This window comes from Gordonia rhizosphera NBRC 16068, assembly GCF_000298195.1.
In the GTDB taxonomy this organism is placed as follows: Bacteria; Actinomycetota; Actinomycetes; order Mycobacteriales; family Mycobacteriaceae; genus Gordonia; species Gordonia rhizosphera.
The window spans coordinates 1-45,244 of sequence record NZ_BAHC01000065.1 but is presented as its reverse complement, the minus strand read 5'-3'; the positions used below and the strand labels follow the sequence as shown (position 1 = coordinate 45,244).

Below are 45,244 nucleotides of genomic sequence, written 5' to 3'. Positions count from 1 at the left end.
CCGGATGGAGATGCATTGCCGAGGGACCGAGTGAGAACTCGACATGGGGAAACACAACCCCCACGACATGGGGAAACACAACCCCCACCCGATGTACCGAGTCCGCGAGAACGGCGTCGGCAACAGCGACTCGAGATCACGCGCGAGCAGGTGCTCGACGCCGCGGAGGAACTGTTCGCCGAACGCGGCTATCACGACACGGGGCTCAAAGACGTCGCGGCACGGTGTGAATTGTCCGTCGGGACCATTTACAGCCTGTTCGAGAGCAAGGAACAGCTCTATGAGACGGTCCTTCTTCGACATGGCGACCGGCAGACCGCGGAGGCGGATGCGCGGGCACCATCGTCCATGCCTGCAGACGAGCGTCTGATCGCCCTGGCGAGAATGCAGATCGAACACATGGCCGAACATCCTCGGTGGCACGCGGTGAACGCCGATGCGGCGCGCGTCGCGACGCGCCCCGGTGCGACGATGCCGCACGGGTACAAGGTGTATCTGCAGGATTCGTTCGACTACCTGACCGAGATCATCGAAGATGGTCAACGCGCCGGAGTGATCTATCCCGGAGATCCACGAGCGATGGCGCGGCTCTACTTCACCCTGTTGGATGCCTTTGTCACCATGAATTACCCGGAAGAAACCGGTGGGGGTAACACGGACAGCGTCCTGTTCGAGAATTTCGTACGCCGGGCCTTCTCTTCACGCTCATCACACTGAGAGAACGGAATTCACCGACGTGAGGTGGAAGTCCTCGCGGATCGACGAGCGCAAACCCCGAAACACTTTCCTGTCGTGCCGCATTCGCGATGCCATCGCTGGTCTTCCTTGGACCCAATGACATTCACGAGAGCTGTGAACGGAGGACGGTCGTTCCGGAGGCAGCATCTCCGCCACCGAGGAGACAGGTCGGCTGGAGCCGGCGCGCGTCCATCACCCGACCCTGGACGCGCGCCGGAGTCTGGGATTCCTGGTCAGACCAGGCTCTTGGTCGTCCTGGCGACCAGATCACGCCGCACGATCTTTCCCGTCGGTGTCGTCGGCAGCTCGTCGAGAAACTCGACGATGTCGGGGGTCTTGGAACTCCGGAGCCGCGCACGCACGAAGTCACGGATCTCGTCTGCGGATGGCGCGCATCCGTCTTTGAGCGTGATGTACGCCGCGATGCGATGTCCCCACTCGTCGTCCGGAACGCCGGCCACGACACACTCGCGAACCGCATCGTGCCGGGACAAGACCTCCTCGATTTCCGCCGGCGCAATGTTCTCGCCACCGCGGATGATCGTGTCGTCGGCCCGGCCACGGACGAACAGATATCCGTCGGCATCGAGGTAACCTTGGTCTCGGGTGGGGAACCAGCCGTCCCCGGCCAGCAGGCTCCCCTTCTCCAGGTACTCACCGGCAACCTGCGGGCCCTTCACCATGATCTCGCCGACTTCGCCCTGGCCGCAGCGTTCTCCATCGGCATTGCGGATCTCGATCTCGACACCGTCGAGTGCCCGTCCGACGGAGCCGAGACGGGCACGAACAGCAGGATCGCTGCTCGACTGCGCTGCGCGGTGGTCCTCGGGCCCGAGTACGGCGATGGACGACGACGTCTCGGTCAGGCCGTACGCGTTGACGAATCCGGTGGTGGGGAACAGCCGCAGCGCGGCTTCGATGACCTTCGCTGAGACTTTCGCGCCACCGTAGGACACGTTCCGCAACGTCGGCGGCCCGACCTCGCCCGACAAGTCGAGCTCGTCCACGATCCTGGACAACATCGTCGGCACGACCATGGCGTTGGTGATCGCCTCGGCCTTCACCACGTCCAGCCATTGCCGGGGCGTGAACTGGTCCAGGTACACGATCCGCCGACCCGCGTAGAGGTTCGACAGCAGATTGGCCACCGCCGCGATGTGGTAGGGCGGCACACTGACGATCGTCGCGTCGTGGGGATCCGCGCCCGAGAACTCCACGCTCCCAATCACGTACGACGTCAGGTGGTGGTGCCGGAGTACCGCGCTCTTCGGCGCGGCGGTGGTTCCGCTCGTCATCAACAGAACCGCGATGTCCTCGACATCCGCCGGGATCGGACCCCCGTGCGGGGCTTGCGCTGTCCGCGCCATGAAATCATCGATGCCGATCGTGGCGCGGTCGGGTGCGAGGGCCGCGACACGATCGAGCGCGTCCGTGACGATGAGGCCGTCGTGCCGCTGCAGGATCTCACCGAGCTGCTCATCGCTGAGGCGATAGTTCAGCGGCAGGAACGGTCGATGGGCCGCGGCAGCCGAGAACAGTGCGACGGCAAACGCGGGCTGATTGCCGGCGAGGTAAATCAGCTTCTCCGCACCGATCTCGGCCAGGTACTCCGCGCCACTGCATGCCCGCGACCGCAGATCGGTGCCGGTCAGACCGTCGTCGAGCCGACCCACGAGAACACGATCGGCACCACCCGCGGCAATCATCTCCAGCAGTGTCACGAGGTCCACGATGTCTCCCTAGTTGATGGTGAACTCATGTCAGCGAGCCCCCTGGCGCACCTGATTGAACGGAACATCGCGGTCGGCCGCGAATTCGCGAGGCATCCCTAGCATGCGTTCGCTGATGATGTTGCGCGCCATCTCGGTGCTGCCGCCACCCAGGCTTCCGATCTGGCGGCCCAGATAGTGCACCGACACACCCAGCAACGTTCCGTCATCGCCGGCGATACCCGTCGCCGCGTAGCCGTCACTCACCTCCAGCGCGACATCGTGGGTGAACCAATCCTGCTCCGCGGTGAACAGCCGCATCAGCGATGCGGCCGGAGGCGGCAACACACCTGACTTCAGGGCTGCGCTGACTCGATCGATGAGACTGAGCGAGACCAGTCTCCTGGCATACCACTCACCGACCAGCTCCCTGACCCCCGGTTCGCCGGTGCGATCGAGCATTCGTGCGATGTCCACCGGAGTCGGTATCGTCGTCTGCACCGTACCCAGGCCTGCACCGCTGGCGAACGGCGATCCACCGCCCACGGCCACCTTCTCGTGATACAGCTGTCTCGATGCGACCGCCCAGCCGTTGTTGACTCCCCCGACGACGGCATCATCCGGCAGGATCACATCGTCAAAGAACTCCTCGCAGAACTCATTCGATCCGGTGACTTGCCGGATGCGACGCATGGTGATCCCGGGAGCCTTCGTGGGTACCAAGAACATGGTCAGCCCGCGGTGTTTCGGCGCATCCCAGTCCGTGCGTGCCAGGCACAAGGCGAAGTCGGCCGCGTACGCACTGGAACTCCACGTCTTCGCCCCATTCAGAATCCATGTGTCGCCGTCACGGACCGCTCTGGTCGTCACACCCGCCAGGTCCGAGCCGCCGCGCGGCTCCGAGAGGAACTGCGCGAGGACCTCGTCACCGCGGATGGCCGCGGTGACGTGTTGGAGTTTCTGCTCTTCGGTTCCCAAGTCCAGAATCGTCGCGGCACAGATGGACAGGCTCGGCACGTTGAGCTTGAGCGGCATCTCATAGCTCACGCTTTCCTCCGTGAAAGCGGCCTGATGCGCTGGGGTGAGGCCCAATCCGCCGTACTCTGCCGGAAACACGATCCCGGCGAAGCCTCCGTCGTACAGCTTGTGCTGAAGCTCGCGTGCTCGCACGAACTCCGCAGTGTCGTCGTCCGAGGCAACAACGGTCTCTCGGTCCTCGATTCGTGGCATGTTCGCCGACAGCCATTCTCTGGCTCGAAGTCGAAACGACGCAACCGATTCCATCTCGGCGTGATTCATCTTCCCCTCCTAGAGCTCGATCAGATCGGCGATGCGACGCCGATGCTCTGCCGGCGTTCCGTAGGTCACCCGATTCGCGACCGCGCGTCGCAGGTAGAGGTGCAGGTCATGTTCCCAGGTCACCCCGATACCACCGTGGAGCTGGACACAGTCCTGGATGATCCGTGGTGCCAGATCCGTGACATAGGATTTCGCTGCGGCTACCATCTGCGCCGCAGCCTGGTCGCCGTCCTGGACCGCGTGCGCCGCGCTCGAGGCGATCGCCGCACTGGCCTCGACCCAGGTGCGGATGTCGGCGAACCGATGCTTGAGCGCCTGATACGACGCGAGCGGTCGCCCGAACGAGTAGCGATCGAACGCCCATTCGGTGGTGAAATCCAAGACGGTACGGAGTATTCCGACCGTCTCCGCGGACTGCAGCACCCCGGCGATCAGCGTCTGATGGGAGGCAATAGGCTCACCCTCATCCAACACTCCGACCAGATCGGTTCGCACCAACTCGACAGAGTCAAAGGTCACCTGAGCGTAGCGACGGGTGAGGTCGAGCGATTGCATGGGAAGCACCGTGACGCCCGGGCGGTCAACCGGTACCACGAACAGCGAAATACCTTCTGCGGTCAGCGCATTGACCAACAGTACGTCAGATTCGGCTGCGTACTCGACCCGATCCTTGACACCGTTCAGCACGAAGCCCTCGTCGACGCTGACTGTCGGCCCGGATGGGTTCCAGCCGAGTCCGGGCTCGGAGACCGCCCACGCGGCGATCCTCCCTCCACCGACCAGATCCTCGATCAGGTCGCCGTGCGCGGGATTCTGATCCTCCGCCAACATGAGCCCGGCCAGAACGATGTTGGTTGCGTGCAGCGGCCCGGGTGCCACCACACGACCGAACTCCTCGGCGAACATCGCGAGATCGAGTACACCCAATCCCGACACACTGCCCCCACCGTGGTTCTCGGAGACCAGTGGTGCAGCCACCCCCAGCTCGGCGGCACGTACCCACCAGTCACGATCGAAACCCGCTGCGGTGTCGGCCCATTCACGCACCGTCGATGTGGGAACCTCCTTCTCCAGGAAACGCTCGATCACTGCACGGAAGTCGGATTGCTCTTCCGTCAAGTTCAGGTCCATGAAACCTCCAGGGTGTACCGACTAGTTTCGGCTGCGCGACCGCCGCGCCAGGGCTGAGAACATCTTCGTCAAATACCCTGAGCCACTTGGGGTCGTTTGTTCTCGCGTTCAGAAGACCACTTTGATGAAGTGTGTCGTCTATCTGGGTATCTCTTGTTGGTGCGCTCGTTGATTCAGTGTTCAGGACACCGGACCCACGAACACATCGACGATCCGAGCAGCACAAGACACCCGAATGTGTCCGGGAAACGGTCAGACCCCGGCTGCGGCCTTCGCCGCATATGCGCGCGCCCACTCCGCCCGGGGACGGATCGACACATCGACATCGGTCGCGAGCGCGCGGAGGGCGCCCACCGTCGACGCCTCCTTCGGAATCGCGGTGAACGGATCCCATCCGAAGAACCGACAGGAGTTCTCCCAGGTGATCTTGTTGATGTCCTCGTCGCTGGCGCCCCCCGCGTTCAGTTCGTCATAGACGCGCTCAGGAGCGTCCGGCCAGAAGCAGTCCGAGTGCGGGTAGTCGCACTCCCAGGCGATGATGTCGACGCCGACGACATCGCGCATCTTGATGGCGGATGGATCGGTCACGTAGCACGCCAGCGAGTGCTCACGGAAGACCTCGCTCGGCATCTTGCCTCCGAAGTCGCGGCGCAGCCAACGCTGGTTGGTGTAGTGCCGATCGCAGCGGTCGAGGAAGAACGGAATCCAGCCGATACCGCCCTCCGAGAAGGCGAACTTCAGGTTCGGGTACGTCCGCATCGCCGGACCCCACAGCAGATCCTGGGCAGCTATCGCCGAGATTTGTGTGGCCAGGACGATCATGTTGTCGATCGGAGCATCCGGTGCCAGTCTCAAGACCTCGAACCCGGAACCGATGTGAAGACACATCACCGTGCCCGTCTCCGACAACGCCTCGAACACCGGGCCCCAGTAACCGAGATCGTGGTAGCTGGGCAGACCTTCGAGATGCGGCAGTTCCGGCATCGTCACCGCCCGGCATCCTTTCGCCGCCACACGGTGGATCTCCTTGACCATCCCGTCGACATTCCAGGTCGGCAGCAGCGCCAGCGGAATGAATCGATCAGGGTAGGCACCCGCCCACTCGTCGATGTGCCAGTCGTTGTAGGCCGACACCATGACGAGGGTGAGCGGATCCTGATAGTGGTTGAGATGCTTCGCGGAGAATCCCGTGAAGGTCGGGAAGCACATCGACGCCAGGATGCCGTTCCGATTCATGTCGCGGACACGTTCGTGCACGTCGTAAACACCCGGGCGCATCTCGGCGAAGGTGGCGGGATCCATACCCCACTCCTCCGGGGGCCAGGAAACCACGGCGTTCAGGCCCATGTTGCCGGTCACGCGTCCCTTGTAGAGCCACTGTTCGATGCCGGCGTCGTTGACGATGACCTTCGGGGCCTCATCTTGGTACTTGGCCGGCACGTGATTCTTGAACATATCGGGCGGTTCGACCACGTGGTCGTCGATGCTGACCAAGATCATGTCGTCGAGATGCATTCGGTCCTCCTGGGCCTCGAAGATGGCTTCTCATCACTTCTATCGCGAATACTCGTGACCGTCACTGCGCTGTCGGACAGGTTTCGTGCATGTTCGGCCAATGCACTTCGACTCCTGAGAACGGGCGAGCACTCGGCGTCGCCGGAAGAGCGACCAGGGAGAACTCATGCCCTGCAGGTGACCCATCTGCCGTCACCGAGCACCGAGAACACCTGGCACCACGCACGCCCACTCATCGTCGTATCGACGGCGCGACTCAACCGTCGACGTGGGCGCAGTGAGGCGGACGCGCCGGATGTCGTCACCCTGCGCCGACACCCACCGGAGCTGGCATGCTCGCACCGCGCCGGAACGCCGACGGCGTCTGACCGGCGAACTGGGTGAAGGCTCGGGTGAACGCGCTCAGATTCTCGAATCCGACCGCGGCCGCAGTCTCTTGGATCGTCTGTCCCGGCGAGGCCAACAACGCCATGGCACGGTGCATACGCGCATTGAACACGTAGGTACGCCATGACATCCCGACCGAGTCCTGGAACATCCGGCGCAGCGTCCGTTCCGACACCGCAATCGCCCGACTCACGTCGGTAACGGTGACCACCGCAAGATTCTCACGGGTATAGGCCATCGCATTCGCCACCAACGGATCATCGGATACCGGCAACGACAGCGGTGTCTCGTGTTCCATCGACTCCCTGATGACGTCGCACATCGCGCGGAAGAACCGCGCTGCCACCTCGTCGTTGTCGGTGCGATCGACCGGCCAACGCAACGAGTGGATGACCATCTCCCGAAGCAGCGGCGAGACCGCAAGGATACGAGCGCGGCGACCGGCGTCCGGCATGAGTTCGGGGTCGAACATGACCGAGATCGTCTTCACCGATGGACTCATCCGGGCCTGATGCCGCAGCCCCGCCGGAATCCACGCGGCCTGATGGGGTGGAAGTAGGTGATGGCCGGCAGCGGTCTCGACCTCGACGGCACCCCCCACGGCGTACTCGATCTGATGGACGTCGTGGCTGTGCCAGCCCGTAACCAGCGCCGAGCCCTCCCAGAGGAAGCTCCCCGCGTGCACGTGAAGGCCCTGTCGCAGCTCCACCCGGTCATTGTTCGGCGAGTAGATGAAACCTCGCTCGACAGCGGCCGCAAGATTCCGGTCGGCCGAATCAGCAAGAATCCTGTCCGGAGTTGCAGGGGCGGTCACAGTCTTCCACTGTACAAAGTGGGGTAGAACGCTCGCAGCCCTCACCGAAGATCACCGCTCACCGTGGCGCGAAGCGCTGTGCGCCATCGAGACGAACGACCTCGCCGTTGATGTAGCAGTTCTCGATGAGATCACGCGCGAGTCGCCCGAATTCCTGCGGTTCACCCAGCCGTTTCGGGAACGGTACCGAAGAAGCGAACTTTTCCAGCGCCTCCTCGCCCACCATCGCCATCGTCGGGGTCATCATCGTTCCCGGGGCGATCGTGTTGAGGCGGATCTTCACCGAGCTGAGATCTCGGGCACCTGCGAGAGTGAGCCCGACGACTCCGGACTTTGCCGCGGCGTACGCGGTCTGGCCGATCTGACCCTCATAGGCGGCGATCGAGGCGGTCATCACGATCGCACCACGCTCCCCGCTACCGTCGACGTCTTCGGTCGCCATGGACGCCGACACCAGACGGAGCACGTTGTAGGTCCCGTTGAGATAGAGCGAGATGGTCTTCGCAAAACCGCCCAGCGACGCCGGGGTCCCGTCACGGTTGACGATCTTCTCGACGACGCCGAAGCCACCGTGGGCGATAACCGCGTAACGCAGGGTACCCATGGCTCCGGCTGCCGCGATGGCACTGCCGACCGACTCGTCGTCGAGCACGTCCATGCGGACGAAGGCTGCGCGTGCACCCAGTTCCGCGACGAGTTTCTCGCCCTTCTCCTCGGCAAGGTCTGCGATCACCACGGCGGCACCCGCCTCGTGCAGCTTCCGCACCGCAGCCTCACCGAGTCCGCCCGCCCCTCCGGTGACGATCGCTGACGTTCCTTCCAATGACATCGGACATCCTCTCCCGGACGCACCCGTCCGATCCATCGGTTCGTCGCCCGGTCACTACTCCAGCCGGCACGACAGTGATTCTAACTGTATGACTTACAGTACAGTCCAACGGTCCTCAGGGACAAGTACTTCGAAGTACTTCTTCGCATCGCAGCGCGGCCGATCATCGGACCAGAGCAGCGCCGATCACGGCTGAGCCGCCAGTTTTCCCTCACCGTCGAGGAAGCGGCATTCCATTCGCCGGATCGCCCATCCGGCGTCGGTCCTCCGGACAAGCCCAAGGTCGTAAACCGCCAGGCGCCGCGGCGCGTCGTCGGCGGGGAAGAACACCAGTTGCATGCTTACGTCGGCGCCGTGCGGCGCGGCAACGATGAGCGCCCGCCCGGAAAGATGGAGGCCCTTCGGTGCGGACGCGAACATCCGCCGAATCCGCTCACGGCCCGCGAACACCCGTCCATAGGTCACGAACTCGGCATCGTCGAGGAACAACGCCGCAGCCGCATCGATGTCGTCCACGTCAAGGTTGAGAACATACGAGGCCAACAGATCCTCGATCGAATGCCGATCGGAGACCGTGAGTTCCGTCGGCTGTCGGGGGTCAGCCACGATTGCGTTCCATCATGCGCGCCAGATTGCCCCGGAACGCAGGTTCATCGAACGATTTCGTCTCCGCGGCGATGATGTCGTCGAGAGCGGCGTCGATCCGCGCGATCAGCGGCTGGTTCAGCACCCTCCGCGTCTCGTACAGGGACTGGGGTGGCAACGCGGACAGACGCTTCGCCAGTATCCGCGCCTCCTCCGCTGACCGACCATTGGCGACCACCCGGTTCGCCAAACCGTAGGAGAGGGCTCGCTCCGAGGACATCCGGCCGCCCAGGAGCAGCCACTCCTTTGCCCGTTGCAGGCCCATGTTCATCGGCCAGGTCAGGGCACCCCCGTCGCCCGCGACCAGACCCAGACCCACATGTGGATCCGCGAAGTACGCGTCCTCTTCCATCACCACGAGGTCCGACAGAGAGGCAAGACTGCAGCCGAGACCCACGGCGGGCCCGTTGACGGCCGCGACCACCGGCACCGGCAACCGAGTCATCTCACGGACGAGGGTTGCGGCCTCACCCATGATGCGTGATCGCAGGTCCAGATCTCGTGTCATCCTGTCCAGCAACGGGAGGTCTCCACCGGCCGAGAACGCCTTCCCGGCTCCGGTGAGCACAACCGCGCGAATCCCGGGTTGCCCGGACAGATCCGACCATACGGTCGAGATCGCCCCGTGCAGTTCTTCGTCGGCCGCATTCAGAGCATCCGGCCGGTTGAGGGTGACCAGAGCTATCCCGTCGTCGCCGACCTCGATCAGCAGGACATCCCGTGCGGACATGCGCACCTCCTCCATGGAGGTATCAGCGTCGCACAAAATATTGGTCGACGTCAATTTCTGAAACCTTCAGCCTGGGCTCCGGCGTGACCTTCGGACGGGCGGGTCAGATTCGTTGAGCCCCAGAGCATTGGCCCACAGCAGGGTGAGCTGTTCCACCGCCCTGTCCAACTCGTAGGACCCGCCACCGATGAACATGGTCTCGGCAAACCTCGCCACCATGCCCCCCAGTGCCGTCGCCGCGTAGCGTTTGTCGATCCTCTTGTCGGCAAGGCCTTCCGCCTGCAGCCGTGCTATCGCCGACTCGAGCCGAACACCGAGATAGTCATCGCGTTTGGTGCGAATGGCGCGGACCTCTTCGTCATAGCGACTGACCTCTTCGATCACCCGCATGATCTTGGCCTCACGCCGGTACGCGAGCAGATAGGAGCGGTTCGCATCGCGGATACGGTCGATCGGTCCGCCGCGTCCGGTGCCGTCCTGTGCGATGTCGTCCATCGAGACGAGACGGACCTCAACCTCTTCCGCGATCTCCCGGAAGAGCGATTCCTTCGACCCGAAGTAGTGATAGAACGAGCCGTGTGAGACGTTCGCCTCGGCCGCGATGTCGGTGATCCTGGCCTGGAGGAACCCGTCCCGTTCGAAGACCGCCTTGCCGGCCTCGAGCAGGCGGGCACGGGTACGGCGACCCTTGGCCGAGCGCGGTTCCGCATCCATGGCTATTGGCTCCTCTCCAGCGCCAAATCCGACGACGCTGCCCATCGCAGAGTATCGATCATGCGGTCGTGGCGCGGTCATCCCGTCCGCATTGACCACCACCATCCTGATAGATAATCTCGACTTCGACGTCAAATTGGGAGAGCGAGCGTATGACGAATCCAGCAACCGGAGTCCTCGTCGAAAGCCTGGATCGACATGTTCTGACGCTCACCCTGAACCGACCTGCGCAGCGCAATGCGCTGTCCGCGGAGATGCTCGACGCGTTGGCCACGTCGTTGGATCGCGCGGCCGCCGACCCCGACGTGGCGGTCGTGGTGCTGACCGGCGCCGGCCCAGGATTCTGCGCGGGTGGCGACGTCAAAGTGCTCGCCCGTGGCGAGAGCATCTTCGGCCCGATGTCCGATCGTGCCGCACGGGCCCAACGCCAGATCGAGCTGCAGCGTGCGACGGCCGTGCGCCTCTGGGAGTTCCCCAAACCGACGATCGCCGCCGTCAACGGACACGCCGTCGGGGCCGGCCTCGCACTCGCGCTGGCATGTGATCTCCGGTACGCCGGCGAGTCCGCTCAGCTTCGTCCGGGTTTCTCCGCGGTCGGACTCGCCGGCGACTTCGGGGTCACGTGGTTGCTGAACAACCTCGTCGGACGTTCCCGGGCCCAGGAGATGCTGTTCTTCGCACAACCGTTGCCTTCGGCCCGCTCCCTCGAGCTCGGCCTGGTCAACGCGGTATTCCCCGATGATGACCTGGCGGCGGAGACAACGGCGCTGGCGCGTGAACTCGCCGGGCGCTCGATCCCGGCGATCCGGGCGATCAAGGAGAACATCGCGATTGCTGACCATGTCGATCTCGCGCACACCGCCGATGCCGAGGTGCAGTGGCACGTAAGGCTATTGGAGACTTCCGAACATCGAGAAGCGGTCGCGAGCACACTCGCCAGGCGAGTCTGACCACGGCGCACAACACATCTGCGCGCGCTTCTTCAGCAGTCGTCGAGGAGTGTGCGGAATCGTCGGAGATCGGCGATCGGGTCGTCGCCGACGGGTTGGACCTGAACGATGGTCACTCCCCGGTCGCGGTAGGCGGCAAGGCGATCCCGCAGGTACCCGACGTCGCCGATCAGCGATGTGCCCTCGAGGAGTTCGTCCGGCAGCGCCGCCGCGGCCTCCGCCCGTCTGCCCGCGAGGTAGAGATCCTGCACCTCACGCGCCTGCTCCTCGAAGCCGTACCGGCGGACGACCGTGTTGTAGAAGTTCCTGTCCCGCGCTCCCATACCACCGACGTAGAGGGCCAGGTGGTCACGGTCGAGCTCTCGCAGATGCGTGACGTCGTCACCGATGGCCATCGGGCCGCCCGCGACGATCTCTAGTGGGGCGAGGTCGGCGGATCGTTTCAGCGTTCCTCTGGCGAGCGGCTCACCCCACACCGCGTCGGCCCTCTCCGGTATGTAGAGAAAGGGCACCCACCCATCGGCCAGTTCGGCGGTGAGTTCGGTGTTCCCCGGTCCCAACGCGGCGACGTAGATCGGGATACCGGCGCGGAGGGGCACGTCGACGAGCTTCAGCGGTTTGCCGAGGCCGGTCCCGCCGCGCATCGGAATCCGGTACCGGACACCGTCGTATTCCAGGCGCTCCCCGCGCCAAACCTTCCGACAGATCTCGATGACATCCCGCGTCCGGCCGAGCGGCGCATCGTAGGCGACGCCGTGCCATCCCTCGACGACCTGCGGTCCGCTGACCCCGAGGCCGAGGAGGAAACGTCCCTGCGCGATCCGGTCCAGACCGACCGCGGTCATCGCCGTCAGTGCGGGAGTCCTCGGGTAGATGGGGAGAACCTGTGACATCAATTCGACCCGATCGGTCACCGACGCGAGGTAGCCCAACCAGCTGACCGCATCGACGCCATACGCCTCGGGAACGCCGATCACATCGACACCCACATCTTCGTACACGCGTGCCAGTTGCGCGGATGCGGTCACGTCGGGGCTCGGGGGGACCATCACTGCGAGGCGTGGAGTCGACATTCATCTCACCTCAGAAAGTATTCGCGGACAGTAATATTCGTAGACACGGCACGAACATGTCTCGCGATCCGCAACATGGGCACCGGACACGGGGTCACTGTGTGGACGGCAACCGCAGGCGACGTTTGGCGATGATGTTCCGCATCACCTCCGAGCTTCCGCCCGAGATCGTCAATGCGCGCGACCACAGCCAGGCGTCCTGCAGTCGGCGCGCGGCCTCGACCGCATCCGGCGGCAGCGGCTGGTGTGCGGTGGCGAGCTCGACGCCGAATCGGGCGATCCGGTTGTAGGTCTCGCTGTAGAGGATCTTGGCGATCGGCGGCTCGGCCTCGCCCAGACGATTCTCGAGTGCGCGCCGCAGATGCGTGTCCAGGAAGCTCTTGGCGGCCGCGAACTGGGAAACGAGATCGGTGATCTGCGCAGCGATGTCGCGGCGATCGAGGAGCCGGGCTCCATCGTCGTCGATATGCCCCGCCAGCGTGAGGAGGTCGGCGAGCAGCAATTCGAGCAGCACGACGTTGGCGCCGACCGTGAACCGTTCGATGTCCAGTCCGGACATCGCCACCGACCACCCCCCGCCCACCTCACCGACGACCTGCCCCGGTCCGAGCACCACACCGTCGAGGAAGACGTCGTTGAACTCGTACGCACCTCCGATGGTCGCCTTCGGCTTCACCACAAGTCCCTCGGAGCCCATCGGGACGATGAACGCCGTGATGCCGTCGTGGCGACTTGCGCCGACAGACGTGCGCAGGAGCGCCAGACCGTATTGCGCCCAGTGCCCGTCGGTGGTCCAGGTCTTCTGTCCGGCGAGCACCCAACTCCCGTCGTCGCGGCACCTGGCCCGAGCGGTGATGCCGGCCAGATCGCTGCCGGCGCCGGGCTCGCTGAACAGCTGACACCAGATGTCGCGACCCTCCCTGATCGGCGGCAGGTGGCGCCGTTTCTGTTCCTCCGTGCCGAAGTGCAGCAGCACGTGGCTGGCCAGGCCGACCTGGTCGATCGGTCGCGGGGCGCGACCCCGGATGAGTTCCTCGGTGAGGATCAGATCCTGCCGCGGCTCCCAGTCGGCCCGGCCACCCCACTCGGCCGGCCAGGATGCCCCGAGGAATCCGGCGTCGTACAACTTACGATACCAATCACGAAGCGCGCGTTCCTGTTCCGGTGATTCCGGTGCGCGGTGCCCCTCGCGTGCCACGTAGGGGCGGTGCGCGGATATCACCTCGCGAACCCGTCGTCGGTAGCCGTCGAGCTCGTCGGCGGTGTCGACGTCGAGGGTCAAACCACTCAGAAGGGTTCCGGCATCAATGTCGACGGGGTGCAGTGCGGCGTTCACCACCACTCGGCGCATCGCCTGATGCAACGGCCATTCCCAGGTGAAGCCGATGCCTCCGGAGAGCTGGATACAGTCGTCGAGTGCGGTGACGCAACGCCGGGCCAGGTATGCATGCGCGGCCGCGACGTGTTGATCGGCGCCGGGCTTCCCCGCGGCCAGCGATACGGCCGCGGTGTCGACGAGTGCCTGTGCCGCCTCGATGAGGACCGCTAGGTCGGCGAGACGATGGGCCATCACCTGGAAACTCGCCAGCGGCCGGCCGAATGCGTCACGACCGATCAGATAGTCGGTCACCAACTCAACGCTGCCGGCCAACGCACCGACGCTGTCCGCGCAGGTCAGCAAGGTCAGCGCGGAGTGCAACCGGCGTCCTGCTCCGTCGGGCACCCGCCGACCCGGGACATTCGGTGCGGTCACCATCGTGACGTCACGTGTCGTGTCGAGGTTGTCCTCGGACTCCGCCACACCCAACCGATCTCCACCGACCACGACGAGACGTGAGCGATGCGGAACGACAAGGAAATCCGGCTCGCGGGCCCCGAGCGCGAACGCACGTCCGGACACCACATCATCGTCGCCGACGGCGAGTGTGTTGTCCCGGGTGATCGCGATCGTCGCGGTTCCGGCGAGCACGTCGGACAGCCGGACGGACCCCGCGTCGGTCGCCGCCAATGCCGCGGCTCCGAGGGTGGCACCGATCCACGGGACAGGGCTCAGGGCGCGGCCGCACTCGCGCGCCACCACGCAGGCCTCGACGACGCGCCAGCCGTCGCCCCCCGCATCCTCCGGTGTCAGCAACCCGATCAGGCCCAGTTCCCCGAGGTCGCCAAGTACCACGTCAGCGGCGAATGCCTGCCGGGTGGTCGACTCGAGCATGTCGAGTTCCTCGCGATCGAGCACGTCTGCAGTATTGCTCATCGATGTTCCTGTGATCCTTCTGCTCGCTGCCCTGGTTCCCTGACTCTGGACTTCTCTGCTCTGATTTTGAATCGCGCTACCGACTCAGGATGGACACCGCTGCGACGCCCGGGGCCCCGTACAACTGCGCCAGCCCCACCAACGGGGTGCCGTCGACCTGGCGCTCGCCGGCCCGCCCGCGCATCTGGGTCACCAGTTCGTGGATCTGTCTGAGCCCGGAGGCGCCGACCGGCTCGCCATTCGCGATCAGCCCGCCGTCGGTGTTGACCGGCAAGGTCCCGCGCCGGGTGGTCGTGCCGCGTTCGATGAGATCGCCCTGCTCACCGTCGGCGCACAGTCCGGTCTCGGCCATATGGATGATCTCTGCACCGGCATCGGTGTCCTGCAGCTGTGCGATCCCGACATCCTCCGGTCCGATGCCGGCCGACTCGTAGGCCGCCATCGCCGCGTCGACGGTCGGCGCGGGCACGTCGTCGGTCGACGTGGACGGTGTGTGCACCTCGTAGGCGCCGTATCGTCGAGTCCGGGTCACCACACTCTTGAGGTAGATCGGCGTGTCGGTATAGCGGTGGGCGATCGACGCATCACAGACCACCGCGGCCGCGGCACCCTCGTCCGGGCTGCAGAACATGTAGTGGGTCAACGGATGGTTGAGCATCCGGGAGGCGAGAATGTCCTGGACGCTCAGCGGCTTGCGGCGATAAGCGTTCGGGTTCAGTACCCCGTTCTCGTAATTCTTTGCCGCCACCTGCGCGAGCGTCTCCGAGGTGATCCCGTGGTCGTGCATGTAACGGGTGATCTTCATCCCGAAGAACTTGGTGGTCAGGAACATTCCGGTCTCGCCGTACCACGCGGGACACCCATAGTCAGTCGGGTCGGAGGTGAAGGCACCGGATTCGTGCTTGTCGAGTCCGAGGACCAGGCCGAGTTGATGCTCCCCCAGTTTGATGGTCTGCGCGGCCATCGCCAACGCACTTCCCGCCGTGGCACATCCGTTGTAGACATTCGTGAACGGGATACCGGTGACCCCCAGCTGGGCGACGACCGCATCGGGTTGATCCACCTCGAAACTCCCGCCGACCGCGAATTGGATATCGGGCCAGGAGATCCCGGCGTCCGCCAACGCCAACCGTGCGGCCGAGGCGCCCATCTCCAGCGCCGGCTTACCGGGGAACCGGCCGAAGGGATGGATACCCACACCAATGATCGCGACGTCAGACATGTGCGGCCTCCGTGGAATCAGATGTCGTGATGTGCGGAGCGGGCTCGAACGCGAACGTGATCACGGTGTCGCCGGAATCGCTCGTACGGAACGGGATCACCGTGAGTTTCAGCGGCATCCCGATCGCCAGTTCCTGTTCGGCGACGTTGTGCAAGATGCTCTCGATCCGGATTCTGCCGCCGAGTTCGACGAGCCCGACGAACCACGGTTGCGCACCGGTTCCGAGCAGGTCACCGCAGAACGGTTCCTTGGGCCGGAACCCCTGCGATGTCCACGTCCAGAGGTTCCCCTCCCGGGGCAGTTCGTTCCGATGCATCGAGATCGCGCCACATCGCGGACAAGTCTCCCGGGATGGGAACGCGACGGCCTCGCAGTTCCGGCACTGCGCTCCGATCAGGGCCGGATCGCTGGCCGGCCAGGTGAACAACCCCTCGGCAATTGGTATCTGGCTCCCCACGGGCATCCCTTTCTCACCGACGTGAGACACGTTTCTTCGATACAAATCACGTCCCCGCGTTACGCGGGGCGTGGCTCCGATCGTCTTGTGCGATCTGCGCTCAAATTCTACACTGACGTCAAAATCAAGGAAAGTGCCAGTTCGATATGGAGGATCGGTTGGGTACCAAAGACCCCTGCGAGCCGCTGCACGAGACGAACCTGGGGAAATTCATCGAGGAGTTCCGGAACTGGGTCGCAGCCCACGAGGACGAGCTCGCCGCACTCCTGCCCGCGTACGCGGACTACGACACACGAGTGGACGTGGCGCGTCGGCTGCGTCGCGTGCTCTTCGACGCCGGGTGGGGTCGCGTCGGATGGCCGGCGGAGTTCGGCGGTTCAGGCGGAACCATCGTGCACCGTGCGGCAATCCACGACGAACTCTTCCGCGCAGGATGGGGCGGACCCGCTCTCTTCGAGCACCTCGAGATCGTCGCGCCGACGCTGGTCCGCTTCGGAGATCCCGAGTTCGTCCGGAACGTTCTACCTGCCTTTCTGGACGGTAGTCAGACATGGGCACAGGGCTTTTCGGAGACAGAGGCCGGTTCGGACCTCGCCGCATTGCGCACCCGGGCCGAATTCGACGGCACCGACTGGGTGGTCAACGGCGCGAAAATCTGGACAAGCTGGGCAAAGTATGCGCGGTGGTGTCTGGCCCTGGTCCGCACGGGTGCCGCGGAGGAACGACACCGGGGTCTGACGATGATGGCCATCGATCTGTCCGCCCCCGGGGTCGACGCGCGGCCGATCCGCCAGGCGAACGGCACCGACGAACTCGGTGAGGTCACCTTCGATCGTGTCCATGTGCCACCGGGGCAGGTCATCGGGGAGGTGGGTGGCGGCTGGACGGCCGCGATGTACCTGCTCGCCCATGAGCGTGGCACACTGTCCTGGGTCAGGAACTGCGGATATCGCGAAAACCTGACATTGGCGTCGAAAAAAATGACTGAGAACACCGACCGCCAGGTTGGCGCGGCTGCGCTCGCGATCCTCGGTGTCCGGTCGACAGCGATCAACCTCCTCGCCCGGGAGGCGGCCGACGAGGTACTCGGAGCCGACAGCGCATTCAACAAACTCCTGATGACCCGCACCGAGCAGACCATGTACGACACCCTGCGCGATCTGGACAGCGCTCGGGTCGCCCTGCCCGGCGATTCCGAGCCGGATCTGCTACTCCAGCAGGAGTATCTGTTCTCGCGCGTCGTCACGATCTACGGAGGTTCCCAGCAGATGCAATTGACGACGATCGCTCGCCACGTCCTGGGGCTATGACATGCTCCAGCAACTCCGACCACAGGACTACATCACCTACCGTGACGCCGCCCGCTCCATCCTCGCACGCCACGACGGACAGGCGGCGGTCGACGCGTTCGGGATCGGCGAACTGCTCATCCCAGGTGGAGATCTCGGGGATCCGCGTCCGGTCCTCGCGCTGCTCGAAGCCCAAGGCCACCGCGGTGCGATCACCGACACCCTCGGCCGGTTCGTCCTCACTGGTCCCACCTTGGCCACCGGTGTCATACCACGAGATCGAGACGTGCTCGCCGGCTTCATGATCGACTCCGGTTCCCGGCTCGTCGTCCCCGGCCTCTGTGCGGGCACCGATGTCGTGGTGGACGTGCCGGGGACAGGTCTCGTCCTCGCGATCGGCCCGGCACCGGCCGGACCTCCGGCCGACCCGGCCGACTCCTACCTCACCACAATCGATCTCGATCACGTCGCCACCAGCGTCCTCATCCCCGAGGCCGAGATCAATGGTTTCCGTGACGACCTGATCAGCCGTGCTCGACTCGGCATCGCCGCGGAGATCCTCGGCATCTGCGATCGTCTCCTCGACGACGCGATCACGTATGCGGGTGCCCGTCGGCAGTTCGGTCACCCGATCGGCAGCTACCAGGCGGTGCAACACATCCTCGCCTGGGCAGCGACCGACCGCTATCAACTGACATGTCTGTTCGATCAGGTTGCCGAGGCCGCGGCGTCGGGAACCCTCGACGCAGGACTCGCCCGCGCGGTGAAGGCCATGGCGGGACAGGTCGGGCACGCTGTAGTGCAAAAGGTCACGCAAGCCAGCGGAGCGATCAGCTTCACCTGGGAGTACTCAGTGAATCGGCTGCACAGGCGCCTCCTGATGCTGGATGCCATCGCTGGGACGTCGGCAGATCTGGTCGCCGCGATCGGTCGAGAACTGCGCATCCACAACGCACTCCCCGAGTTGTTGGAGTTGCCGGCAATCCTCTGAGGCCTGAGGACACCGCCCGGCCCCGCGCTCAGGAACGAGGTTGTGACCGGCGACGCAGCAGGACCGACTGCTGTATTCCGCCGATCGCACCCCGCTCGTCGAACAGCGTCCCGATGGTGGCGCCGATCCCGTCCGGTCCGTACGCGGCGTCCGCGCGGATACCCGTCCACTCCCCTTCGGGGGCTCGGTGCAGATGGACCGTTATGTCGGTGTTCAGGAATGTCCATCGGCGCGTGTCGAGCTTCGTCCCGACCCCATTGGCGTTGTCGGCCACCGCGAACAGTCTCTCGATCGCGGACATCTCCTCTCCCTGAACGAGATCGACGGTTGGGCGAATCCATGACTCGCCGGCCCGCTCGTTGCGAGCGCCCGGTGCGGTGAGCCAGCGCCAGTTCAGGCTGCTCACGTAACCGGAGGTGAGTGAATCCATCTCGGGCCGCGTCGATCCCTCACCGATCGGCCGCAGCGGCGGCGCGAACGACCGCTCGATCCCAGAGGAATCCGACTGTTCCATGCGCCATGCCCGGGCGCGCGCCACGGGACGTGACCCACCTGATCCGTCGTCGGAAGTCATGACGGCAGAGAGGAGTTCGATCTTGGTTCCCGCGCGATCCACCTGCGCAGACACCTGGACGTCGGCCATCGGGACCGGACCGAGGAGTTCGATCACGACACGGCTGAGTCGGGTTCGGTCCCGAGGAGCGCAGCGATCGAGTGACCGGACGAGTAACGCGCACGGTGGCGCGCCGTGCTGCATGTCTCCCCAGGTCCCGCGGGTGAGGTCGGTGGAGGTGAACACGTCACCGTCGGCGCCCGCCTCGACCAGTTCATAGTATGCATCGGTCATCGAGGCTCCCTCTCCGCGATCATCAGACGCTCGTCGGCGCGCGAGATCACCAGCGCGGCAAAGGTGTCCATAACCCGCCGGACCTCGGAAAAACTACGGCCATAGGCGATCGCACTCATGGTGAGCGAGCTGAGCAACGACCATGTCATGGTCGCGACATCATCGGGGTCCGGCACTCGAGCAGCACACAGGTCAGCCAGCGACATCGCACGCGCCCGGGCGAACACGTCACCGAGGACGGCCTGGACCGATTCGCCTCCGACAGAGTGGAGCAGGACGTTGACACGGAAGAATTCCGGGTCGGCCTCGAACGCGTCGACTGCGGCACCGATTCGGGCCGCGACGCGCGGGCCCGGCGCCACGTCGTCGAGTGGCTCGGTGAATCTGCTCGTGAGGAACCACTGTCTGAGTACCTCGGCATACAGCGCTTCCTTCGAAGGAAAGTACCGGTAGAAGGTACCCAGGGCCACATCCGCTCTGCTCGCGATGTCCGACACACGGATCTGTTCATACCGGCTCTCCCGCAACTCCGACGTGGCCTCCTCGACGATCCGATCGCGGCGGCGCCGTTTGTATGCCGGCAGTTCGGCCGCCACCGGTGTCCGCACCGAATCACCGCCATCCGTCCGTTCGTGTCGAGGTGTGCTGCGGGACTGGGGCCTGTCGGTGAGCAGCCCGATCACTTGGTCGACGAGGCGATAGGCCGCAGCGAACGGGACGCCGTGGTAGACCGACGACATGGCCACCGAGTGGACCACGGCCAGCACGATGGTCGCCGCGTCGGATGGCGCAACTTCCGTGAGCGTCGACAGATCGTCCACGAAATACTGTTGCGTGGTCGCTGCGACGCCCGAGAGCTGGGCTTTCACGGCCGGGTCGGTGCTGGAGAAGAGCGTCACGGAGAGCTTGAAGAACTGCGGTTGCTCCTCGAAGGCCTCGATCATGGACCGCGCACGTATCCGCGCCCGCTCGAGACCGACCGCCGATATCGTCCGTAGCTGGTGATCGTCCACCCATTGTCGGAGCACGATCGAATAGAGGATCTCCTTCGAGGGAAAGTGACGGTAGAGCGTCGCCTTCGCGACGCCGGCAACTCGGGCGACGTCATCGATCCTGATCAGGTCGGGGTCGGTCCCGGCCAGGCAGTCGAAGGCCGCATCGATGATGTCCCGACGCCGACCACGTCGCGAGACGGTGCTCACCGACTCCTGAGCGCGGGCAGAGCCGACACGGGATACCGCCTTGTCTGCCATTGCACGCCTCTCTGTGCGCCGACCGGTCCTTGAGGCTCCCCGGTCGGGCGAATCCCGGGTCATCGTATCCGGACGGCCACAAGGATTGATAGTCCGAGTTCGAATAGACGCTTCAATCTGCAGTCACGAGCGAAGCCATACGCGGCCAGTATTCACTTGAATACAACTACAACAGCGTGTTTTGACGCAGCGGCGGACTTTATTGAAATAAGAATCTGAGTCTTGTTAGGGTGTGTGAGGGGCGTCACGTAGCGTCCAACCATCCATCACCCCGATGGCCCGAACCGATCGCATCGACCCAGTCACCGCGATCTCAAGGAGTGACCCATGCACGATCTCGGCATGCTGATCGCGGGGAAGGACGTCCCCGGCACGGCATCGTTCGCCGTTCTGGATCCGGCCACCGGTCGAGAGTTCGCCGAGGCACCCGACTGCACCAGGACCGAACTCGACAACGCGATGCAGGCAGCCCAGCAGGCACTGTGGTCGTGGCGTCTCGACGACGATGCGCGACGGGAAGCCCTTCATGCCGCGGTGGCGGCCATCAAGGAGGACACCGAACGTATTGCCGGCCTGCTGACCCGGGAGCAGGGCAAGCCCCTGTCCGGCGCCCGACTCGAGGTCCTGGGTGCGATGTCGTGGTTCGCCTACTACGCTGGACTCGACGTCCCGACGCATGTGCTCCACGACGCCGGCGGCGGCCGGGCCGAAGTGGTCCGCCGCCCCATTGGGGTCGTGGCTGCGATCACTCCCTGGAACTTCCCCATCGCCTTGGCGTCCTGGAAGATCGCTCCGGCTCTACGTGCGGGCAACACCCTGGTACTCAAGCCTTCGCCGTACACGCCGCTGTCGACGCTGGCCCTGGGCCACGCCCTCGCACGGGCTCTGCCCCCGGGTGTGATCAACGTGGTCACCGGCCGTGACCCACTCGGCGCATCGATGGTCTCCCACCCGATTCCACGCAAGGTGAGCTTCACCGGATCGACCCCGACCGGCAAGGCGATCGCGGCCGCGGCGGCGACCGACCTGAAGCGTGTCACCTTGGAACTCGGTGGGAATGATCCGGCGATCCTGCTCGACGACGTCGACCCCGAGGCAATTGCGCGGCGACTGTTCTGGGGCGCGTTCGACAACAACGGTCAGATCTGTCTGGCGGTCAAACGCGTCTACGCTCCGGAAAGGATCTACGACGACGTCGTCGAGGCCCTTGCCGAGCATGCACGTACCGTCCTGGTGGACGCCGGCGACGTCCCCGATGTGGAGTTGGGGCCGATCTGCAATCTTCCCCAGTTTCAGAGGGTTTCCGAGCTCGTCGACGATGCGCTCGCGCACGGTGCGCGGGCGGCGGCCGGTGGGCGTCCCATCGATCGACCGGGTTACTTCTACGAGCCGACCATTCTCGCGAATGTCACCGACGGTGTCCGCATCGTCGACGAGGAGCAGTTCGGCCCCGCCCTGCCGATCGTCGCGTATCGCGATGTCGAGTCGGCGATAGCCAGTGCCAACGACTCTCCTTACGGACTGACCGCCTCGGTGTGGTCGGCAGACACCGACCACGCGCTGAAGATTGCCGAGTTCCTCGACTGTGGTCAGGTGTCGATCAATGCGCACGGCAGCGGCGTCCGTCCGGACCTGCCATTCGGGGGCACGAAGGCGAGCGGGATCGGGGTGGAGAACGGTCCATGGGGCCTCGACGAGTTCACCCAGTTCCAGGCCGTCACCGTGCCACCGGCCAGCTCGCCGTCCTGACCCACTCATCACATCCGATCTCGCCAGGCCCAGGAGGTAGCCCCGTGGAGACACAAGAGCTGTACACCACCCATCACCCATTCACCGCCGACGTGGACATCTCGTCGGACACCTTCTGGGCCAGACCGTTCCGTGCGCGCGATGAGGCGTTCGCTCGGCTACGCGCCGAAGCGCCGGTCAGTTGGCATGCGCCCGTCTCGTATCACAGCCCGCACAGCCAAGAGGGCTTTTGGGCCGTGACCACTGCCACTGACATCACCACGGTGAGCACCGACAGCGATCTGTACCAGTCCGGCTACGGTGTGATGCTCGAGCCGATCCCCCCTTCCACCAACAGCTTCGGCAGCTTCTTCCTGACCATGGATCCGCCCGATCACACGCTGTACCGTGGTCTCGTCAGCGCGGCCTTCACCCCGAGAAACGTGAAGGGCATCGAGGATCGGATCGCTGCCCGCGCCAAGACGATCGTGGACGATCTCATCGGTGCCGGGGACATCGATTTCGTTGAGCGCTGCTCCAGTCGTCTGCCGATGCACACGGTGTCGGATATCGTCGGTGTGCCCGAGTCGGAACGGGAGCGGGTGCGGATGGCAGCCGAGAATCTCGTCGGCGGGGGTGAGGTCGCCGCCCTTGAGGGCGAGGCGAAGTATCAGAAGCTGATGGAAGACGCCCTGCTCCTCTTCTCGATTGCCAAGGACCTTGCGGCTTTTCGCCGCAAGAACCCGACCGATGACCTCATGACCGCGCTCGTCGAGGCACGAATCGACGGCGAGGGTCTCTCGGACGACGACATCGGGTCGTTCATGCTCTTGATGAGTGTCGCCGGCAACGATACGACCAAACAGACCACCACCCGGACGATGCTCAACTTCGCCGCGAACCCGGACCAGCGGGACTGGCTGATGGAGGATTTCGACGGCCGTATCATGGGTGCGGTCGAGGAATTCGTGCGTCATGCATCGCCCGTGATGAGCTTCGCGCGGACCGCGGCGCGCGACGTGGAACTGAACGGTGCGCAGATCTCGGCCGGCGACAAGGTGGTCATGTTCTACTGTTCCGGCAACCGCGACGAACAACGGTTCGGGGATCCGTGGCGGTTCGACCTGTCGCGACGGCGCGTGCGGCACGTGGCCTTCGGCGGCGGTGGCGTGCACTACTGCCTCGGGCACAGCCTGGCGAAGACCCAGTTGCGCTCGATCGTCGGAGAGTTGCTGCGCCGGGTGCCCGACATCGAGTTCGGTGAACCGGTCCAGCTGGTCAGCAATTTCATCAACGGCATCGAATCACTTCCCGCACATATCGGTTGAGCCACGGAGTATGGGACACGAAGGATTTCCTGTGACGACATCACTGTCCGCGGTCATCCGCGACCCCGCAGCACCATATTCGATCGAAGTGGTCGAACTCGGCGCACCAGGTCCGGGCGAAGCCCTGGTCAGGGTCGTGGCCACCGGCTTCTGCCACACCGACCTAATCGGTCGCAGCGGCCTGCTCGGCGAGCAGTTCCTGCCGGCGATCCTGGGTCACGAAGGCGCGGGGATCGTCGAGCAGACCGGCCCCGGGGTCACCTCTGTCGAGGTCGGCGATCACGTTGTGCTGAGCTTCGATTCATGTGGCGCATGCCCCTCGTGCGTGTCCGGACACCCGACGGACTGCGCGGCCTTCGAGGCACGCAATCTCATGGGTCTCACGCCCGACGGGCGACGCACCGCACGCGACGCGGACGGCAACCCGGTCACCAACCGATGGTTCGGCCAGTCATCCTTCGGCCAGTACGCGCTGGCCACCGAACGCAATATGGTCAAGGTGTCCAAGGACGTCCCGCTGCAGAAGCTCGGCCCGCTCGGCTGTGGCGTTCAGACAGGTGCCGGGGCGGTACTGAACGAGATGCGCTTGAGCGCAGGTCAGTCCATCGCCGTCTTCGGTGTCGGGGCGGTGGGCCTGTCGGCGATCATGGCGGCAAAGCTGTCGGGCGCGGTGGACATCGTGGCGGTCGACCTCAATGCGGAACGTCGCGCCCTCGCACTGGAACTCGGTGCCACGCGCGTGGTCGACGGCGCCGCCGAGGACCTCGTCGCACAGGTCGTCGCGGACACAGGTGGACTGGATTTCAGTTTCGACACGACCGGGGTCGGGGCGGTCATGGCGAACACGCTACGTGTCCTGCGTCGGCCCGGGCGAAGTGTCCTGGTCGGGTCCGGGATGGATGCGTTTTCGGTGCACCCGTCCGAATTGACCGGCAAGCATGTGACATTCTGCCATGAGGGTGCAGCCGTGCCGCAGATCTTCATCCCGCGACTGATCGATCTGTGGCGCAACGGACTCTTCCCGTTCGACACGATGATCACCGAGTATGATCTCGCCGACATCTCGAAGGCCGAAGCCGACGCGGTGGCCGGCACCGCGGTGAAGCCGGTCATCATCATGCCCTGATCGGGTCGGCCGACGTTGCGGTTCCCGCACGGGCGTGCACCCCCACCCGAGCACCGCCCACCAGCCTCGACAAGCGGGCCAGACACCCACCCATCACACCAGCCGCCAGGGTTCGACACACGCACAGGAGATCGGCATGGACATCGACATCGTCGCCATACATACGGTGCTCGCCGGCTACGGCCGGTTGATCGACACGCGAAACGCCTACGACTGGGCCCGCCTGTTCGCCGCCGACGGCCGCCTCGAGATCGTCGGCCACGAGCCTCACATCGGTCACGAAGCGCTCCGAGCCTTCGCGGAGAACTCGCCGGTCGGTACACATCTGACCGGAATTCCGGAAATCGAGCGCCTCCGCTCCGGTGAAGTGTCCTGCGTGTCCACGTGGCTGTTCCGGAACCGTGTCGACGGGGCGATCAAGACGGGGCTCTATCGCGACGTCCTCGTGCGGGACCCCGCCACCGATGAACTGCTATTCGCGCATCGATTGATCGAGATGGCGGGATGATCTGCCCCCCGCCTCGCCCCTACCGCACCGGCACGCATCCCGGTAGCCTATACCGTAGGTATTACCGTATTACCGTAGGTACTTCCGTAGACTTTTGCACCTCCACGCCTCTACGTGAAAACCCGGGCGACACAGGCACACCGACAGATCGGCAGTCCGCCATGACAACAGGCACCGCGTTCCCATCAACTGCGTCCGTCGAACGCTACCGAGCAGAGGGCTGGTGGTTGCCGGCGACCACGAAGACCGAGGCCTGGACCGCACTGACCGCGGGCGGCGACCGAACCGCACTGATCGACGAGAACGGCGAGTGGACCTATGATCGTCTCGCCACGGCGGTGGTCCGGATCGCCGAAGACCTCGCCGCGTCCGGCTGCACCGCGGGAGACGCCGTCCTGATCGTGGCACCGCTCCGGAACGAGGCCGTGGCCGCGTATCTCGCCGTGATCACCAGTGGGTGTACCGCGGTTCTCGTGGATCGCCGCAGCGGCCAGCGCGACGTCACCCACGCCCATACGGTCGCCCACCCGCGGGTGAGCCTCGCCTTCGACGAGGATGCGCGTCGCATGGATCTCGAGACACATGGTCTCGTGCTGAGTCTCGACCGCATCGGAACGACCACGACACCGTCATCTCCGACCCGTGAGTTTCCCAATGGTGCAGCCCTTCTCGATCCGGATGCGCCGGCGGCCGTCGTCTTCACCTCCGGCACCACCGGAACCCCGAAGGGGGTCATCCACACCATCAACACGCTTCGCTGTGGTGCCATGAACATGGGCATGGCACTGGGCTACCGGTCCGACGATCGCCCTTTCCTGTCCACACCTCTCGCGAGTATCACCGGTGTCATCCAGATCACTCTCGCGTTGTCACATCTCTCGGGGATCGTGCTGGAGAATCGGTTTCAACCGGCAGCGTCGCTCGACCGACTGCGCCGGACGAATGCCACGATCATCGGCGGTGCCCCGATCATCGTGGAATCCCTGTTCGGCGAATGCGCCACGGCCGGCGTCACGAGCCTGCCGCTGCGGTCCCTCGCGCTGGGCGGTACACAAATCCCGGCCTCTCTCATCGACACGGCGCGGAAGTCGTTCGGTATCAGAGCCATCCGGGTCTACGGCTCCTCAGAGGTCCCCTTCTCCACAAGTACCCAGTTCGACACGGCCCATTCCGGTGCCGATGACACCGATGAAGGACTCCCGCTACGCGGTGTGGAGATCTCTCTGCGGCTCGGCGGCTCCGACGAGCTCCTCGTCCGTGGTCCGCATCGTTTCCACGGTTACCTGGACCCCCACCACAACATCGGCAGCTTCGACGGTGATTGGGTGCGGACCGGCGATCAGGGAGGTATCCGCGATGGTCGGTTGGCGATCAAGGGCCGGCTGAAGGAGGTCGTGGCTCGCAAGGGCATGAAGATCTCACTGATGGAGATAGACGCGGTCGCCGAGTCGCTGAGTGATATCGGGGAATGCGCAGCCTACGGCGTCGATGATCCCGAGACGGGCGAACGGCTCGTGCTGGCCGTTCATGTGCGCGACGGTGTTACGGCGCCGGACTACGCCACGGTGGTGTCCGCACTCACCACAGCCGGGCTCGCGACCTGGAAGCTGCCCGAGGAGATCGTGATCTGGACCGACCCGCTTCCGCGCACCGAGAGCGGTAAGATCCGGCGACCCGATCTCGTCCGACTGGGCGCGCACCGACCGCGGGTGACGGCCCGGCGACTCGCGTCGACGTGAGTCGCTCCGCAGGTCTGGCCGGTCCCTGAGGTGCGACGAGCGTAGCGAGGAGCCACGAAGGGGGCCGGGTGACGGGCGCCTTTCGGGGCTCGCTGCGCTTGCACCTGAGGATCAGTGGAAGGGCTATCGCACTCCCTGGCACAACTCCTCGATTCAGCCGACCTGCAGGACCTGACCACCGTCCACGGTCAATTCCGCACCGGTGACGAACGACGCCTCCGCGGATGCCAGGAATGACACCGCCGCAGCGACTTCCGTAGCTTCGCCGAGACGCCCCCAAGCCATCGAGGGAGCCAGGCGGGCCTGCGTGTCGGCCGAGAGCATCGGGGTGCGGATCGGTCCCGGGAACACGGCATTCACCCGTATCCGCCACGGGGTGAATTCCGCCGCGAGGGTTTGCGTGAGTCCGCGCAGCGCCCACTTCGATGATCCGTACGCGGCATGATTGGGGAATGCACGCAGCGCACCGGTGCTGCAGGTGTTCACGATGGACGGATTGTCCGCCTCGCGAAGATGTGGCAGCGCGGCCTGGATTCCGAGGAACGGTCCGAGACAGTTCACTTGCCAGGTCTTGGTGAAGCCCTGCTCGGTCTCCTTCTCGATGGGCGTCCGATGAAGCACACCGGCATTGTTGATCAAGACGTTCAGCGTCCCGAATTCGCCCACAGCATCGCTCACGACGTCGTTCCATTGGGCCCGCGAGGTCACGTCCAGTTCTCGACCCACGATGCGGTCGCCGACCGAGTCCGACGCCATTGCGGCCAACTCCGCCACATCTGTATCACACGCGATCACTGCGAGCCCGTCCTTCGCAAGGCGTTCGGCGATCGCTCGGCCCTGACCGCGCGCAGCTCCGGTGACAAGTGCAACTCTCACTTCAGTTCCCCTACCACTCAAGCAATCCCGGTCCGAACCACGGGCCCCGGCTGGCGACCATCACGACCGGTTGCCCGCGATTTCGGTCTTCATGTGATCGAGATCGACGAGAATCGGATAGCCGGACTCGGAGAGCGCATGCCCGTGTCCCAGCGAATGGATGTCGAACACCGACTGCACCGCAGCGGTGAACCCTTGAATGTCGAGGGTTTGGTTCACCGCCCGCTTCGCCATCCGGAGCGCGAAGGGATGCCTCTTGGCGATCGCCACCGCCAGATCTCGGGATTCGGCGTCCAGCCGTTCGGTGGGCACCACCTGGTTCACCATCCCGACCTTCAGTGCTTCCTCTGCGGTGATCGGGCGTCCGGTGAAGAGAATCTCCTTGGCCAGACGGTGGCCGAGTTCCCATGTGTGTCCGTGATACTCGACACCTCCGATACCCATGGCGACGACGGGATCGGAGAACTTGGCGTTCTCGGCAGCCACGATCAGATCGCAGGGCCAGGCCAGCAGCAGCCCACCGGCGATACACGCCCCCTGGACCGCAGCGATCGACGGTTTCGGGACGTTCCGCCACTTCAGCGAGTAGCCGATGTACTGGCGACTCTCGAGCTCGTATATCTCGTTGACCGTCCACTTGTCGGAGCGATCGGGATCACCAGCGGTGAGGTCATGGCCGGACGAGAAGTGCTTTCCGTTCCCCCGGAGCAGGATCACCCGCACCTCGGGATCATCTGCTGCCGCGGTCCACAACGCATCAAGCCGGCGCAGCAGCTCTGGGTTCTGCGCATTGGCCACCTCGGGGCGGTTGAGACTGAGCGTGGCCACACCTTCGCTCACCTCATAGGTCACAAGTTCGTCAGTCATGTGCTCTCCTTCTGTAGAGAATTGGGTCGGACCTCGTCGAACGCGACCCCACGAACGCGGGCCATCGCGTTTCCTCGACTCTGATGCTCGACGTCCGGAACCGTCTGCGGAAGGGCGTGGTCATGGCGTGGTCGGCTCGCTCAGCACCGCGAAAACGACCGTGGCGATGGCCGCCTTGTCCGCGCGCGGCCCACGGAGCACATCCACCCGAACCGTGATGCTTCTCCGTCCGGAGTGCTCGACGGTGGCGACTGCGCTCACCGTGTCCTCGGTGGCGGGACGCAGATATCGAATCGCCATATCCGAGGTTGTGATTCGCGTTCCCGCGGGCTTTGTGGCGAGTGCTGCCTGACCGGCGACGGTGTCGATCAGTGTCGCTGTCATGCCACCCATCAGTCCGCCAGAGTCATTGGTGACACGCGGTGTGACCGGCAGATCGACGATATGCTGTTCGCCGCGTTGCACAACGGCGCGCATGCCCATGCCCGCCATGATGTCCCGCAGACTCTCTGGCTGCCATCGCGCGCGCATCTCGCCGTAACCGGATTCATTCCGTTCCGCCAAGGGTTCGTCCTCGCTCGACCAGGATTGCGCTGCGGTACTCACAGGCGCCCACCCGCCGACGCTCCGTCGGGCCGCGGGGCCATCGGCCGGATCATCGCTTGCTGGGTGAAAGATGCGAGTAGCGTTCCGGATTCGGTATGCACCTGTCCGCGTATATAGGCCAACCCGGATCCCGCATAGGTGCTCTCGTGCGAGTAGAGCAGCCAACCATCCCAGGTGAGTGGCTCGTGGAACGTGATAGAAGCCGTGATGACACCTGTTGAGATCGTCCGATGCGACTGGCTGGTCCCGACCCCGCGGTGTGGACGCATCGAGGTCGAGATGCCCAGTCCCCCAGTGGGGTAGGTCAACAGCGCTTTGGCGAACTCGCCTCGCGCGGGAATCGAGTCATACCGAAGCCAGGCATACAACTCGGGAGGACCCACCTCCTCCGGGTCGTTGACGTCGACGACGTCGACGAGTCGCAACTCGGCTCCGGTGAACGGGGGCCGACTCGGCACCGAGGCGCTTGGACCGGCGACCCCGGGTCGGGTGGCCTGGTGCCGAATCACGTCCGCCGTGGACTGATCGGCGAGAACCGACACCATCGCACAGCGCCGACCGTTCTGCACGACCGCGATGTCCGCGCAGGCCAGTGAACGGCCGTCGTGAACCACATCGATGGCGAACTCCACCGGGAGCGATGACTGGACCGTGCGGGTGAAGACACCCTGGGCCGATCTGATCGACTTCCCCGAAAAGACCTTGGCCGCAGCAATAATCGATTGCCCCATCAGATGGGTGCCTTCCACGACGGGGCGGGATCCCGGGCACGTGCCCGCAAAGGAACCGTCGCCCGTTGCCGACACGTCGAACGAATCCACGAGTCCGTCGAGCGACAGATCATCGACGGTCTGCGACTGGGGTGATGCCATAATCTGTCCTCATCATCTAGAGCGCCAATGACCTTGGCAGGAAATCGAGTGGTACCGCCGGTTCTTCGGGTTGTCCGAAACTGCACAAACCGAGGAGACCTGTTGGCTTCCGGTAAGGGCAACCGTATCATTTCCAGTGTTACTAACGGTAGGCACGGAGAGTCGTAATCCACCCGCGCCTCGACCAGGAGGTTCATCAATGCCGTCACGCTCACTTCCGTTCTCGGTCTTCGACGCCGACAATCACTTCTACGAGCCCGAGGATGCGCTGACCAAGTTCCTGCCGGACAACCGGAAGGGCGTCATCGACTACGTGACGATCGAGGGTCGCAAGAAGATTCGCGTCCGGGGTGTCGTCAGCGACTACATCCCCAACCCGACGTTCGAGGTGGTCGCCCAACCGGGAGCCCAGGAGGAATACTTCCGCAACGGCAGCGGCGGCAAGTCGTATCGCGAGGTCATGGGCGAGCCGATGAAGGCGATCCCCGCCTTCCGCGAGCCCGCTCCCCGCCTCGAGGTCATGAATGAACTCGGCCTGGACTACAGCCTCATGTTCCCCACGCTGGCCAGCCTGGTCGAGGAACGTATGAAGGACGATCCGGAACTGATCCACGATGTCATCCACGCGCTGAACCGGTGGATGTACGAGACCTGGTCGTTCAACTACGAGGACCGGATCTTCGCCACCCCGGTCATCACGCTCCCGATCGTCGATCGCGCACTCGAGGAACTCGAATGGGTGCTGGAACGTGGAGCACGGACGGTACTGGTCCGGCCGGCACCCGTGCCCGGGTTCAAGGGCACACGTTCGTTCGGCCTCGAGGAGTTCGATCCGTTCTGGCAAGCGTGCGTCAAGGCCGACATCCCCGTGTCGATGCACGCCTCCGACAGCGGCTATGCCGAGTTCCTCAACGTGTGGGAGCCGGCCGACGAGTACCTCCCGTTCAAGCCCACCGCCTTCCGTCTGGCCGCCATGGGCAAGCGCCCGATCGAGGATGCGATGTTCGCCCTCACCTGCCACGGAGCCCTCTCGCGCAACCCCGATATCCGCATCCTGTCCATCGAGAACGGCGCCGACTGGGTGCCGCATGTGTTCCACCAGCTCCACGACGTCTACTCGAAGATGCCCCACGTCTTCTCCGAGGATCCGGTGGAGGCCTTCAAACGGTGCGTCTACATCAGCCCGTTCTGGGAGGAGAACTTCGCGGACCTGGCGAGGCTCGTGGGCACCGACCGCGTGGTTTTCGGCTCGGACTGGCCGCACCCGGAGGGTCTCAAGGATCCGATCACCTTCATCGACGACCTCAAGGGGCTGCCCGAGGAGGACATCGCACGAATCATGGGCGGCAACATGATGCAGCTCATGAAGGTCGGCTCCGCGGTGCCCGCGGCGTAGACCACCACTCGCGCCGAACGCCCAGGTCCGACGACCTGGGCGTTCGCGGTGCCTGGCGCCCTGACGCGACCAAGCCGCGAGCGCGGGGCACGGCCGACTGTAACGGCCACGGTCACCGCAACCGTAATGGCACTCGAACGCCCACCGGCCTGCATCGACCCGCCGGACCATCCCGATCCACGGCCCCGTCGCCCGACCCTCCTCCTAAGAATCCCCTCGTCAATCGAGTGTTAGGCTCGCAGTTCAAGCCAGCACACCGCCTGTAGGGGGTCACGTTGACGCAACCGGCAAAGAAGACGGGGACCACCGCCAAGAAGCGGCGAGTTCGCGGCTCGATCTCCATCGACGAAATCATCAATGGCGCTTTCACACTCGCTTCCGAGGTAACCCTCGAGAATCTCAGCATGCCAATGCTCGCCAAGAAGCTCGACCTGGGTGTGACCAGCATCTACTGGCATTTCCGGAGCAAGGATGCGTTGATCGCGGCGATGACCGATCGTGCACTGCAGGAATTCAACGCGGCGATGCCGACGATCGTGGACGAGAAATGGTACTCGGGGCTTCGCACGTATGCGTACGCGATGCGCGACATCTTCCGCGCCAATCCCGTCATGTGCGATCTGCTGATCATGCGCCCATCGGCCAACGGCATCGACAACGACCGCGTCACGTGCGAACGCCTCGAGAGTGCGCTCTCGGTGCTGGTCGGGGCAGGATTCACTGCGGACGACGCGCTGGACACGTACTACTCGATCGTGGTCTTCGCACGTGCGCTCGCCATGACCGAGCGAACGAGACACCTCACCGAGGCGACGGTCGACCACTCGGCGATCACCGACCCCGGAACCATGCCGATCCTGTCGGGGCTGATCAACGACGGATATCCCATCGACACGACGGCCGATCGCTCCTTCGACATCGGCGTCGAGGCTCTCATCGACCGCGCCAAGCGTGTGTTGCGAGCGACCAAAGGAACCCGGCGCTCGGCCGACGGCAGCGCCGCCGCCCGGTCGGCGCGATAGGACCCCACCGCCCGTCGCCAGTGCACGGATGTCGGTTCACGACACCCGACGCTCGCCGGTCGTACCCGCCACCGCGGAGGCGAGAGTCCTGTCGGCACGATCGATCAATGCGTCGAGCCCCAATTCGAAGATGCGGTCGATGACCTCACCCACGGGGCGATCCTCGGCGAAAAGGCTTGTCAAATATGGCATCGCCTCAACATCCAGATTGTCGATCGAAATACCCACCGACTCTCCGCCGGCGAGATCCTGTCTGCGCTCGACCATGACGACACCACGCGTGTGGACCGAGATCGACAAGAAGACGTCGAGCGCGGCTGCGGGGGTGAAGCCCACATCGACCAGCATGGCTATCACCGCCTCGAGTCGGCCGCATGCAGGGCGATTGACCTGCATTGCCAGGCTCTCCGGTCGAACGACCAGCAGGTCGCACAGAACCGGGCGGTCTCGGAACACGGTCCGCATGCTGCGAGCATACGAACACAATGCTCTCTGCCAGCCCTCGTCGGGACCGATGATCGGCATGGCCGCATCGAACTCATCGATCGCCCGCTCGGTCATCGCGTCGAGCAGGCGGTCTTTGCTGCGGAAATGCCAATAGATGCTGGTCACGCCCAGATCGAGCCGCTTGGCGAGCATCGGCATGCTCAAGTTGTCGACGGTGACGTCACTCGCGAGTTCGAATGCGCCATCGATGATCTCGTTCACCGAGATCGAACCCCGCTCGCGTCGGGGACGTTGCGCACCCTTCCTCGCGTTCGTTGGGCTCACCAGAATTCACCCCTTGCGTCGAGGACCGGTGCATGTTCCAGTAAGTGTAACAGTTGACATGTTCACCCGTGCCCAACTCGACAACTGCATCGACACCACACAGAGACCAATGTCGAATACTGATTGCCGTACAACGTATTTGGCAACATTCACCTCATCTCCCTCTCGCCACCCACGATCGAGGACACTCCATGCGAACTATTCCCGATGAACTGGTCACACGCTACGAAGCACACGGATGGTGGACGCTGGACAGCCTCGGTGACCTCGTGGTGCGTGGCCTCGACGCAAACCCCGACCTCCGGTTCGCGGTCCATTCCGATGTCCGACCATGGACGGGAACAATCCGCGAAGTCCACGGTGTTGCGCGAAAACTCGCCGGCGGGCTTCGTGCACGAGGGGTGCGACAAGGAGATGTGGTGGCATTCCAACTCCCCAACTGGATGGAGGCCGCCGCCGTCTTCTGGGCATCGACCATCCTCGGCGCCGTGGTGGTGCCCATCGTCCACATCTACGGCCGCAAGGAAGTCGGCTTCATCCTCGACACCATGCAGCCCAAGGTCTTCATCACCGCCGAAGAGTTCGGCAGTCTTCGGTACGACCCCGACGTCTACGCCGATGTGCCCATCGTGGGAGTCGTCGGCCGAGACTTCGATGATCTGCTTGAGTCCGAGGAGATCCTCGGCAACGCGGATGTCGATCCCGCGTCTCCTGCGGTCATCGCCTTCACCTCCGGCACCACCAGCAACCCCAAGGGAGTCGTCCACAGCCACCGATCACTCGGCTTCGAGGCACGACAGTTGGCCGCGATGATGCCGGCCGACCAGGCCGCCACCATCATCGCGGCACCGGTCGGACACTTCATCGGCATGCTCAGCGCCCTGCTCGTCCCGCTGCTCAACGCGAAGCAGATCTGCATGGTCGATGTGTGGAACACCGAGAGGGTGCTCTCTCTCATCGCCGAGGAGGAACTCTCGGTCGGCGGTGGCGTGCCGTTCTATTTCGTCAGCCTCATCGACCATCCCGATTTCACCGACCGGCATAGGGACCTCATCCGCTATGCGACGATGGGTGGCTCGGCCGTGCCGGTCGCGGTGGCCGAACGATTGGAGCGCATCGGGATCTCGACCGCACGATCCTACGGAAGCACCGAGCATCCGTCGATCAGCGGTTCGATGCGCGAGGTGCCCGACCACAAGCGCATCCACACCGACGGCAATGCGCTCCCGGGTGTCGAGATCAAGATCGCCGAGGACGGCGAGATCATCAGTCGAGGTCCCGACCTGTGCATCGGTTACATTGATCCCGACCTGAACGCCAAGGCTTTCGACGATGAGGGTTGGTACCACACCGGCGACATCGGACATCTCGACGAAGATGGCTTCCTCACGATCAGTGATCGCAAGTCGGACATCATCATTCGCGGCGGCGAGAACATCAGTGCGCTGGAGGTCGAAGAGGCCCTGCTGACGCTGCCATGCGTGGCCGAGGCGGTGGTGGTGGCCGTACCGGATGAGCGGTTCGGAGAACACGCCGCCGCGATCTTGCGGCTCAAACCCCAGCACGACCTACCCACCATGGCGGAGATGCGAGCCCACTTCGCCGAGGTCGGCCTGGCGAAGCAGAAGTGGCCCGAAGAACTGCACGAGTTGGCCGAGTTCCCACGGACGCCGAGTGGCAAGGTCCAGAAGTTCGTCCTGCGTCGACACCTCGGCGCCGCCGGCTCCTCCAGGTGACCGCTGATCCCGCTCGCACCGTTCATCTGCGGCCGCGACGGGCATCGCCGCAACGGCGACCGAGGACGGAACCATGAACCAGCACGGTTCGAGACCTCCGTGTAGCGAACGATCCGCGCCGACTAGCATGGGTGGTGGCGGTCTCCCCGACAAAGACATGAGCATGAGCAGCACTCACGATCACCTCCGGTTCTTCGCGGCGCTCACGTCCTTGGACGAGCTGCTGGTCGATGACACGATCACTCCCGAAGTCGCGGTCGCTCGTGCGGCCATCGCACTCGGCGCCGCCGTAGGTCTGGACACCGCGGACCGAACCGTCGTGGCTCGTCCGGACGGGACGACCGCTGCCGGCGATGATGACGAGACCGGCTCGCCGGCTGCAGGATACCGAGAGCTCGGAGACGGATGGCGGATCTGGATCTCGCCCGCGCAGGGGTATGACTCCGTGATCCCCGACTCGTGGTCGGCCGATCTTTCTGTGTGGCACATGCCGTCTCCGATCGACACGGCCCTGGCCAGGATCGCCGCGACCGTGACGATCGCCGGTCTGCGCGCCGGCACCCGCACCCTCGCATCGGACATCCGTGCCGTCGTCGACGGGGATCTGTCCGACGAGGATCGCATGGGCCCGATCGGCAGACTCAGGATCGCGGCGCCGCGCTCGGTCGCCGTGATGGCGTTTCTTGGTCCGGCCCCAGATGTCGACCGGATCGTCCACCAGGTGCGGGCCATTTCGGATTCGGTCCACCACACCCGACTCGACCGGGTGCATCTTGTGCTCGCCACCGATTTCGACGCGTTCGGACAGATCACGGTACCGACGGGAGTCCGGGGAGGCTACATGCCATCGCGGCCGGCCCTGGCGGCACCGGACTCGTGGCGACGGGCAAAGAACGCACTCCGCTTCGCCCTGCCCAGCACCGCCGATGCACCCCCGCGTCCCGCCGCATCCGTCTTCGTCGACGCCACCGAACTGGGGTGCTATGAACTGTTGGCCGAGGAACTGACGCCGGAGGGAATGGCGCGTATCGCGGACGTCCAACGCCTCGAGGAACTGCGTACACAGTCGAGCCCGGACATCCTCGAGACCCTCCTGGCCGTCGCGTCGACCGACTCACTGCGACAGGCCGCGCGCATCGTCCACCTGCATCACAACTCCGTCGCCCACCGCGTCGAGCGCGCGGAGCGGGTTCTCGGATTCTCCTGCACCGAACCGTATGGGCGAGCGCGGCTCCTGCTGACTCTCACGGTCCATCGCCTGTTCGCTTCGCGGTCGCTGTTCTGAGGGTGCCCCGCAGGTCTCCTATCCATCTGGCGAGAAGGTTCCGCCAACTGGCCGATGACACAGATCACATGAGCGGGCGATGCTGGCAGGAACGCTTATCACGGAGGGACTGCCATGGCCACCGAAATCACCGACACCGCAGACGCCGTCATCATCGGGGCGGGATTCGCAGGAATGTATGCGCTGCACCGTCTCCGCGACGAATTCGGCTACTCGATCCGGGTCTTCGACCGCGCGGACGATGTGGGCGGGACCTGGTACTGGAATACGTACCCGGGAGCGCGCTGCGATGTCGAGTCCGTGTTCTACTCCTACTCGTTCTCCGAAGAGCTGGAGCAGGAGTGGACCTGGACCGAGCGCTACCCAACACAGCCCGAGATCCTCGCCTACGCGAACCATGTCGCGGACAAGTTCGATCTGCGGCGTTCGATCACCTTCGAGACCTCGGTCGCCGAAGCGACTTTCGACGAGTCGAACAACCGCTGGCTGGTGACCACCGATCGCGGCGAGACGGTGACAGCGACCTATCTGATCACCGCGGTGGGATGTCTGTCGGAAGCGCGCATCCCGGATTTCGAGGGTATCGAATCGTTCGGCGGACGCATCCTCCATACCGGTCACTGGCCGCGGGACGGCGTTGACTTCGACGGTCTCCGCGTCGCAGTCATCGGCACGGGTTCGTCAGGCATCCAGGCGATCCCGGAGATCGCACGAGACGCCAAGACCCTGAACGTATTCCAGCGGACCCCGCATTTCGCACTCCCCGCAGGCAATCGTCCCCTCGCCACCGAGGAGATCGATGAGGTCAAGGCGAACTATCGCCGTTACCGCGCCATCTGCAAGGTCTCTCCGTCGGGTGTGCCGATCGTACCGCCCATCGGCAGTGTCCTGTCCCTACCCGACGACGTCGGGCGCGCCGAGATGAACCGTCGGTGGGAGAACGGCGGGACGATGTTCATGACCGCCTTCACCGACACCTCCCGGAACGAGGACGCCAATGCCGTCCTCGCATCCTTCGTCCGCGAACGCATCCGCGATATCGTCGCCGACCCGGACACGGCCGAGTCACTCACACCGCACGGCTACCCGATCGGGGCAAAGCGCATCTGCCTGGGCACCGACTACTACGCCACGTACAACCGCGACAACGTATCCCTCGTGGACGTCCGCGACAATCCGATCGAACGCATCACCGAACGCGGAATCGTCGCCGGGGGCAACGAGTACGAGCTCGACGTGATCATCTTCGCCACGGGCTACGACGCGATGACCGGGGCTCTGACCGCGATCGACATCCGAGGTGTCAACGGACTCCGGCTCCGCGATGAATGGGCCGCCGGTCCCCGCACATACCTCGGTATCGCGAGCGCACAGTTCCCGAACATGTTCATGATCACCGGTCCGGGCAGCCCATCGGTGCTGGTCAATGTGATCGTGTCCATCGAGCAACACGTCGATTGGATGTGTGATCTGCTCAGTCACGCAGAAAAACAGGGAATTTCGCGGATCGAGGCAGACCTCGATGCACAGAACGCCTGGGTGCTCGAGGTCAACGATGTGGCGTCCCGCACGATGTTCGTCAAGGCGAACTCCTGGTACCTGGGCGCCAACGTGCCCGGCAAGGCACGCGTGTTCATGCCCTATGCCGGTGGCATCGGGCCGTTCCGTGAACGATGCGACAAGGTGGCCGCGGAAGGCTACACCGGCTTCACACTCACCGACACCGCCACCGCGCCGATCGTGCAGGCCTCGGCGTGAGATCGGACACGAACATGGGCAGCAATGCCACGACCTTCCGCTCCCGGCACCTGGTCGATCCGGAGATCGCAGCTCCTCTCGAGGTGTACCCACCGTTCGAGTTCACCGTCGAGTCGCTGCCCACCATCAGAGAACGCCTGCGCCAATCCATGTCGGCACGACCGTCGGCCGCCGAGCTGTTTCCCGACGTGATCGTGACGGAGCGTCGGATCGCGGGTTCGCCGGGTGGACCCGATGTCCGTGTGCTGCAGTACGAACCCCGCGAGGCCGTCGGGCCGGCGGCGGGCATGGTGTGGATGCATGCGGGCGGTTTCATCCTCGGTTCCGCCGACGACGACGACGCGACCTGCGCCCAGATCGCGTCGGTCACCGGAACCGTCGTGGTCTCCGTCGACTATCGTTTGGCGCCGGAGACCGCGTACCCGGGGGCACTCGACGACTGTTACACGGTGTTGACGTGGATGCATCGTGAGGCCGCGTCGCTGGGTATCGATCCGGAGCGGATCGGCGTCGGCGGTTCGAGTGCCGGAGGTGGCCTCGCCGCATCGTTGTCTGTCCTTGCACGAGATCGCGGCGAACACCCGGTGGCGTTCCAGGCGCTGGTCTATCCCATGCTCGATGATCGGACGGCGACCGCGACCGACCCAAATCCCTATGCAGGGGAGTTCATCTGGACTCCGGATGACAACAGGTTCGGGTGGCAGTCCTACCTGGGCGACGCCCTCGGAAGCCCGGATGTGCCCGCTTATGCGGCCGCGGCCCGCGTCGAATCGGCCGAGGGACTTCCCCCCACATATCTCTGCGTGGGTTCCATCGACCTTTTCGTGGACGAGGACATCATCTACGCGTCGCGACTCATCCGCGACGGTGTTCCGGTGGAACTTCACGTGTATCCGGGCGGCTACCACGGATACACCATGGTGCCCGGGGCGCAGATCAGCCGAAGTCACCTGCGCGACCTGCACGCCGCGCTGCAGCGGGGACTCACCTGCCGGCCGGCGTGAATGTGGACCGCCCGTGACACTGGTCCGCGGGGCTCACCGCCGACCCGCGGTCGGGGTCAGGCGAATGCCTCGAACAGGTTCGGACGCTTCGACATCGGCACCGCGAAAGAGCGCCGGAGCATGCGCGCGTGGAGCTGTCGCGTTGCCACCGACACCTCCCAGTCGGGGACTGCCGTATCGAAGCCATGGAAGGTCGACGCAACGAGATGCAGCTCGGTGGGGACGTACGCCCCGAGCAGGCGGGTTGCATATGCGACCGCCTCGTCTCGGCACGGATCGATCTCCGCCGCGCTGATCAAGCAGGGCGTCACACCTTCCAGGTTCTGCCGATACGCCGGCACGCTCGCCTCGCCGGCCGGATGCGCACCGAGATAGGCAGACCAGCTACGGGCGACGTTCTCGCCGGTCACCCCCGGGCTTCGAGCGAACAGCTCTCGTGAGCGCGAGGCGTCGACGTCGAGCATCGGCTGATGTAACACTTGCAGCAGCAGATCCGGCCCTCGGGAATCGAAGTCGCGGTGGGCGATCAGCGCCGCAAGGCAGGCCCCGGCGCCACGACCCATCACCGCCACCCGCTCCGGGTCGATCCCGAAATCAGACGATGCCTCGACCATGCCGTAGAACGCCGACTCGAAGTCCTCAACCGGCGCCGGGAAGGGATGCTCGGGCGCCAGTCGGTAGTCGACCGACACGACCGCACAGTCCGCGGCGCGGGCCAGTTCGGCACATGCGGCGAAGTCCGTGTCGAGGTTCCCGCTGACGAAACCCCCTCCGTGCGCGTACAGCACCGCCGGTGCCGACTCGGCAGTCGTTCCACGATAGACGCGCACCTTGAGCCTGCCTCCGCCCGGACCGATGACGTCCCGATCCTCGATATCCACTCCGGACACATCGGCGGTCTCGGCCCGGGCCGCGTCGAGCTGGGCAACCCGGGTGCGCTCGCCGTCGATGGTGTTGGGAAGGTACTGGTAGACATCAAGATTCCTGGCCGCCTCACGGAGCTCCGGCGCGAGCAACATGACGCCCTGCGGTGATGGCGTTCTCGACTGACGCATGGTTTCGACACTCCTCCGATCGGCCGCGACGAGGTCCCTGACAGGCCTTGATGAACATCCGATCATGTTGTGGTTTATTCATACTGTATTACAGACAGTATAGATTGCGGCAACAACTTCCGCGGTCAGAACTCACGATCCTCACCGCCGCAGAATTCGGTACGCCGACCGGCTTCATCACGACGATGCGAACCGGGCGGCCAGGCTGTTGGTGAGTTCGTCGCGGACCAGGTTGCGTCGCATCTTGCCGGTGGGGGTGCGGGGCAGCTCCGACTCGAAGACGATCGTGCGCGGAACCTTGGGACCGGCCAGTGCGTCCCGGCAGAAGGTGCGCAGCTCGTCCGCCAGTTCCTCACCGGGCGTGTACTCGGGATTCAGCTGCACAGCCGCGACGACACTATGACCCCACTCCTCGTCGGGCACACCGACAACCGCGACGTCTGCCACTGCGGGATGCTCGGCGAGTCGCTGCTCGACCTCCGCCGGGTAGACATTGACCCCGCCGGTGATGATGAGGTCGACCCGCCGGTCCTGGATGTAGAGGTACCCGTCATCGTCGAGGTATCCCAGATCGCCGCAATTGATGAATCCTTCGGCATCAACACTTTTCGCGGTCTTCTCGGCATCGTTGTGATAGGAGAAGACTCCGCCCAACGACCGGAAATGAATGGTCCCGGTCACTCCCGATGCGACCTCATTGCCGTCCTCGTCGAGAATCCTGATCGATTCGGGATCGGGTCGTCCGACGGTTCCCGGCCGCTCTCGCGCTTCCTCCGGGCTCGCCGCGCAGACGAATCCCTCGGTGGCGGCAAAGTACTCCCACACCACCGGCCCGAAGTAGTCCAGTGCGCGCGTCTTCAGAGTCGGCGCGAATTTCGCCCCGGCGACGAGGACATTGCGCAGACTGGACATATCCAGCCCGGCCCGGAGCTCCTCGGACAGCGCCAGCATCCGATGGATCTGCGTAGGAACCGAGTTCATGAGCGAGATGCCGTACTTCGGAATCGATCGCAGCACCTTCTCGGCATCGAACTTCTCCAGGATGACCACCGTGAACCCCTGGCTGAGCGCAATCCACATGTTGGTACCCGGCGCGGCGTGGTAGGCGGGGGAGAACAGCAATGCGATACCGGGATCGCCCTCGATCCCGAACCTGCTGAGGAAGGCGGCCGACCCTGCCGCATACACCTCGGGCGTGATCCGGTACAGGGTGCGGCGGACTCCCTTGGGGCGCCCGGTGGTGCCTGATGTGTAGTACATGAACGCACCCGCCACGCGGTCCGTCGGGGCGTCGGCCGAACCACCGTCGCGTAAATCCGTGAACGGCCGCCACCCGGCCACCTCCGGCCCCGCGGCGAATCGTCGGTCTGCTGGAATCGTCTCCGTCCGGCTCAGACGCTCTGCCAGTTCGCTGGAGGCAACGAGGAGACGAGCACCCGAATCGGCGAGGATGTACTCGACTTCGGCATCCGTCAGATGAGTGCTGATCGGCACCAGTTGGAGCCCGAGTTGCATCGCGCCCGCGAAGAACTCCCACTGCTCGATGCTGTTGCGCTGCCAACTCGCGACGACATCGCCCTCCTCCAACCCGAGCGCCCGGATCTGGTTGGCGATGCTGTTGGCCCGCGCCAGGAGTTGCCCGAAGTTGACCGTCTCACCGGTCGCGTCGTTGATCAGCGCCGTACGTTCCGGACGATTACGACCCCAACTGTAGATACCGTTGGCGCTCAACGCGGGATCGTCGTAGATGGTATCGGCTGTCACGTCGTCTGCCCCTGTCCTGCCATCGCCGCCGGCGCCTTCGGATCGGTCGTCCGCCCGAGCGCCCCGGGCGACGCGACGGCATTCTTGCCGTAAAACGTCTCACCGCGATCAGCCATCTGAGCAGCAGATCCGGCCATTTCCCCGCGCCCGGGGGGCCCGCGCGTGGTCGTAGATGAACACCTCGTCCATTGAAACTCTCCGGTGGTTTCGGGGATCGTCCAGATGTGGCCACAAGACTCATACGGCAGTTCAAACCGCATCTCGATCGATAGAATTAGACTCTAACTTCAGATTAGATCGATGTCTATCATATTGATACAAGAGATTGAACCATAATTCAGATATTCCGGTGTGCGCAGTCGCAACACAGATACACGGTGTACCCCCATCCCGTCCATCGCGGGATGCCATCCAGACGATGGAACGAGGACGCGATGGCCGGCCGCAGCGCTTCAGATCCACGGTCCGACGAAGCCCTTCACCACCAATCCCCGGATCAAGACGCTCGTCGTCGAGTTCCAGCAGAACGGCTTCGATTGGCTCGTCGGTGAACTCGATGTCCTACCGGCCGATCGCGCGCGCGCGATCTCGGCCTGATGCTGTGGGCGATCAACAACACCGTCTTCAGCCGGGTCCGACTGGCCGCGGGCTCGTACGAGGATGCCCGACGCATCAGCGACGAATTCATCGATCTGATCGCGCCGGAACTCGAGGCCGCGGAGCGGTCACGATCGTGACGACCGGACCGCCCCACGCCTCGGTGGCGATCCATCACGCGGACAGATGCCCGATCGAGTCCAGGTCCAGTGCGTGCTGACCGGCACGACGCACCATCGAGACGAATAGCCGGTCGCCGCGGTCGGTCTGCTTGACGGTCAGCGCAGCACCTACGCCCACGACGTACTGGTAGAGCGCGAACGTCGCGTAGTCGCGACGACAGTCGTCCAAGGAGTAGTCGGGGACGCCGTAGGAAAGCAGATCCTGGTGATAGATCTCGATCAGCGACTTCTCCGATGCCCGCCGGTCCTCCGGAGCCAGCGCCGCGCCGAGGAAGAATGCCAGGTCGAGCGCCCCGGGGCCGCGCTGCACCGTCTGCCAATCCACAACCGCGACTGCCTCTTTCCCCCCGGCAACCTCGAAAATGAGGTTGTCGGGCCGGAAATCGCCGTGTTGGATGGTGCCCACACACTCGTGTTGCACGTCGAAGAACCTCCCACTGGAGAACAGCTTGCGGCCTACCTCCAGGATCTCGGCCTCGATGAGACCGTCGAATCGCTCGCAGAACGTGTCGAAGGCGGCCGGGCGGACCGCATTGAGCTCCGGCGTGAGAACCCGTGGTCCCGGGAGCCACTCGTAACTCTCGAGGAGGGGATCACCCCACATCGGTCCGTGCAACTTGGCCAGCTCCCGGACGACCATTTCGGCTTCCTCGAGGCTGCATCCGGCGAGCTGGTCTCCCGGTCGACACGGCGAGAGATCTTCGAGCAACAGTGCGAACTCGATTCCATCGCCGTCGACCTCTGCGTGCAGACATCGCGGGGTCCGGACTCCGAGACGATCGGCGAACACCCGGTAGAAGCCGACCTCACGCTGATAGTTCTTCTCGCTCTGGCCGATCGCCACACTCCGGTCATTGTCCGGGGTGAGTTTGAGAACCAGCGACGGACGCACCTCACCGTCCACCGAGTACTCGATCCGATAGGTGTCTGCCATCTGCCCCGCACCCACCGGTGTCGAGGTGAGTCCGGTCAGGCGATCCGGATCGATCCCGAGCGCAGCGCCGAGCCACACCTTGCTCAACCGGGAGATGCGCATCGCAGATCACTCCTTGCGTACCACTCTCCATGAACGATAGTTCATGCCATTGACCTATAATTAATGTGAATTGGACAACACACTACACTGTTGCTGATGCGTGTCACAGCCTTGAATACGAGGATAACGACTGTGGACTCCCCGCCCCGCACTGGTGGACCGACAGTCCGATCCCGATCACGCCCTCTAAGGAGCCACCATGCTGATCGCCTTTGACGACTACCCGGTCCATCAGACCTCATTACCGCTCGGACAGGCCGGTTCCGGAAACCCCAACCACTATGATCGATTCTGGTTCAACGGTTTCCGCGAAGATCTAATGTTCGGGGTCGCGTTCTGCAGCTACCCCAACAAGCAGTTGATGGAAGGCGCCTTCTCGCTGCTGACGGAAGGCCGCCAGGTGTCGGTCCACGCGAGCGGACGGATGAACCCCGATCCCGTCGACACGGGACTCGGTCCCCTCCGGATCGAGATCGTCGAGCCGATGCGGGTCAACCGGGTCATCGTCGACGCTCCCGAGTATGACATCCACGCCGACCTTCTCTACACCGCCACGACGGAGGCGTTCGAAGAAGCGCATCAGACCTCGTATGCCGGCAATCGGCTGCTCATGGATGTCACCCGAGCGACCCAGTGGGGCACCTGGACCGGGTCGATCGAGGCCAATGGCACCTCGATCGACCTGGGTACCGGCATCCACGCGACCAAGGACCGTTCCTGGGGTTCGCGGCTGTCACCCGGGACCACCGAAGCCGCACCGATGGGGTCGGGTGGGATGCTGTTCCTCTGGTCCCCCATTCACTTCGACGACGAATGTTTCCATTTCTTGGTTTTCGAGCATGCCGACGGCACGCAGTGGCTGCACGACGCCGCGATGGTGCCCAAGCCGTCGGGTCCGCCGGTCCGCGTCGGGCATGTCGACCACGAGATCAGTTGGCTACCAGAGCATCGCCGGGCACGATTCGTGACCTTGTCGCCGCACACCATCGATGCCGACAGCATGGGTGACATCACTCTGGAGCCACTGATGTGCTTCCAGATGAAGGGTATCGGCTACGGACACCCGGTCTGGGGACATGGAAAGTGGCACGGCGAATTGGCCGTCGGGTCCGACGCATTCGAGCCCGCAGACCTTGATCCG

The 45,244-nt window shown here is 64.5% G+C and carries 40 protein-coding genes and 1 pseudogene; 17 read left to right on the top strand and 24 right to left on the bottom strand.

The window, feature by feature from the left end:
- Positions 1-150 precede the first annotated feature (150 nt).
- Positions 151-717, top strand: a complete 567-nt coding sequence (locus GORHZ_RS07510; protein ID WP_006331647.1) for a TetR/AcrR family transcriptional regulator — start codon at positions 151-153, stop codon at positions 715-717.
- A gap of 254 nt (positions 718-971) precedes the next feature.
- Here GORHZ_RS07510 and GORHZ_RS07505 read toward each other — a convergent pair whose 3' ends face one another.
- The 9 genes from GORHZ_RS07505 to GORHZ_RS07465 all read right to left on the bottom strand — a co-directional run bounded on the left by GORHZ_RS07505 (position 972) and on the right by GORHZ_RS07465 (position 10,511).
- Positions 972-2,468, bottom strand: a complete 1,497-nt coding sequence (locus GORHZ_RS07505) for a class I adenylate-forming enzyme family protein (protein ID WP_006331645.1) — start codon at positions 2,466-2,468, stop codon at positions 972-974.
- A 30-nt stretch (positions 2,469-2,498) separates the two neighbouring features.
- Entirely contained in the window at positions 2,499-3,746 is a 1,248-nt protein-coding gene (locus tag GORHZ_RS07500; protein ID WP_006331643.1) for an acyl-CoA dehydrogenase family protein, read from the bottom strand.
- Between the two features lie 9 nt (positions 3,747-3,755).
- On the bottom strand, positions 3,756-4,877 hold the full coding sequence (locus GORHZ_RS07495) for an acyl-CoA dehydrogenase family protein (RefSeq protein WP_006331642.1): 1,122 nt from the start codon (positions 4,875-4,877) through the stop codon (positions 3,756-3,758).
- Between the two features lie 252 nt (positions 4,878-5,129).
- Positions 5,130-6,392: an amidohydrolase family protein gene (locus GORHZ_RS07490; protein WP_006331641.1), complete on the bottom strand. Its 1,263-nt coding sequence runs from the start codon at positions 6,390-6,392 to the stop codon at positions 5,130-5,132.
- Positions 6,393-6,693: 301 nt separating this feature from the next.
- Complete coding sequence (locus tag GORHZ_RS07485; RefSeq protein ID WP_006331640.1) at positions 6,694-7,593, bottom strand: AraC family transcriptional regulator; 900 nt, start codon at positions 7,591-7,593, stop codon at positions 6,694-6,696.
- Between the two features lie 58 nt (positions 7,594-7,651).
- On the bottom strand, positions 7,652-8,422 hold the full coding sequence (locus GORHZ_RS07480) for an SDR family oxidoreductase (RefSeq protein WP_006331639.1): 771 nt from the start codon (positions 8,420-8,422) through the stop codon (positions 7,652-7,654).
- A 186-nt stretch (positions 8,423-8,608) separates the two neighbouring features.
- Positions 8,609-9,028 carry a nuclear transport factor 2 family protein gene (locus GORHZ_RS07475; protein ID WP_006331638.1) on the bottom strand — a complete coding sequence of 140 codons (420 nt, stop codon included), beginning with the start codon at positions 9,026-9,028 and terminating at the stop codon, positions 8,609-8,611.
- On the bottom strand, positions 9,021-9,797 hold the full coding sequence (locus GORHZ_RS07470) for an enoyl-CoA hydratase/isomerase family protein (protein WP_006331637.1): 777 nt from the start codon (positions 9,795-9,797) through the stop codon (positions 9,021-9,023). The genes GORHZ_RS07475 and GORHZ_RS07470 overlap by 8 nt, the downstream gene beginning before the upstream one ends.
- A 66-nt stretch (positions 9,798-9,863) precedes the next feature.
- Positions 9,864-10,511 (bottom strand): TetR/AcrR family transcriptional regulator, encoded by a 648-nt coding sequence (locus tag GORHZ_RS07465; protein ID WP_006331636.1) that lies wholly within the window; start codon positions 10,509-10,511, stop codon positions 9,864-9,866.
- A 152-nt stretch (positions 10,512-10,663) separates the two neighbouring features.
- On the opposite strand from GORHZ_RS07465, the gene GORHZ_RS07460 reads away from it, so the two are divergent.
- Entirely contained in the window at positions 10,664-11,461 is a 798-nt protein-coding gene (locus tag GORHZ_RS07460; protein ID WP_006331635.1) for an enoyl-CoA hydratase-related protein, read from the top strand.
- A gap of 32 nt (positions 11,462-11,493) precedes the next feature.
- On the opposite strand, the gene GORHZ_RS07455 is transcribed toward GORHZ_RS07460, so the two are convergent.
- The 5 genes and pseudogenes from GORHZ_RS07455 to GORHZ_RS32195 form a co-directional block, all read right to left on the bottom strand.
- Positions 11,494-12,534 carry an LLM class F420-dependent oxidoreductase gene (locus tag GORHZ_RS07455; RefSeq protein WP_006331634.1) on the bottom strand — a complete coding sequence of 347 codons (1,041 nt, stop codon included), beginning with the start codon at positions 12,532-12,534 and terminating at the stop codon, positions 11,494-11,496.
- Between the two features lie 94 nt (positions 12,535-12,628).
- Positions 12,629-14,788, bottom strand: coding sequence for an acyl-CoA dehydrogenase family protein (locus tag GORHZ_RS29910; RefSeq protein ID WP_006331633.1), 2,160 nt, complete (start codon positions 14,786-14,788; stop codon positions 12,629-12,631).
- 76 nt (positions 14,789-14,864) lie between these two features.
- Positions 14,865-16,010, bottom strand: coding sequence for a thiolase family protein (locus GORHZ_RS07445; RefSeq protein ID WP_006331632.1), 1,146 nt, complete (start codon positions 16,008-16,010; stop codon positions 14,865-14,867).
- Complete coding sequence (locus GORHZ_RS07440) at positions 16,003-16,326, bottom strand: Zn-ribbon domain-containing OB-fold protein (RefSeq protein WP_245551368.1); 324 nt, start codon at positions 16,324-16,326, stop codon at positions 16,003-16,005. Before GORHZ_RS07440 ends, GORHZ_RS07445 begins: the two co-directional genes overlap by 8 nt.
- Before the next feature lie 18 nt (positions 16,327-16,344).
- Positions 16,345-16,473 (bottom strand): annotated as a pseudogene (locus GORHZ_RS32195) (zinc ribbon domain-containing protein); the annotation flags it as partial.
- Between the two features lie 152 nt (positions 16,474-16,625).
- Between GORHZ_RS32195 and GORHZ_RS07435 the strand changes: the two are divergent.
- Together GORHZ_RS07435 and GORHZ_RS07430 are read left to right on the top strand one after the other, a co-directional pair.
- The gene (locus tag GORHZ_RS07435) at positions 16,626-17,777 is read left to right on the top strand and encodes an acyl-CoA dehydrogenase family protein (RefSeq protein ID WP_169330663.1); all 1,152 of its coding nucleotides are present in this window, start codon (positions 16,626-16,628) and stop codon (positions 17,775-17,777) included.
- Between the two features lies 1 nt (position 17,778).
- Positions 17,779-18,747, top strand: a complete 969-nt coding sequence (locus tag GORHZ_RS07430; protein ID WP_006331629.1) for an acyl-CoA dehydrogenase family protein — start codon at positions 17,779-17,781, stop codon at positions 18,745-18,747.
- A gap of 28 nt (positions 18,748-18,775) precedes the next feature.
- On the opposite strand, the gene GORHZ_RS07425 is transcribed toward GORHZ_RS07430, so the two are convergent.
- On the bottom strand, positions 18,776-19,594 hold the full coding sequence (locus GORHZ_RS07425) for a thioesterase family protein (protein WP_006331628.1): 819 nt from the start codon (positions 19,592-19,594) through the stop codon (positions 18,776-18,778).
- The gene (locus tag GORHZ_RS29450) at positions 19,591-20,796 is read right to left on the bottom strand and encodes a TetR/AcrR family transcriptional regulator (protein WP_169330662.1); all 1,206 of its coding nucleotides are present in this window, start codon (positions 20,794-20,796) and stop codon (positions 19,591-19,593) included. Before GORHZ_RS29450 ends, GORHZ_RS07425 begins: the two co-directional genes overlap by 4 nt.
- Before the next feature lie 378 nt (positions 20,797-21,174).
- Between GORHZ_RS29450 and GORHZ_RS07415 the strand changes: the two genes are divergently transcribed.
- The 5 genes from GORHZ_RS07415 (at position 21,175) to GORHZ_RS07395 (ending at position 27,276) form a co-directional block, all read left to right on the top strand.
- Positions 21,175-22,596, top strand: a complete 1,422-nt coding sequence (locus GORHZ_RS07415) for an aldehyde dehydrogenase family protein (RefSeq protein WP_006331626.1) — start codon at positions 21,175-21,177, stop codon at positions 22,594-22,596.
- A gap of 44 nt (positions 22,597-22,640) precedes the next feature.
- The gene (locus GORHZ_RS07410) at positions 22,641-23,903 is read left to right on the top strand and encodes a cytochrome P450 (protein ID WP_006331625.1); all 1,263 of its coding nucleotides are present in this window, start codon (positions 22,641-22,643) and stop codon (positions 23,901-23,903) included.
- A gap of 31 nt (positions 23,904-23,934) precedes the next feature.
- Complete coding sequence (locus GORHZ_RS07405) at positions 23,935-25,029, top strand: NAD(P)-dependent alcohol dehydrogenase (protein WP_006331624.1); 1,095 nt, start codon at positions 23,935-23,937, stop codon at positions 25,027-25,029.
- Positions 25,030-25,165: 136 nt separating this feature from the next.
- Positions 25,166-25,537 carry a nuclear transport factor 2 family protein gene (locus tag GORHZ_RS29445; RefSeq protein WP_006331623.1) on the top strand — a complete coding sequence of 124 codons (372 nt, stop codon included), beginning with the start codon at positions 25,166-25,168 and terminating at the stop codon, positions 25,535-25,537.
- A 161-nt stretch (positions 25,538-25,698) separates the two neighbouring features.
- Positions 25,699-27,276 carry a class I adenylate-forming enzyme family protein gene (locus GORHZ_RS07395; RefSeq protein WP_051998797.1) on the top strand — a complete coding sequence of 526 codons (1,578 nt, stop codon included), beginning with the start codon at positions 25,699-25,701 and terminating at the stop codon, positions 27,274-27,276.
- 153 nt (positions 27,277-27,429) lie between these two features.
- On the opposite strand, the gene GORHZ_RS07390 is transcribed toward GORHZ_RS07395, so the two are convergent.
- The 4 genes from GORHZ_RS07390 to GORHZ_RS07375 form a co-directional block, all read right to left on the bottom strand.
- Positions 27,430-28,152, bottom strand: coding sequence for an SDR family NAD(P)-dependent oxidoreductase (locus tag GORHZ_RS07390; RefSeq protein ID WP_006331621.1), 723 nt, complete (start codon positions 28,150-28,152; stop codon positions 27,430-27,432).
- Between the two features lie 60 nt (positions 28,153-28,212).
- Positions 28,213-29,019, bottom strand: a complete 807-nt coding sequence (locus GORHZ_RS07385; RefSeq protein WP_006331620.1) for an enoyl-CoA hydratase — start codon at positions 29,017-29,019, stop codon at positions 28,213-28,215.
- Between the two features lie 120 nt (positions 29,020-29,139).
- The gene (locus GORHZ_RS07380; protein WP_006331619.1) at positions 29,140-29,583 is read right to left on the bottom strand and encodes a PaaI family thioesterase; all 444 of its coding nucleotides are present in this window, start codon (positions 29,581-29,583) and stop codon (positions 29,140-29,142) included.
- 38 nt (positions 29,584-29,621) lie between these two features.
- The gene (locus GORHZ_RS07375) at positions 29,622-30,497 is read right to left on the bottom strand and encodes an acyl-CoA thioesterase (RefSeq protein WP_006331618.1); all 876 of its coding nucleotides are present in this window, start codon (positions 30,495-30,497) and stop codon (positions 29,622-29,624) included.
- Positions 30,498-30,696: 199 nt separating this feature from the next.
- Between GORHZ_RS07375 and GORHZ_RS07370 the strand changes: the two genes are divergently transcribed.
- Together GORHZ_RS07370 and GORHZ_RS07365 are read left to right on the top strand one after the other, a co-directional pair.
- The gene (locus GORHZ_RS07370; protein WP_006331617.1) at positions 30,697-31,893 is read left to right on the top strand and encodes an amidohydrolase family protein; all 1,197 of its coding nucleotides are present in this window, start codon (positions 30,697-30,699) and stop codon (positions 31,891-31,893) included.
- Positions 31,894-32,168: 275 nt separating this feature from the next.
- Complete coding sequence (locus tag GORHZ_RS07365) at positions 32,169-32,915, top strand: TetR family transcriptional regulator (protein WP_006331616.1); 747 nt, start codon at positions 32,169-32,171, stop codon at positions 32,913-32,915.
- A 36-nt stretch (positions 32,916-32,951) separates the two neighbouring features.
- On the opposite strand, the gene GORHZ_RS07360 is transcribed toward GORHZ_RS07365, so the two are convergent.
- On the bottom strand, positions 32,952-33,686 hold the full coding sequence (locus tag GORHZ_RS07360; protein WP_083877217.1) for a TetR/AcrR family transcriptional regulator: 735 nt from the start codon (positions 33,684-33,686) through the stop codon (positions 32,952-32,954).
- Between the two features lie 191 nt (positions 33,687-33,877).
- On the opposite strand from GORHZ_RS07360, the gene GORHZ_RS07355 reads away from it, so the two are divergent.
- From GORHZ_RS07355 to GORHZ_RS07340, 4 genes are all read left to right on the top strand, one after another.
- Positions 33,878-35,422, top strand: coding sequence for an AMP-binding protein (locus tag GORHZ_RS07355; protein WP_006331614.1), 1,545 nt, complete (start codon positions 33,878-33,880; stop codon positions 35,420-35,422).
- A gap of 163 nt (positions 35,423-35,585) precedes the next feature.
- Positions 35,586-36,707 (top strand): helix-turn-helix domain-containing protein, encoded by a 1,122-nt coding sequence (locus GORHZ_RS29440; RefSeq protein ID WP_157205102.1) that lies wholly within the window; start codon positions 35,586-35,588, stop codon positions 36,705-36,707.
- Between the two features lie 114 nt (positions 36,708-36,821).
- Entirely contained in the window at positions 36,822-38,465 is a 1,644-nt protein-coding gene (locus tag GORHZ_RS07345; RefSeq protein ID WP_006331612.1) for a flavin-containing monooxygenase, read from the top strand.
- 14 nt (positions 38,466-38,479) lie between these two features.
- The gene (locus tag GORHZ_RS07340) at positions 38,480-39,469 is read left to right on the top strand and encodes an alpha/beta hydrolase (protein ID WP_006331611.1); all 990 of its coding nucleotides are present in this window, start codon (positions 38,480-38,482) and stop codon (positions 39,467-39,469) included.
- A gap of 56 nt (positions 39,470-39,525) precedes the next feature.
- Here GORHZ_RS07340 and GORHZ_RS07335 read toward each other — a convergent pair whose 3' ends face one another.
- Complete coding sequence (locus tag GORHZ_RS07335) at positions 39,526-40,524, bottom strand: alpha/beta hydrolase (RefSeq protein ID WP_006331610.1); 999 nt, start codon at positions 40,522-40,524, stop codon at positions 39,526-39,528.
- 177 nt (positions 40,525-40,701) lie between these two features.
- Complete coding sequence (locus GORHZ_RS07330) at positions 40,702-42,288, bottom strand: AMP-binding protein (RefSeq protein ID WP_006331609.1); 1,587 nt, start codon at positions 42,286-42,288, stop codon at positions 40,702-40,704.
- A gap of 596 nt (positions 42,289-42,884) precedes the next feature.
- On the opposite strand from GORHZ_RS07330, the gene GORHZ_RS30765 reads away from it, so the two are divergent.
- Entirely contained in the window at positions 42,885-43,025 is a 141-nt protein-coding gene (locus GORHZ_RS30765; protein WP_157205101.1) for a hypothetical protein, read from the top strand.
- A 34-nt stretch (positions 43,026-43,059) separates the two neighbouring features.
- Here the strand turns inward: GORHZ_RS30765 and GORHZ_RS07315 are convergent, their stop codons facing one another.
- The gene (locus GORHZ_RS07315; protein ID WP_006331607.1) at positions 43,060-44,103 is read right to left on the bottom strand and encodes a phosphotransferase; all 1,044 of its coding nucleotides are present in this window, start codon (positions 44,101-44,103) and stop codon (positions 43,060-43,062) included.
- 199 nt (positions 44,104-44,302) lie between these two features.
- On the opposite strand from GORHZ_RS07315, the gene GORHZ_RS07310 reads away from it, so the two are divergent.
- Positions 44,303-45,244 (top strand): Rv3169 family protein (locus GORHZ_RS07310; protein WP_006331606.1); only part of this gene is annotated, 942 nt, incomplete at its 3' end.

Bases quoted from the DNA above. Each gene is read 5' to 3' on its own strand.
- GORHZ_RS07500 (WP_006331643.1), bottom strand. From the start codon at position 3,746: ATGAATCACGCCGAGATGGAATCGGTTGCGTCGTTTCGACTTCGAGCC.
- GORHZ_RS07495 (WP_006331642.1), bottom strand. From the start codon at position 4,877: ATGGACCTGAACTTGACGGAAGAGCAATCCGACTTCCGTGCAGTGATC.
- GORHZ_RS07490 (WP_006331641.1), bottom strand. From the start codon at position 6,392: ATGCATCTCGACGACATGATCTTGGTCAGCATCGACGACCACGTGGTC.
- GORHZ_RS07480 (WP_006331639.1), bottom strand. From the start codon at position 8,422: ATGTCATTGGAAGGAACGTCAGCGATCGTCACCGGAGGGGCGGGCGGA.
- GORHZ_RS07470 (WP_006331637.1), bottom strand. From the start codon at position 9,797: ATGTCCGCACGGGATGTCCTGCTGATCGAGGTCGGCGACGACGGGATA.
- GORHZ_RS07465 (WP_006331636.1), bottom strand. From the start codon at position 10,511: ATGGATGCGGAACCGCGCTCGGCCAAGGGTCGCCGTACCCGTGCCCGC.
- GORHZ_RS07460 (WP_006331635.1), top strand. From the start codon at position 10,664: ATGACGAATCCAGCAACCGGAGTCCTCGTCGAAAGCCTGGATCGACAT.
- GORHZ_RS07455 (WP_006331634.1), bottom strand. From the start codon at position 12,534: ATGTCGACTCCACGCCTCGCAGTGATGGTCCCCCCGAGCCCCGACGTG.
- GORHZ_RS29910 (WP_006331633.1), bottom strand. From the start codon at position 14,788: ATGAGCAATACTGCAGACGTGCTCGATCGCGAGGAACTCGACATGCTC.
- GORHZ_RS07445 (WP_006331632.1), bottom strand. From the start codon at position 16,010: ATGTCTGACGTCGCGATCATTGGTGTGGGTATCCATCCCTTCGGCCGG.
- GORHZ_RS07440 (WP_245551368.1), bottom strand. From the start codon at position 16,326: ATGCATCGGAACGAACTGCCCCGGGAGGGGAACCTCTGGACGTGGACA.
- GORHZ_RS07430 (WP_006331629.1), top strand. From the start codon at position 17,779: ATGCTCCAGCAACTCCGACCACAGGACTACATCACCTACCGTGACGCC.
- GORHZ_RS07425 (WP_006331628.1), bottom strand. From the start codon at position 19,594: ATGACCGATGCATACTATGAACTGGTCGAGGCGGGCGCCGACGGTGAC.
- GORHZ_RS07415 (WP_006331626.1), top strand. From the start codon at position 21,175: ATGCACGATCTCGGCATGCTGATCGCGGGGAAGGACGTCCCCGGCACG.
- GORHZ_RS29445 (WP_006331623.1), top strand. From the start codon at position 25,166: ATGGACATCGACATCGTCGCCATACATACGGTGCTCGCCGGCTACGGC.
- GORHZ_RS07395 (WP_051998797.1), top strand. From the start codon at position 25,699: ATGACAACAGGCACCGCGTTCCCATCAACTGCGTCCGTCGAACGCTAC.
- GORHZ_RS07385 (WP_006331620.1), bottom strand. From the start codon at position 29,019: ATGACTGACGAACTTGTGACCTATGAGGTGAGCGAAGGTGTGGCCACG.
- GORHZ_RS07375 (WP_006331618.1), bottom strand. From the start codon at position 30,497: ATGGCATCACCCCAGTCGCAGACCGTCGATGATCTGTCGCTCGACGGA.
- GORHZ_RS07370 (WP_006331617.1), top strand. From the start codon at position 30,697: ATGCCGTCACGCTCACTTCCGTTCTCGGTCTTCGACGCCGACAATCAC.
- GORHZ_RS07355 (WP_006331614.1), top strand. From the start codon at position 33,878: ATGCGAACTATTCCCGATGAACTGGTCACACGCTACGAAGCACACGGA.
- GORHZ_RS29440 (WP_157205102.1), top strand. From the start codon at position 35,586: ATGAGCAGCACTCACGATCACCTCCGGTTCTTCGCGGCGCTCACGTCC.
- GORHZ_RS07345 (WP_006331612.1), top strand. From the start codon at position 36,822: ATGGCCACCGAAATCACCGACACCGCAGACGCCGTCATCATCGGGGCG.
- GORHZ_RS07340 (WP_006331611.1), top strand. From the start codon at position 38,480: ATGGGCAGCAATGCCACGACCTTCCGCTCCCGGCACCTGGTCGATCCG.
- GORHZ_RS07335 (WP_006331610.1), bottom strand. From the start codon at position 40,524: ATGCGTCAGTCGAGAACGCCATCACCGCAGGGCGTCATGTTGCTCGCG.
- GORHZ_RS30765 (WP_157205101.1), top strand. From the start codon at position 42,885: ATGCTGTGGGCGATCAACAACACCGTCTTCAGCCGGGTCCGACTGGCC.
- GORHZ_RS07315 (WP_006331607.1), bottom strand. From the start codon at position 44,103: ATGCGCATCTCCCGGTTGAGCAAGGTGTGGCTCGGCGCTGCGCTCGGG.